Raw genomic sequence first — 54,551 nt, 5'->3', positions numbered from 1 at the left:
TGGTATCGGCAATGGTCGCGCAGCCGGTGACCAGCAGCGCAGCGGCCAAGCCTGCCAGAATGGGCCGGATCATTGTGTGTTGGTACCTTCCTCGATTTCGAGACGCCCGATTGTCAGCTTGTCGATGCGAGCCTCGCGCACGCGCACTTTGCCAATAGCAAGCCTGCCGATGGCGAGCGCACCGATGGCCAATGCGCCGACCGCTAACGCTCCAAGCGCCAAGGCTCCCACGCTGGCCGCGCCGACCGATGCCCGGCCTGCCGAGGCGCGCTTGACGAGCGCAGTATCGTTTGCGGCGTCGGGGAGGCTGGCCTCTCGCTTCACCTTACTCGGCTGCCTCCTTGGCGTGCGGGTCGAAGGCGACCTCTTCGCCGGCCTCGATCTTGGCGGCCTTCTCCTCGACGAGGCGCACGATGTGGTCGAGCATGTCCTCGTCCTCGATCGTGTGCGCCTTGACGCCCGAGAGGTAGACCATGTGCTTGCCCGATCCGCCGCCAGTGAGGCCGATATCGGTCTCGCGCGCTTCGCCCGGGCCATTGACCACGCAGCCGAGTACGCTGAGGCTCATCGGTGTCTTGATGTGTTCGAGGCGCTTTTCCAGCGTCTCGACCGTGCGGATCACGTCGAAGCCCTGACGCGAGCAAGACGGGCACGAGACAACGCGAACGCCGCGCGTGCGAAGGCCCAACGCCTTGAGCATCTCGTAACCGACCTTGACCTCTTCCTCCGGCTCGGCGGAAAGCGAGACACGGATCGTGTCGCCAATCCCCGCCCAGAGCAGCGAGCCCATGCCGATCGAGGACTTGACCGTCCCGCCGATCAGCCCGCCAGCTTCGGTGATGCCAAGGTGCAGCGGGCAATCGACCGCTTCGGCAAGTCCGTGATAGGCGGCGACCGCTAGGAACACGTCGGAGGCTTTCACCGCGACCTTGAATTCGTGGAAGTCGTGATCCTGCAACAGCTTGATGTGATCGAGCGCGCTTTCGATCAGCGCTTCAGGGCAGGGCTCGCCATACTTCTCCAGCAGGTCCTTCTCGAGGCTGCCCGCATTCACGCCGATGCGGATCGCGCAGCCATTGGCCTTTGCCGCGCGGACGACTTCGGCGACCCTGTCGGAACCTCCGATATTGCCGGGGTTGATGCGCAGGCAAGCGGCGCCTGCATCGGCGGCTTCGAGCGCGCGCTTGTAGTGGAAGTGAATGTCGGCAACGACCGGGATGTTAGCCGCGCGCGTGATGAGCGGCATCGCGGCGGTCGCTTCCTCAGTCGGGCACGAGACGCGGATGATGTCGCAGCCCACGTCCTCGCAGCGGCGGATCTGGTCGATCGTTGCGGCCGCGTCTTCGGTGGGCGTGTTGGTCATGGTCTGCACCGTGATCGGCGCATCGCCGCCGACGGGCACATCGCCGACCATGATCTGGCGACATTCGCGCCGTTCAACCGTTCGCCAGGGGCGGATTGCGTTCATCTAACTGACCTGATTCCTGAAAGTGGACCGCATGTTACACGGTCCAGGGCAAAATAGCATGTCTGTCACCTTGGCCGCCCAAAGTGTCACCTTGGACGCCGGTTGTGTCACCATATGGCGGCGGTTTTCCAGATTTGCGACCCTTTGCATCACTCGCGCATTAACACGGAGCATGGAGAGTAGGAAAACGTCGCGACCTGCGCCATGGTGGCCGACGATGGAAACAACCGGAACAGATGCGACCGAGGGCAAGGGACCGCTGATATTTGGCTGCGTGCTCGACGGGAAGGGTGGTGCGACCCCGATCGGCAGGAAAGAGGTCGATGGCTGGAAACCGGCGCATCCCGGAGAAATTCTGTGGCTGCACCTTCGCCGCCACGCACCCGAAGTGCAGCCATGGCTCGAAAACGACCTCGGCATTCCGGAGCCGACAGCTGAATTCCTCGTATCCGATTCGACCAGACCGCGCGCCTTGCGCGAAGGCAACGCCATCGCCGCGACTTTAAGAGGCATCAATTTCGCCGAGCAAGCGCAACCTGAGGACATGATCTCGTTGCAGGTCTGGTCCGATGGTGTGCGCCTCATGACCTTGCGCAAGGCACCCATGCAGACACCGCGCGACGTGCGCGCCTTGCTCGAATTGGGCAAGGGGCCGCTCGACGCTGGCGGGGCGATCACGGCAATCGTTGAACAGCTGACGGTCCGCATGAACCATACGATCGTCGACATGAACCTGCGGATCGATGAGCTCGACGAGATGGATATCGAGGATGATCACGAGGAAATCCTGCCCAAGATAACCGGAATCCGGCGTAATTGTCTCGCCTTGCAGCGGCACATGTCGCCGCAGCACGAAGCGCTGCAGAGCATTGCTCGCGATGCGCCCGCATGGTTCGAGGATCACGACCGGCGCGAAATCGAGGAGTCGATTGCACGGCTCCGGCGCTACATCGACGATATCGAGATCAGCAAGGAAAGCGCTCTGGTGCTTCAGGACGAGCTGCGCGCCCGCAGCCTCGCCTCGAACGAGCACGCGACCTACATGCTTACCATCGTGGCGGGCATCTTCCTGCCGCTTGGCTTCCTGACCGGGCTGATGGGGATCAATGTCGGGGGTATGCCAGGCGTCGAGAACGGCGATGCGTTCTGGATCGTGGTCGGCATCTGCCTCAGCATCATGGCGCTGCAGCTGGTACTGTTCTGGCGCTGGAAATGGCTGTGAGCCGTCCCGCGGGGGGACGGCTCACGCAAGTATTTTTCCTGAAGTTACCAGCGGATCAGCGGCGGGACCACGAAGCGGGCGGCGACTGCTGAGACCGCAACTGGCAGGACATGGACGATACCGACATGCGAAATCGTGTCGAGCGGGCAGGTGATGCCATAGGCGAGTGATCCGAGCGATCCGGCGGCAAGGCCGGTGAGCCAGCTTGCACGCTCGATCGAAACCGGCGCACCCTGGCGCAGGAACATCACGGCGGCAGTTGCGACGAGAAGTCCGGCGCCAGTGCCATAGAGCGCGCATTCGAAGTACAAGAGCGCCGGATCGGCAAAGGCGCTGACCGAATGGTCGTGCGTTGCCTCGATCGAGAACATGGTCAGCAGCGCTGCGACCGGCATGACGGCCAGCATCGCCGCGCTCCAGAACGGGGCGTTTGCGCGCGTTCCGACGCGGGGCAGCGCCGAGGCGACCAGCGCGGACGTGCTTGCCGCACCCAGCACCATCAGCAGGCCATTGGTGATCCAGAAGAAGCCCGAGGCTTCGCCCGATACCATGCCGGTCCAGAACTCGAAGATCGCAATCGAGACAATCGCGGCAACGATCGTCGCAAAGCCGATCAGTATCGCCCCATTGGCGGGCTTTACGCGTTTTACCGGCGTCAGATCCTCGGTCAGGGCCGCGATGAGGGCGTCGCGGTCCATGCGGGTGGAAGAGGGAATGTCGTTTTTCATTTCAATCGGCTTTCTCGACCATGGCGGCCAATTTCTTCAGGCCACGATGGATATTCACTTTAACCAGGCTTTCGCTTTGCCCGGTCTTTTCGGCGGCTTCGCGGATCGACAGGCCGCCTATTTTTACCAGTTGGATCGCCTCGGCCTGCTTGTCGGGGAGCTGGCCAAACAGGCGGTCGAGGCTGACGCGGGCCAGGACAACTTCTTCCTCGCTGTCTTCAACCGCGTCGTCTTCGAACAGTTCCTTCGCGTCATGCTTGTAGACCTTGCGCAGATGATCGACCCAGCGATAGCGCGCAATGGCTGCAAGCCATGGCAGGAAGGCCCGTGACGGATCCCAGGTCGCGCGCTTTGTGTAGAACGCGATCAACACATCCTGAACGAGGTCATCAATCGAATGCGGCGGGACCCGGCGTTTGAAGTAACGCTCGAGCCATACGCCCACCTCGGAGAGCAGCACATTGGTAGCGGCTTTATCGCCGTCCTGCGCTGCCACCATGAGGCGGGCGAATGTCGGTTCATCGGCAACCATGGTGATCCCCTCCCAAAGTCCTTATCGGACCTTAGGCAAGTTGGGGCTCCGCGCCACTCGATTTCTGCGAACCGGTGAACCGGCCCAGCAGGGCATCGAGCGAGAAGAGGCCGGGGCCACGGCTGATGATGATGGCTGCAAGAGCCAGAACGGTCAGATCCCATCCAAAGAAGTGAGCCCAGGTCGGGAACACGAAAATCTGGATGACCAGCGCCATCACGGCAAGTGCAGCAGCGGAAAAGCGGCTGGCAAGACCAATCAGGAGCAGGATCGGAAACGCGAACTCTGCATAGACGGTCAGCGGCACGGCGAGATCGGGGGAGATCGGCAGGCCGGTGAACTCGTTGGCAAAGATGAAGTATTGCGTTTCGTCGATTTGCAGCAGGCTGCCTTCGACAACCTTGGTTTCATAGGACCGCCAGAAAATCCCGGCGAGCGCAACGCGGCTCATAAGAAGCGCGATGCTTTCGACGAACGTGCCCGAAAGGGCGCCGGTCAATCGGTTCCATGCTGATGTGATGCTGTTCATTGTCTTTCCTCCTTGAACCTGATCGGGCGGCCGAATGTTTGCCTGATTGGCCGCCTGATCAGTCTGTGTGTGGCCGTGCCGTGCGGTTTAGCGACGGATCGGGGTCAGCGAGCCTTTGCCCTTGGGCGTTTCGATGCTGGTGCAGGTGCCCTTGTCGACATAGACCCAGGCATTGCCCTGGTAGTCGCGGGTCGAGGTACCGGCACAGCTCGTGCCCGGACCTGCGGCGCAATCATTCTTGCCTGCAAGCGCAACACCGTAGCACTTTTCCTTGGCGCCCTGTGCAGCGACAGGGGTGGTGGCGAGACCGGCGGTGATGCCGGCGGTAAGGGCGAGACCGGCGAGTGCGGTGATCGACTTCTTGTTCATGGCAGTTCTCCAAACTCTTCAAAACTTGCGTCCGGCGGGGTTGCGGGACTGCCCTGTCATTCGCGCTGCCTCCGTGGTCGGTTACAAAAATCGCAAAAAAGTTGGATTCACCCCGCATCGGAAGCGCGCCGTATTAAAGAGTGTAACAATGGCGCAGGCGAGGGCGAACCGGGGAGGCGACGGCAGCAATAAATGTCTGCTAAGGAGGAATACATGCCAACCAGCCACGACCCCATTGCGCCCTTTGGCGGCTTCGGCCTTGGCCTCAGGCGCACGCATTACGACGACTATCTGAGCGGCCCCGGATACGAAATCGGCGTGCCGGTCGATTTCGTCGAGGTCATTTCCGAAAACTACATGGTCGAAGGCGGACGCCAGCTGCGCGTGCTGGAGCAAGTGCGCGAGCGTTTGCCTGTGATCCTGCACGGCGTCTCGATGTCGATCGGTTCGGCGCGCGGGCTGGATGAGCAATATCTCAGGGCGCTCAAGCGGCTGGAGCAGCGGATCGAGCCCTTGTGGGTCTCCGACCACCTGTGCTGGACCCGCACGAGCGCGCACAATTCGCACGACCTCTTGCCGATGCCGCTGACCGAAGAAGCGCTTTCTGCTGTCTGCGCCAATATCGACCGCGCACAAGAGGTGCTGGGCCGCGCGATGCTGTTCGAGAACCCGTCAAGCTACCTCACTTTCCCGGAGGACGAGCTGACCGAGTGGGAGTTCCTGACCGAGATGACTCGGCGGACCGGGTGCCACCTGCTGCTCGACGTCAACAACATCTATGTGAGCGCGCGCAATCACGGCTTTTCGGCGGAAGACTACCTTGCCGGACTGCCGCTTGACCGCGTCCGCCAAATTCACCTCGCGGGCCACGACCCTGCCACGCCGGAGCGTGACATCATCATCGACACGCATGACCGCGAAGTCGCCGATGGCGTGTGGGATCTTTACGCCAAAGCCATAGCCATGCTGCCGCAGCCGGTCGCGACCATGATCGAACGCGACGGTAATATCCCGCCCTTGGCCGACTTGCTGATCGAACTCGACCGAGCGCGAGGCATCGCGAGCGAGGCACTCGTCCCGGCATGACCGATCTGGCTGACCGGCAGGAGGCATTCCTTAAAGCGATCCTCGACGACCGCGCCGCGCTCCCCGAAGGTTGGGGCAACCGGCAGGCGGCGGGCATGGCGGTCTATCGCGGGAATTACCGCTCCGCGCTGATGGGCGCGCTTGAAGAAACCTTCGAGCGCACGCGCGCCTATGTCGGCGAAGGGCCGTTCAAGCAGGTCGCGATGCACCATGCGATCAAGCACCCCCCTGCTGGCTGGACTATCGACGAGGCTGGGGCAGGCTTTGACGCGACCTGTGCTGAATTGTTCGGCCAGAACCCCGAAGTCGCCGAACTCGCATGGCTGGAATGGACCATGATGGAAGTCGGCACCGCGCCCGACAGCAAGCCTGTCACACCCGAAGCCTTTGCCGAGGCGAGCGCGGGGTTCGGCGATGAGGACTGGGGCGCGCTCACGCTGACATTTCAGCCGCGCAGCACCGTCCGGCTCGTTGATCATGACCTTGAGGCCATGTGGCGCTCGCTTTCAGGCGAAAGCGATGACCGCCCGGAAATCAAGCTCGCCGCCCCGCAATCCTGCATCGTGTGGCGCGAGGGTGATCGGCCCACCTTCATCCTTGCAGAAGCCGATCATGCCGGTGCCATTCAAGCGATGCAAAGCGGGGCGAGTTACGGCGAACTTATCGCGGTCCTGCTCGGCGAAAACGAGCCCACTGCCGAAGCGATCCAGGCTGCCGCGATGCGTGCAGGCGCGATGCTGGGACGCTGGCTGCAGGAAGGGCTCATCACCGGGATTGGCCGTCCGGCTGCTTGACACTCGGTCAGTCTCCGGCACTCTCGCACGCATAGGGGACAGACACATGCTAACCGACACATCCATCGAACTGCGCAGCGCCAAGCCCAGCATCCTGATGCGCGTGGTCAAATGGCTGATGGCGAAGCGCAAGCCGGTCTTCCCGCACACCGCGCTCGAGTTCGAGGATTACATGGCGAAGCGTCCGCTTCCCAACGATGCATCGATGCCCAACCAGCTGAGGCACAAGCATAATGTGATCCACTGGACCGCCGCGCAGAACCCTGTCGTCACGATCCATCCGAAGTCCGGGCCGGGCGAGTGGCACATGCTCTATTTCCACGGCGGCGGCTTCGTCTTGCCGATGTTCAAGGAGCACTGGCCGCTGATCGAGGCGATGGTCGAGAAATGCGGGGTGAGCGTCACCGCGCCGCTTTATCCGGTCGTGCCTGAAAGCTCGTGGGAAGCGCAGGACGCAGTCGCCGACGCCACCTTTGCCAAGCTTGCCGAGGATCACGATCCCGCGAAGATCATCCTCAACGGCGACAGCGCGGGCGGCCATATGGCGCTAAGCCTTGCACTCAGGCTGGCAAAAGCCGGCGGACCGCAGCCCGGTAAACTCGCACTCTTCGCCCCGTGGCTAGATGTGACGATGGCAGACCCGGCGATCGAGACGGTCGAGCCGCACGACATCATGCTCAAGATCGGAACCCTGCGCTCGTGCGGGATCATGTTCGCAGGCGAGCGAGCACCCGGCAGCGCCCAATGCAGCCCGCTCTACACCTCGAAAGAGGATCTGGCGCAGCTGCCGCCAACCCGCATCTGGACCGGGCGGCATGACCTATTCATCATCGATTCCCGCACCTTCACCGGCAAACTGCGCGATGCGGGTATCGACGCAAAGCTCTACGAATACGAGGCAGCGCCGCACGTCTTCATGGCGATCGTCCCCACTCGCGAGGCAAAGGATACGCTCGCGCTGCTCAAGGACTTTATCGAGGAGTAGGTCAGGCGAAGGTTACGCCGGTCATCTCTTCCGACATCGCCCAAAGCTTGTCCGCCGCCACCGGGTCGAGCGCGTAAGTGCGAACGCCGCTATTCGGCGATGCGTCGTCAACTTCGGCAACGTTGCAGTCCTCGCAATAGAGCCCGCCTTTGCCCTCAAGTTCGTCGGCGGTCGCTGCCCAGGTCTGCGTCGCTGCGCCTTGAGGGATCGTCTTCCATGAAAAGCCGGGGTCGTTCTCGGTCACTCGTTCGACCAGTGCGGCGGATTCTTCCTCCGACATGTGTCGGCCGAGGTTGGTCTGGATACCGCCGGGATGCACTGCATATGAGTGGATACCCTTGTCGCCAAAGCGCTTCTCGAGCCCGACGGTAAACAGCACGTTGGCAGTCTTTGACCGGCCATAGCTCAGGAACGGCACGTAATCGGTGCTCTCGAAATTGGGATCGTCGAAATCGACCGGCGCGATGTGATGGCCGCGGCTCGACAGGTTCACGATGCGCTTGTCCGTGCCCGCCTCGACCAGCGGCATCAAATGCTTGGTCAGTGCAAAGTGGCCGAGGTGATTGGTGCCAAGCTGCATCTCGAACCCGTCGTCGGTGTGCATCTTGGGGCAGGCCATCACACCGGCATTGTTGATAAGCAGGTCGATCTTGTCGAAACGCTCATTCGCCTCAGCGCCCGCCGCATGCACGCTGTCGAGCGAGGCGAGGTCGCATGTGATCGTCTCGAGATTGGCGTCGGGAACTTCCGAACGGATCGCGCTGACTGCTTCGTCGAGCTTGCCCTGGTCGCGCCCGGCGAGGATCACGTGAGCGCCCTTGGCAGCCATCGCCCGGCCGGTTTCCTGCCCGAGACCGGAATTTCCGCCGGTGATGAAGACCGTCTTGCCCGACAGGTCCTTGCCCTCGAGTACTTCGTCTGCGGTCGTGTCGTGGCCGAATTCGCTCATGGTGCTTCTCCCGAATCTTGTATGTGGCCTGTTGCGCAGGTTTGAGCTAGCCATGCAAGCCATGAAAAACGCTCTGTTTGCCGCCGCGACTGCGGCTCTCGCCACGCTTGCTCCCACTCACGCCTTTGCAGAGGCCCATGAGGATGCAGAAGCGCCCAAGTGGTCCATCGCGATCCACGGCGGTGCGGGCACGCTCAGCCCCGACAACATGACGCCCGAACGCCGCGCGCAGTATGAAGCGGCGCTTCAGGAAGCGCTCGATGCGGGCGCGCAGATTCTGGCCGATGGCGGCACCGCGATGGAAGCGATCCAGGCGGCGATCATCCCGATGGAGGACAATCCGCTGTTCAACGCAGGACGCGGTGCGGTGTTTACGTGGGAGGGAGAGAACGAACTCGACGCCTCGATCATGGACGGACGCGATCGCAGCGCAGGTGCGGTCACGGGCGTTACCACCGTGCGCAATCCAATCCTGCTCGCCGACCGCGTGCGCACCGACAGCCCGCATGTCTTCCTGATGGGTGAAGGCGCGGAGCAGTTCGCGCTCGAACGCGGTTTTGACGTGACCGGCCCTGAATGGTTTGCGACCGAGGCGCGTCGCCAGTCGCTCGAGCGGATGAAGGCTGAGGAAATGTCCGCGCTCGATGTCGATCACAAGTTCGGCACGGTGGGCGCGGTGGCGCTCGACCAGGACGGCAACCTTGCAGCGGGCACCTCCACCGGCGGCATGACCGGCAAGCGCTGGGGCCGGATCGGCGATGCGCCGGTAGTTGGCGCGGGGACTTACGCGGACAATCGTTCTTGCGCGGTGTCGGCGACTGGCTGGGGTGAGTACTTCATTCGTGTCGGCGTGGCGCAGGAGATCTGCACGCGCTTGCGGATGCTTCAGCCGCCGCCTCCCGAGGTAATCGCAATGCGCATCAATGAGATCGGCGAAGTCTTGGAGGACGATGAGGGAGCCAACGAGATGTTCGAGTTGATCATGTCGGAGAATGCAAAAATACCGCAACAGATCGCTGATGGCGTCATGGCCGAGGTCAAGGAACTGGGCGGCGATGGCGGGATTATCCTTGTCACGCCAGAAGGCAACGCGCTCTACAGTTTCAACACCACCGGCATGTATCGCGGCCGCGCGACCAGCGATGGCGTCAACGAAGTGGCGATCTTTGGCGGCGACGTCGAAGCAGAGGCGTCAGACACGCCCGACCACTAAAGCTCGCCAAGCTCGCAACCGCGCGCTTCGAGGATCGGCTTCATCTCCCAGAACGCCGCCGGTGTGCGCGTGAGCGGGATGTAGGGGTGCAGGTGGTGCACGATGTGAAACTGCATCCACATCGAGCCCCAATTGCCGACCTTCGACTTCCACGCGCGCGAATTGCGATAGCGCCCTTGCTCATTGCTCGGGTGATGCGGCGCCCAGCTTAGGAAGAAGACGATGTAGGTTATGGCGATCTGATAGGGCAGCCACCACAAGAGCAGCGCTTCCAAGGCATAGCCGTTCCACGCAAGCGTCCCGAGGATCGCGATGAAGCCGATCTTGTAGGCAAGGCTCAGCAGGATCAGATCGGTGCGCCCCGCGCGCATGATCGAGGCGGCGTAATCGTGATTGCGCTTCGCATTGGGCTGGCGGTTCTTGATGGCATACCAGATCGCCGACCACGGGCCCGGAGCCTTGGTGGTTATATCGACGTCGAGCTCGGGGTCATTGGTGTGGCGATGGTGGTCGAGGTGAGTGATGCGCAGGACTTCGAAAGGGAAGATCAGCATCCAGCTCGTCGCGTGGCCCACCAGCTCGTTGAGCCAGCGAAGCTTTGTGCCGGGGCGTGCGATAATGTCGTGCTGCGCTTCGTGGGTGGGCAGATAGACGAGCGCCATGTTGATCGTCGCGATCGGAAACGCGATCCAGAGCGGCAGCAGCCCAGAAAAGACCAGTGGCCACAGCGACAGCCACACCGCCATATTGGCAAAGGCCCAGATCACCGCATCCCACGGCACCATGCCCGAATGCTTGCGCGCGATCTTGAGCTCAAGCCGCTTCAATTCGCCGTCGGAAAGCTGCGAGAGATCTTCGGGCAGGATCGGGGACTGCGCGTTCATATCCACCGCCCCGTGACCTGAGCGAACAGGCCCCAAGCGCCGCCGACAATCAGCGCGAATGTGAGTGTGGAGAGGCCAAACGGCGCGCCAAGTCCGAGCGCGCGCATCCCCTGATCAATCACAGGCACCAGGAATGCGAAGGCAAAGACGAGCGGCAGGCTGGCTGCGACAAGTTTGAGTGCGCGTTCCATGATCCCTCTCCTGACCGACCGGTAGCAGATCGAAACTTGAGAGACCAGTCAGCGCGTCAGAAGGGCCAGCGATCGGGCCTTTCGGCAAATGCACTCAAGACCTCGCCGACCCTTGCGAGTGCGGCTTCGGCAGCCGGATCGAGGCCATTGACAATGGTGCGCGGGCGGAAATAGGTCGCGAAGGTGAAGGGGCCCGACTTCCACTTTTCGCCGTCGCCGCTCTTGTCCGCTGGCGGCTCGACAAAGCCGATATCGACATAGAGGCTCTCCATGCCCAGCCATAGCGACGTGCCGGTCTTGTCGCCGCCGACCAGTTCTTCGTGCAGGCCCGCGCGCACACGCCGCACACCTGTGGGCGTGTCGATCATCCATTGGCGCAAGGTCGCCCGATCTTCGTCAGGCAGGATTTCGCCGTATGCGAGTGCTGCCACCGTGCGCGCCATAGCTGCGGGCGTAGTGGTGTCGCGATATTCGGCGACTGGGACATTGTTGAGCGCAGGTTCATATCGGTCGAGGCGACTGACATTATCGCCGATCCCGCTCCAGAACGCGGTCAGCGCCGCCGGGCCGCCATATTCGCGAAGCAGTATGTTGGCGGCGGCGTTGTCCGAAAACTTCTGCGTCGCCTCGGCCAGTTCGCGCAAGGTCGCCCCTTCGATAAGACGCCGCGTGGTGAAGGGCGAGACGGCCATGAGGTCGTCTTCGCTCCACATGACGCGCTTGTCGGCATCGACAATGCCGAGCGAATCCGAGGCCAGCACCATCGCGGCAAGCGACAGTTTGAACGAGGAGCAATGGCCAAAGCGCCGGTCCCGGTTGATCCCGACCGAGTGACCGGTCGAGACATCGAACAATTCGACCCCCAGCGTGCCGTTCGACTCTCCTTCGATCTGCCTGAGCATCGCCTCGAACCGGTTGCCCGGACCGAATTGCAGCTGGGTGCCCGGCGGCAGGGTGATGTCGGGAAGGCGCGTCGAACACGCGCTCGCCGCGAGCCCAGCGCCCAGCGCACCAATGATGAATGCCCGCCTCTGGATCGTCATGAGAACTTGTCCGCCTTGCGTTTTCCGAAGCGCATGTCGCCTTCGAGCTTGGCCCGCAATTGCGCATAAAAGGCTTCAAGGAAAGCGCGTTCATCGCCTGCGCCCGGATCCCAGCCGATCTTCCTGCAGATCGCGGCATGCGCGGCGGCGAGAGATTCGGGCTGATCTTCGCGCAGCATGCGTTCGAGCACCTGCAATTCGTGCTCGCCATAAATCGATAGCTCGGCCTCGCCGAAATCGTAGCGCGCGCCGGTGACGTCGCTCTTGCCGTTCGCAGCCGAGCCATTCACCGACAGCGCGTCTGCGAGCTTTGCGCGCGGAGCCTCGACCACCCATGTCCCTGCGATGATATCGCCCGCCCGAAGCGCGTCCTTGTTGAAGAAGGGGAAGGCCATGAAGGTGAGGAACCAGACGAGGCCTGCGAGCCCGAAGCTTCCCGCCTGACCGCTCGGCGCGACGAGGAGGAAGATGAGCGGCATGAACAGTTCGATATCGCGAAGGAGGTTGCGCGCGACCACTGCTTCGGGCGTGAGCCTGCCGCCGCCGCGCGCAGCCACGCGAATGCCGAGCACGCGCTTGCCCCAGGTCGCGCCGCGAGGGCCCAGTTCGAAAGCGAGGAAATAGCCGTAGCGCGCAAGGAAGAAGGTGAGGATCAGGAATATGTTGACCGCTTCCGATGCCCCGGTGGTCACCCCGAAGGCCGAAGCCAGCATTAACTCGGCCGCCAGCCAGATCACTAGCAGGTAGATCGCAATCATGGCCGTGATGACGAGCACGAAATCGAGCACGAGCGCACCCAATCTGCTTCCGCGCCCTGCAACACGGATGGGCAGCGCGATGCCTTCCGGCGTGATTATCTGGCGCAGGCGCTTGTCGGCAGCCGCCTGCCGGGTCTGCGATGGGGAGGCTGTTGCCATGGTCATCCCGCCGCCTCGCTTTCATGCGCGGCGGAGGCGGGACGATAGAGGAAGAAATAGGACAGCCAGAAGGCGAGGAACGCTCCGCCGATCACGAAGCGGCTGCCTGCGCCTTCCACCAATTGGCGCGGGAAGGCTTCGAGCAGCGCAGCGACGATCATCATGATGACCACGCCCACCATCACGACCGCTCCCCGCCGCCCGCTCTCAGCGGCTGCATCGAGTACCGACTTATCGCCCGGAAACGCCATCGAGCGGCCGATATGCAGGCCCGCCGCCCCGGCAAGCAGAATGCCGAAGAGCTCGGTCGTTCCGTGAACGCTCAGCCATGCAGCAAATTCGATGCCGAGACCTGCCGAATCGAACAGCCAAATCATCGCGCCCAGCACTGCGAGGTTGTGAATCAGCAGCAGGAGCGAGGGGATGCCGAACGCGAACCCAAGTGCGAATGCGAGGATCGAGACGCCCGCATTGTTGCTGAAAAGGGAGGCGGCGAAAGTCGACAGCCCGCTCGCGCTTTCCTCGACCGCGAGCGTCGCCATCAATTCCTCGCGGCTTGCTCCGGGCACGCGCGTGTCGACGAACTGCGTGGGCACGAGCCGATAGTACCAATCAACATCGCGCACGACGAGCAGCCAGCCCACAATCGCGCCAGCGACCATCACGAACAATGCAATGCAGATGTCGAGCCAGATCTCGCGAACGGCGCGGCTCCAGCCACCGAAAAGGAACCCGCGAAACCACGCGAAGAACCCTTGGCGCGGGCCGTAGACCTGGAACCATGCGCGCTGCACGAGGCCCTCGAGATAGCGCAAAGTCGCTGCGTCGAGCGATGTTTCCCTCGCGACCGACAGGCTGGAAGCAGCGGTGCGGTAGAGCGTCGGCAGCGCAAGTAATTCGGCATCGTCGATGCGCGACAGGCCGCCTTTCTCCATGCGCGCAACGATATCCTCAAGCCGCTTCCAATCGCCCTCTCGCTCCAGCCGGAAGCGGTCTGAGCGCAAGGTCGCGCTTTCGATATCGACTGGCGCTGCGACTTCGCCACGCCCGAACCAGCTCGAGAGGAGAGGCGAATTCATCCGATCGCCTCGCTGCGCTTGATCCTGAAATAGCTGTCGATCAGCTGGTAGCCGATTTGTTCGTAGGGGGCCTCGATCACGTCGACACCCATTTGGCGAAGACGCTGGAGCACGATCTGGCGCTGATGAAGCAGGCTGTCCGCCGTCACCGATTTTGCCAGCGTGGTGATGGATGTGGGCTCCTCGGCGATCATTTCCTCAAGCTCGCTGTCGGCGATGGTGACAAACAGGACGAGGTGCTTTGACACCAGTCGCCCGATGCTTTCGACCATGAGTTCCGCAGCGGTCGGGTCGGTGAAGTCGGAGAACAGTACGATCAGCGAACGGCGCTTGAGTTTCGAGGTGAGCGTTGCGAGCGCTAGCGTGAAGTTCGGCTCGCTCGCATCGTAGTCGAGGCCCGCCGCTGCGCTTTGCAGGCGGTGGAAGGAACGCGTGTCGCTGACGAAGGGGGTCATCAGCTGCGGCCTTTGCGAAAAGCCGAACAGCGCCACCCGGTCCCCGCCTTTGAGCGCGACATAGGAGCATGTGAGCGCTGCCGATACCGCTCGGTCGATGCGCGGCATCCCATCAACCGGCTCGCACATCGCCTGACCGCAATCGAAGGCAAAGACGATCGGGTTGTTTCGCTCGCTCTCGTTTTCGCGGGCATAGAGGTGATTGTGCCTCGCGCTTGCCTTCCAGTCGATCCGGCGGCGGTCCATGCCCGGTTCGTATTCGCTCAGCGCTTCGAACTGAGTGCCTTCGCCGCGAATACGCCGCGCGATGAGGCCGGTCTGAGCGTCGCGCAGGAAAGTCTGCAATTCTTTCGAGCGCACGGGCGAGAGATCGGGCCAGATGCGTATTTCTTGCGTCAGATCGCGGCTGGTCTGGCGCGCTCCGATGCCCAGGGGGCCGGTCCAGCGCAGCCACGCCCTGCTCAAGGCTGCGGTCCCGCGACGCGCGGGCAGGGCCCCGAATGTGCCGCTCTGTGCACCGGTATCGGGTTCGGGCACCAGCGCGATCGTGGCGCGACCGCCCGGGGCGAGCCTTGGGTCGAATTCAAGCGCTGCCTCGACGCCGCTCACCTGACTGCGGTCGAAGCGAGCATGCACGTCGAGCTCGGTCGGCTGGCCGATCTCGGTGTCGTCGGGCGCGATCACCTGCCAGTCCTCCACGCGGCCTGCAAGCATCCCGTCGAGCGCGATCAGCGCGGCGAACGCTACCGCCAGCACCGGGGCTACCACCCACAGAGCAGGAGAGACCGCCGCAATCACCAGTGCCACTGGGGCAAAGCCAGCTGCGATCCATGCCGCGCGTTCGGTCGGGACCAGGGGAAGGGCGGGGGTACCTGCCATCGGACTAGCGCGGTGCCTCCGTGCTTTCGATGAGTTCGGCAACCAGCGCCTCGATATCGCGTCCGTCGATCTCGGCGGCTGGGCTTAGCGTCAGGCGGTGGCGCAGGACCGGGAGCGCGAGCGCCTTCACATCGTCAGGGATCGTGTAATCGCGCCCTTCAAGCGCCGCGCGCGCCCTTGCAGCGCCTGCCAGCATGACCGCCGCGCGCGGCGACGCGCCCACCGCAAGTTCGGAATGCTCGCGCGTCGCGCGCACAAGCCTCACGACATACTGCGTGATCTCGTCCGCCACAGCGACCTGCGAAAGCGCGGCGTTGGCGCTCGAGAGGATCTGCGCATTCGCGACGGCCGTGACACCCAGATCCGCCGGGCGAGTGGGCCCGGATCTCGAACCATAGCTCGCGACAATCCGAGCCTCCTCGGCCTCATCGGGATAAGGGACGAGCAGCTTGAACAAGAAGCGGTCGAGCTGCGCTTCGGGCAGCGGATAGACGCCCTGGTTCTCGATCGGGTTCTGCGTTGCGACGACCATGAATTGATCGGCCAACTGGTGCGTCTCGCCATCGAGCGTCACGCGGCGTTCCTGCATCGCTTCGAGCAGCGCGGCCTGTGTCTTGGGCGGCGTGCGGTTGATCTCGTCGGCGAGTAGCAATTCGCAGAAGATCGGCCCGCGCGTGAGGGTGAATTGGCTCGTCTGGAAATTGAAAAGGTTGGAGCCGAGAATGTCCCCGGGCAAAAGGTCAGGCGTGAACTGGATGCGTCCGAAATCGAGCCCAAGCGCGGTCGAGAAAGACTGGGCAAGGAACGTCTTTGCCGTGCCTGGCGGTCCTTCGAGGAGAACGTGACCACGACTGACGAGGGCGACGAGCAGCTGGTCGACCATGTCGCTTTGCCCAACAATCGCCTTGGCGACCTCTGCGCGGATCGCGTCGGCTAGATCGCGCAGTTCGGCGAGACTCATGCCGCCTGTCTGGGGCGGTGTATCAGTGCTCATTCGGCGGTTTTCCCTGTTAGTCTTGAAGTGAGCGCGCTCATTGCCTTGGCGGCGCGCAGGATTTCGGTGGGGCTGCGGGCATCGTGAAGCCGCGCTGCGAGACGGGAATACGGCTCTTGATCGGGCAGGCGCTGGGCGAGGGCGGCGTCGATCTTCTCGCTGTCAGGCCGCGCGACCCCGAGCGCCTTGCCGACGCGTCGCTCGGTTAGCCGGATGAATGGGTCTGCCAGCAAGCCCAGCCTGCGGGCGCGAACGATCAGGCCTGCTCCATTGCTGACCAGCTGGTGCTTGCCAAAAGCAATCGCCTGACCGCTCACAGCCGCCGGACCAAAACGAAGAAATGCCCTCCAGCCGACGATGAAAAGCGCAAGGATCAGGCAAAGTGTCGCTGCAAGGAATGGGGGGCGGAAGGCCAGCGTCAGCAGGTTCATCGTCTGTCCGTAGCCAAGATAGGTCATGTCGAAGGTGACAGACTGCCCTTCGACATTGCTCGCTTGCCGAATGAGGTCGAGCGCCAGTCCTGCGCGTTGCCCGTCGGCGAGGCCGAAATTGTTCACAAGGTCTGGTTCGACGACAAAGATCAGCCGGTTGATGCCTTCGTCGCCTGCAACCTGAAAGGCGAGCGAATGGCCGGCGGTGTTAGTGACGATAGCTTGTTGCCCCTCATTCTGCTCCGCATGCAGCATGATCCGGGTCGGCATCCTTCCCTGCCGGCCATCGGCGTACCAACGAGGCGTGCCGCTCCCGCCGAATTCCTGAGCGCCGTAAGTGAACGCGTAAGGTTCGGGCAGGTCTTCGGTCCAAGGTACGGGCGCAGTGCGCGACAGCGTCACCCAGTCATCGCGCATGCGAATCTGGTCCTCCTCGACGAGCTCACCTTGAGGCGGACCGGCAATCCATTTGGGCAGGATCACGAGGGTAGGGCCATAGAACCGGCGCGATTGCAGGGTGTCGGCAAACTCCTCGAAATCGACATTCTGTGGCGGGGTCAGCACCAGCAGGTTCGAGGTCGTAAGGCTCTCGCGACTACGCGAGCGTTCGACATCGAGCCCTTCGGCCTGAAGCAGTCGATAGAGGCCCGAATAACCGTTGAGGCCATTGGCTGAGGCATGCGCACGGCCCGGACGCTCGCCGCCGGTATCGCCTGCGCTGATAAAATAGAGCATGGCGATGAAGGCAGTGAAACCGACCAGCACGATTGCGAGCACCGCTCCCCTGCTGAACGGCGATCTGCTGTGAGCGCTTGCTGGCGTAGCTGCCGTGGTCATGCGCTCGCCTGCTTGATCTCGACGCGCGCAAAATCTGCATAGGCGGCGCGAGCCGCTTCCCAGTCCTCCTTGCTGAGCGAGCGCAGCGCGAAAAGGCTGCGTTCGACGCGCTCGGATATCGCCCCGAACGCCGCGCGCGCCCGGTCCGATAGCGCGGGAAGCGCGGCAAGCTCGCGCGCGGTGCTGGAAGGTTCGACCCAGTCCGGCTTTGCCGCCGCGATCTGCCGCACGCTGCGTTGCAAGAGAAGCCGCGTCGCTTCATCGAAGCGCCCCTGAGCGGCAAGCTCGTCAGCATCTTGCAGCAGGGCTGTGCTTTCCTTCTGGTCGGGCTGCCATTCAGGCTCGCTGGTCGCGCTTCTGGGCATCTGGCGACGGCGCGAAATGAGGCCGATATTGCGCGCGATCAGATAGAGGACGAAGGCGATGAGCAGGGCGAGCAGCACCCACTTCATCACCGGCCAGCTTTCTCCGAAAAACGCCGCAACCGGAAACAGCACCTCACCCAGCCATGCAAACACCTCGCGTAGCATTTGCGAAAACCAGCTCGGCTCTGCCGGCTCGGGCAGCGGAGGTGGAACAATCGTCAGTTCTTCAAACTGGATGTCGCGCGCTTCTCTTAGCTCGCTCCAGCTTTCGGGGACGGGCGCGACGGATGTGGGATCAGCCAATGCGACCTCACGGCTCGCCTCAGGCGGAAAAGAGGGCCGCGTAATGGTCTGCGCCGCGTTGCTCATGCTCTTGCAGTGGTGGCACGGCTCATCGGCGCGCGCAACCGGCTTGGCTGACAGCCATGCTTAACCGCGTTTGCGGGCCTGTTCGTAGGTGCCGAGCAGGCGCAACTCCTTGGAATGAAACGCGCACTCCTCCAGCGCGCGGTCGACCGCCGGATCGCCAGGTGCACCGATAATGTCGGCATAGAACATGGTCGCCGAAAAGCTCGCCCCGATCTGGTAGCTTTCGAGCTTGGTCATGTTGACCCCGTTGGTCGCAAACCCGCCAAGCACCTTGTACAGCGCCGCCGGGATGTTCTTCACCTCGAAGATGAAGGTGGTCATCGCCGGTTTGCTTTCGTCGTGTGTGATGAAAGTGGGCCGGTCGGCAAGGATGACGAAGCGCGTCATGTTGTCATGCGCGTCCTCGACGTTGTTCTCGATAATCTCGAGGCCGTAATGTTCAGCCGCGATAGCCGGAGCGATGGCGCCGATCGTCCTGTCGCCAATTTCGGCCACATGAGCCGCAGCGCCAGCCGTATCGATGTAGCTCAGCGGCGTGATCCCGCGCTCGTGCAGATATTTGCGTGATTGGCCGAGCGCCTGTGGGTGGCTGTAAACCGCCTCGATCCTGTCGCCGTCTGTGCGAGGGCCGGGCGCCATCAGCGCGTGGTGGATCGGCATGAAATACTCGCCCACGATCGACAGCCCGCTTTCGGGCAGCAGGAAGTGGATGTCGGCGACCCGTCCGTGCTGCGAGTTCTCGATCGGGATGATCGCCTGACCTGCGCGCCCGTCCTTCACCGCTTCGAGCGCGTCTTCGAACCCGAAACACGGCAGCGGCAACGCGTCGGGACGCGCTTCGATCGCGGCGCGGTGCGAGTTCGCTCCGGGGGACCCCTGGAATGCAATGGCGCGTACAGGATCGGCCGCGGCGGCAGAGCGCAGCGCGTCGACAATGTGCAGGGCAGGTGCGGGAAAACTTTTCATGTGTATCGGGCGTGCTAAAGCTCTCATACAGGGGCGGCAAGAGGGCTTGCGAATAGTGCACGAATAGATGTTGCGTTTCGCCTTGCACGCGCGCGAGGGGGGCATTAAGGGAGCGCCGGGATGACAAACGACAATTCTTCAAAAAGCACGCCGGAAGCCGAAACTGGCTCGGGCGACATGTTCAACACAGCCGCAGGCTGGGTCCTGTTTGCAGGCGTGGTTGGCCTCGGCCTCTCGATCCTCGCCAGCAAGTATTTTCACGCCGACGATCCGCAGCGCCCTGAAACGCTGGGCTATGTGATCGAGCTTCCGGACGTGGAAGAAGGCCCCTCGGGCCCGACCTTCACCGAAGCGCTGAGCATGGTGACCGCTGCCGATGGCGAGCGCGTCTTCGCCAAGTGCTCGGCATGCCACAGCATTGAAGCGGGCGGCGCTAACGGCGTTGGCCCGAACCTTCACGGCATCATGGGCGCGCCGGTCGGCAACGTTTCGGGCTATTCCTACTCCAGCGCCATGGCGAGCTTTGGCGGCAACTGGGGCTGGGAAGAGATGAACAATTGGCTCGACAATCCGCGTGGCTACATGGACGGCACCAAGATGGGCTTTGCCGGCCTGTCGAGCATCGAAGACCGCGCCGCTGTCTCGCTCTACATGAACGAGAACGGTTCGGGCATTCCGGTGCCGGAATTCGTGCCGCCGGCTGAAGAAGCCGAAGAAGCGGCCGAGGGCGAGGCAGAAGCCGAGCAGGACGTCGCTGAAGAGACCTCCGAAGAAACCGCAGCCGCCGAGGGCTAAGCCCCGGCATCCTCAGGGGGTTATTCGCGCCCCTTGAACCCCTGAGCCACGACATACCACTCCGACGAGCCCTTGCGGCTCGCGGGTGGTTTGGCGTGTTTGACGGTCTTGAAGTGCCTCTTCAGCAGCTTGAGCAGCTCGGCATCGGTGCCTCCGGCCAGCACCTTGGCAACGAATGCCCCGCCTTTCTCCAGCGTCTCGACCGCGAACCATGCGCCCGCCTCGACCAGCGCCATCGTACGCAGGTGATCGGTCTGTTTGTGACCGACCGTGTTTGCCGCCATGTCTGAAATGACGAGATCAGGCGGACCTCCCAGGGCCGATTCGAGCTTTTCGGGCGCAGCGTCGTCCATGAAATCCATCTCGAAGATTGTAACGCCTTCGATCGGTTCGGTCGGGAGCAGGTCGATGCCCACGATCTCTGCCTTCGGAGCCTTCGCGCGAACCACCTGGCTCCAACCGCCCGGCGCAATGCCTAGGTCGACCACGCGCCTCGTGCCGCGCAGGAGCGAGAACTTTTCGTCGAGTTCGAGCAGCTTGTAGGCCGCGCGGCTGCGATAGCCATCGGCCTTCGCCTGCTTCACATACGGATCGTTCAGCTGGCGTTGCAGCCAGCGTGTCGAACTTTCGGTCCGCTTCTTTGCGGTCTTAACCCGCTTGTCGGGGTCGCGGCCTGAACGTGCCAAGTCTTATTCTCCGTTGCGCGGTGTTGGACGACCGGCGCGATTCTCATGCAAGGCTTTGAGGCTGCGCTCGCTGTGACGTTCGGCTGCCATCAGACTGCGAAGGATACCTTCGCGAATGCCGCGATCTGCAACGCCAAGCCGCTCTGCCGGCCACAAGTCGAGGATCGATTCGAGAATGGCGCACCCGGCTACGACCAAGTCTGCGCGGTCCTGCCCGATGCAAGGGAGCTCGCTGCGCTCCTGAGGTGACATGGCCGAAAGCCTTCCGCTGATATCGCGCATTGCGGCAGAGGGTACGATAAGCCCGTCCACCGCCTTGCGATCATAGTGAGGCAGTTCAAGGTGCAGGCTCGCAAGCGTCGTGACCGTGCCCGATGTGCCGAGCAAGCGGATATCGCTGCTCTTGGCGGCATCGGCGATCCTCCCTGCGAAGGGGGCAAAGGCGTCGGAGACGATGCCGCGCATCTTGCGATAACGCTCGATCCTCGCCTCGCGGCCCGACTCGCCGCGCCCGACAGTGTCGGTGAGCGAGACAACGCCCCAGGGTACACTCTGCCAGTCGATGATCTCGGGGATCTTCCCGCCTGGCTTGAGTAGCACCAACTCGGTCGAGCCGCCGCCAATGTCGAAAATCACCGCCGGGCCTTCACCCGATTCTAGAAGGATATGGCAGCCAAGGACGGCAAGGCGCGCTTCTTCCTGAGCGGTGATGATGTCGAGCATTATGCCGGTCTCGCGCTTCACGCGCTCAATGAACTCCTCGCCATTGGTAGCACGCCTGCAAGCCTCGGTCGCGACCGAGCGGGCAAGACGCACATTGCGGCGGCGCAGCTTCTCAGCGCAGATTGCGAGCGCACCCACGGCGCGGTCCATGGCCTCATCAGACAGTCGCCCGGTCTTGGCCAAATCCTCGCCAAGCTTCACAACCCGGCTGAAGGCGTCGATGACGGTAAAGTCGCGGCCAGAGGGGCGGGCAATGAGCAACCGGCAATTGTTCGTGCCCAGATCGAGCGCGGCGTATGCCTCGTTCTTGCGCGGCTTGAAATTGGTGCGGTGGGGGTCGTTGAGAGCCTGCGCGTGGTTTGCCGGGCCACGCGCTGCGTCCGGCTTTGCGGAGCCGTTGGCGCGAGCAGCGTTTGCGCGGGAATTTGCCTGGCGCGACCCTTTTCCCTGCTGGCTGGAGCGTTTGTAGCGAAAATCGGCTACCTTGCCGGACTTGCCGCTCCGTTTTTTACCAGCTCTCCTGTTTTCGTCCGGCGGAAGCGCATCCGCCATAAACCTGATCTTTCCTAATCACTGACGCGAACCTCTTGCGCCAGCACCTGATGGCAACGCTAACCCAAGCTCTGCGCAAGAGCAAGCAAGTCGCCCTTGACCCAGCCCCCGCACAAAACTAGATGCCCCCTCTCGCGTGGCGCCGGACACTGATTCCTTGGCCCCTTCGCGCTGATGCCCCGTCGTCTAATGGTAAGACTACGGACTCTGACTCCGTCAATTGAGGTTCGAATCCTCACGGGGCATCCAACTTCTCTCGTTTAACAAACCGCTAACACGGCAAATTCATTTGCCTTGCCGCTGTCACGCGGCGGGCCTAGGGGCGTTCTCCTATGACTGAAAAAGACCTAACAGACCGCAAGTTCTACCGTGCCGGCGAAGAGAGCCGGTTCGCCGACGAATCCCCCGAACGCACTCCGCAAACCGAGCATCCCGCCTACAAGCTCGCTTTCCGCGACCACGATTTCCTGCTGCGCGACGAACTTCGCCCGGTGCGCTTCCAGCTTGAGCTGTTGAAGCCCGAAATGCTGCTCGACGAAGCGCGCGTGGGTTCGACCATGGTGATGTATGGCTCTGCGCGTATCCCTTCACCCGAAGAGGCGCAGGCCAAGATCGACGCGGCCAAGAATGCCAGCGAGTACGAGCAGAAGGTCGCGCAGAGCCTTGCCGACAAGGCCAAGTATTATCACGAGGCCTACAAGCTCGCGCGGCTCGTTTCCGAAAAGGCGATCATCGAAGATGGCAAGCGCCAGTTCGTCGTCACCACCGGCGGCGGTCCTTCGATCATGGAAGCGGGCAATCGCGGCGCCAGCGATGCGGGCGGAGAGAGCATCGGCCTCAACATCGTGCTGCCGCACGAGCAGGCGCCGAACTCTTACGTCACGCCTTACCTGTCGCTCAACTTCCACTACTTCGCGCTGCGCAAGATGCACTTCCTGCTGCGCGCGCGCGCTGTTGCGGTGTTCCCGGGCGGCTTTGGCACGTTCGATGAATTGTTCGAGCTTCTGACCCTGATCCAGACCGGCAAGATGAAGCCGATCCCGATCATGCTGTTCGGCAAGGACTTCTGGGAGCGCGTCGTCGACTTCGAAGCGATTGCCGAAGAAGGCACGATTGCGAAGAGCGATCTTGACCTGTTCAGCTGGTGCGAAACCGCCGAAGAGGCGTGGGATTGCGTGTCGAAGTTCTACGAACTCGAGCAGTAACCGGCGCTACTTGAGGCTCCTGACGGCGTGATGGCCCAGCGGGCCATTGCCTGCACCAAATCCGGGCGCTTCCTCGATGGCGCGCAGCACGAAGTTGCGCGCCAGCCGCACGGCATGTTCGAGCGGCTGGCCGTGGCCTAGCAGCGTCGCGATTGCCGATGACAGCGTGCAGCCCGTGCCATGCGTGTGCGGCGTGTCGATCCGGGCATGCTCGAACTGCACTGCGCGTGCACCCAGCGCGCTGTCGGGCGCGTAGAGGACGTCGACGATGCGAGCATCCTCGGTATGCCCGCCCTTGGCGAGCACGGCAGCGCCGCACTTGTTCGCAAGCTCCTCTGCGGCTTCTGCCATCTCAAGCGAGGTGCCGAGGCTTCGTTCAAGCAGGTGAGAAAGCTCAGGCACGTTGGGGGTGATCAGTGCAGCGCGCGGGAACAGCGTGTCGCGAAGCGCTGCTATGGCCTTCGGATCGATCAGCGCCGATCCGCTGGTCGAAATCATCACCGGATCGAGCACGATCGGGACCGACACGCCATCGAGAGCATCGGCCACGGCCGCGATGATCTCGGCATCGTGTAGCATCCCGATCTTGATCGCATCCACGCCGATATCGTCGATGCACGAAGCGATCTGCTGCGCGACCACGTCACCCGACATGGGGGCGATCGCCTGCACGCCGACGCTGTTCTGAGCGGTGACCGATGTGATGGCGGTCATCGCATAGCCGCCGAGCATCGCGATGGTCTTGATGTCGGCCTGAATCCCGGCACCCCCGGAAGAGTCCGAACCAGCGATCGAGAGAATACGAGGCGGGGCCTTGGCCATCTTCAAGCCGCTGCGCGCACCGCGTCGCACACGCGGTCGACGACGTTTTCGACCTGACTGGAATCGTCACCCTCGGCCATGACGCGGATCACCGGCTCGGTGCCCGAGGGACGGATGACGAGGCGGCCCTTTCCTTCAAGCTCGCCTTCGACTTCGGCGATCACCGCCTTCACGGTCTTGTTTTCGAGCGGAGCGCCTGCGTCATAGCGGACATTCTTCAGAAGCTGCGGCACAGGTTCGAATTTATGCAGGATCTCGCTTGCAGGTTTGCCCGAGCGCACGAGGCTCGCAATGACGCGCAGCGCGGCAACCGTGCCGTCTCCCGTGGTGGCATGGTCGAGCAGGATCATGTGCCCCGACTGCTCGCCGCCCACGTTGAAGCCGCCTTCCTTCATGCGCTCGAGCACGTAACGGTCGCCGACCTTGGTGCGTTCGAGCGTGAGGCCGAGCCCGCCGAGATAGCGCTCAAGCCCGAGGTTCGACATGACTGTCGCCACCACGCCGCCACCGGTAAGCGCACCCTTCTCGTGCATGCGTGTGGCGATCGCGGCCATGATCTGGTCGCCGTCGACCTTGCGGCCTTTCTCATCGACCACGATCAGCCGGTCAGCATCGCCATCGAGCGCGATGCCGATATCCGCGCCTTCTTCGACCACCTTGGCCTGCACCGCTTCAATTGCCGTCGAGCCGACGCCGTCATTGATGTTAATCCCATTGGGTTCGACACCAAGCGTCACGACCTCTGCGCCAAGCTCCCAGATCGCGCTGGGAGCAACCTGATACGCCGCTCCGTGCGCGCAATCGACGACGACCTTGAGGCCATCGAACCGGATATCGCTGCCGACCGATTGCTTGATCGCATTGAGATAGCGCCCACGCGCATCCTCGATCCGGCGCGCGCGCCCGATCTTTTCCGCTTCGACCAGTTGCGGCTCCTGATCGAGAAGCGCCTCGATCTCAGATTCGGCTTCGTCGGAAAGCTTGAACCCGTCGGGGCCGAACAGCTTGATCCCGTTGTCGGGAAACAGATTGTGGCTCGCCGAGATCATCACGCCCAGATCAGCGCGCATTTCGCGGGTCAGCATCGCGATGGCCGGAGTGGGCAGGGGGCCGGTCATGATCACATCCATGCCGACGCTGGTGAAGCCCGCGACCAGAGCGCTCTCCATCATATAGCCCGACAGGCGCGTATCCTTGCCGATCACGACCCGGTGCCGGTGGCCGCCGCGCACGAAGTAATGCCCGGCTGCCTGGCCAACCTTCATGGCGGTCGCCGCTGTCATCACGCCTGCATTGGTGCGACCCCTGATCCCGTCAGTACCGAAGAACTTGCGCGCCATATCGTGAAACTGCCCCCATCGCTGGTCGGTGTTGGAATTGTCAGGCGCTAATGACGCAGGTAACGCGCGAAGGGAAGGGGCCTCTCGCCTCGCATGAGCAATCCGGCGAGAATTGCGCCGAGGCAAGGAAAACGGTTTGAACAGCACCCCAGAGGCGCCCGGCGGCGAGGCAATCGGCAAAGACGCAGGCAGCCCTTTCGAGCTCGTCACGATCCGACTGCCGGTCATTGCGACCTTTATCGCGCTGATTGCAGGCCTTGGCGCGGGTGTCCTGCTCGCCGGTGCTGCGCTGCCCGACTGGTTCCTTGAGACGACCGCGCTGGTCGGCACGCTATGGCTGCGCGCGCTTCAGATGACCATCATCCCGCTGGTCGCTTCGCTGCTGGTCCTCGGCATCGCGCAAATGAGCCGTGCGGCGAGGGCGGGTGCGGCGGCACGCTATTTCATCGCGCTGGTGCTTGGAGTGTCGATCCTTGGCGGCCTGTTCACCGCGAGCGTTTTGCCGCCGCTGCTTTCCGCCGTGCCGATCCCTGATGGGGCAAGCGCCTTCCTTGCCGAAGTACCTGTGGGCGAACAGCAAGTGCCCGACATTCTGGACTTCGTCGCCTCGCTGGTTTCGCCCAACGTGATCGCCGCAGCGGCAGAGACTTCAATGCTCCCGCTGACGGTGTTCTTCGCGCTGTTCGCGCTCGCGATTTCTCGCTTGCCGGATGAACAGGGCGAGCGCCTGCTCGGCTTCTTCCATGCCATCGCCAACGCCATGCTGGTCGTAATCGGCTGGGTGCTGTGGGCAGCGCCCGCCGGGGTTCTGGCGCTTGCCTTCGGGGTCGGGCTGAAAAGCGGAGGCGGGGCGTTTGCGGCGCTTGCGCACTATATCCTTGTCGTTGCGGGCATGGGTGTGTTCATCCTCGTGCTGGCTTACGTCATCGCGGCGGTGCTCGGCGGTATTGGGCCGCTGCGCTTCGCCAAAGCGCTGATCCCGGCACAGGCGGTCGCGGTCTCGACGCAAAGCTCGCTCGCCAGTCTTCCTGCCATGCTGGACAGCGCCGGGCGCCTGGGCTTGCGAGAGGCGACCTCGGAGTTCGTACTGCCGCTTGCAGTCGCGATCTTCCGCGCGACCAGCGTGGCGATGAACCTCGCCGTCGCGCTGTATGTCGCGCAGCTGGCGGGGATTGAGGTGGCATGGCCGCTCATGCTCGCAGGGATTGCAGTCGCGGTGATCATCTCTGTCGGGTCGGTCAGCCTGCCCGGTTCGATCAGCTTTGTCGTGTCGATCGGCCCCATCGCGCTCGCGATGGGCGTGCCGATCGAGCCGCTCGCCCTGCTGGTCGCGGTCGAGATGCTGCCCGACATTATGCGCACGCTTGCCAACGTGACGATGAATGTTGCGGTGGTGAGCGCGGTCGACCGCTCGCGGCAATAGTCAGCCAAGACCTTCGGGAAGCGGCGCTTCGGGCTCCTCGCCCGTGAACAGGGGTTCGCCGAAGAGAAACCCGATCACGTTGGGCTTGCCGATATGGTCGAACAGGCCCGTCAGCGTCAGCAGGATCGGGACCGACAACAGCGCCCCAATCGCGCCCCAAATCCAGGTAAAATAGGACAGCGCGATGAGGATCATCACCGGGCTCATGGTGAAGCGCGCCCCTAGGATCGAAGGCGTGACCGCGTTCCCCTCGATCGCGTTAAGGACCATGTAGGAAAGCGCCGGAACAAGGCCGAGCCAGATCGTGTCCGCCGTGCCAAGCCCGAACACGGCGAGCAGCGCCATCAGTGCGAGCGGGCCAATATAGGGGATGAAATTCAGAATCATGGCGAGCCCGCCCCACATGATTGGAGCATCGAGCCCCCAGGCCCATGCGGCGAGGCCCACGACTATGCCAAGCCCTGCGTTAATCATGCTCACCGTGATGATGTAGGCGGCCACCCGGTCCTGCACTTCGCGGATGGCGCGTGCGGCGCGCACGCTCGACCCGAAGCTGGCGCGGTCGAACAGCAGGCTGCGGCGCATCCGGCCACGCGCTTCGATCATGAAGAACGCCATCAGGAACATGACCAGCACCTGCACGACGACGCTGGGCGTTGCGAATGCGATCTCTTCGAGCATGCTGGGCGCGGCGATCACGACTTCGCGCGTGTCGCCTTCGCCCATCGCGCCTGACATCTGCTCGTCGATGCCCGACACCCATGCAAACTCGGCTTGCAGTTCGGCGAACCGCTCGCTCACCCGCGCGATGATTTCCGGCATCCGCTCGAACAGCGCGGCAGCCGGTTGAAGGATCAGGGCGAGCGCAGCGACCAAGACGCCAAAGAACATGAGCAGCGAACTCAGCGAAGCGAGCGCGTTGGGAATGCCTGAGCGAACCATCCAGTCGGCAAGGGGGGAAAGCAGGATCGTCAGCACGAGTGCCGCGACAATCGGCAAAAACACCACTGACATATGCGACAGGACGAAGGGCAGCGCGAGAAAGGCGCCAAAGCCGAGAAGCAAGACAAGCGCGGAAAGGAGCCGCAATTCGTCCAGCGAACGCGAGCGAGCGGGCGACGCGTCGTCCGACACTGCGGTCTTGTCAGTTCCCTCGCTGTCCATGCATGCCCCCCTGGCGTTCAGGCAGGACTGTATTGCAGTGCGCCTAGCGCGCGCAAGCACTTAGGTCTTAGCCGCCGACCGGCTTCTCACTTTATTCGGAGGGCGATGCTTTCGCGCTGCCGCCCACAACACGGTCCAGCTCATCAAGGATCGAGCGATGAGCGCTGTCCTTGCCACGGTTTTCGTCTGGCAGACTGCCTTTGCTCAGCATGTCATTGAGCGCGGCACGGGCACGCCCCACGCGGCTCTTGATGGTGCCAAGCGCACAGCCGCAGATATCGGCCGCTTCCTCGTAGGAAAAACCACCAGCGCCCACCAGCAACAGCGCCTCGCGCCGCTCCGGCGGCAAGGCCTGAAGCCCGCGATGCAGGTCGGACAGGTGGATCGGTTCTTCCTGGTCGGCAGGCGCGGTCAGGATGCGCTCTGCTGTCGTCTCATCGTAGTCGCCTCGGAACCGGTTGCGCCGCATCTCGGTGAGATAGGCGTTGCGAAGGATCACGAATGTCCATGCGCGGATCGACGTTCCCGGCTGGAACCGGTCTTGCGCGGCCCAGGACTTGAGCAGCGTTTCCTGCACCAGATCGTCGGCAAGATCGGGATGCCCGCAAAGGCCGCGTGCAAATGCGCGCAGGTGAGGGACGACTTCGGTAAGGTCGCGCTTGAACTGCGCGCGTTCAGCCGCAGTTCTCACGGGCGGTGGTTGCTTGGCATCACCCATCAGTTGGACTTATCCGAAGTATTAGCTGAATCCTGGCCGTTGCCTTTCGGGTCGCTGTCTTTGGCGGCCGGCTCATCGTCGAACTTTTCCAGAAGCTCAAGGAACGAGTCCGGTAATGGTTCGTCGACAACCGAATCGTAAAGCTCCTTGAGCCCATCAGCCCATGCCGGTGCTTCATTTTCCTTGTCGGAAGTCTTGTCGCCTTCGCTGGACGAAGGGTCGATTTCGGATTTCTTCTCGGTTGCCATGCTTCGCTCTGTGCCCGCCTAGCCCTACAGTGCCCGAGGCTTCATGCCAAATTGCATCTCTTTTTCTCGCATGCCTAGTGACAAGGTCTAGGCAGCCTTGTGCCGTGGCGAGGCGAAGAACAGGGCCTGACTGATAGTTGCTTTAACGGTTTCCTCGCGGAATGGTTTGGTAACCAGATAAGTGGGCTCGGTAGTTTCGCCGGTCAGCAGCCTTTCGGGGAACCCGGTAATGAAGATCACCGGGACATCGATCTGCGTGAGGATTTCCGCCACAGCTTCGACCCCTGAAGACCCGTCGGCAAGCTGGATATCGGCAAGGACAAGGTCGGGCTTGTGAGCCTGCACCGCCCGGATGGCTTCTTTGTGCGTTGTCGCCCTGCCGCAAACCTGATGGTCCATGGAAAGCACAAGGTCTTCCAGCTGTACCATGATCATCGGTTCATCCTCGATGATCATGACCTGTGCCGCTTGTTCGCTGTTAAGCTCTGCGATTGCGTCCGCGACCAGGGCCTCGACCTTGTCGAGATCGAGTTCCATCACTTGTGCTGCCTCTGCGAGGGAGAACTCCTCTACCGTCGTGAGGAGCAGTGCCTTGCGGCTTGCAGGCGTGATTCCGCCCAGCCGGCCTTGCGCAGCGGCTTCGCGCTTGGATGCATCGGCCGCGCTTGTCGGGCTTTCTGTTTTCTCTTTGGCAAGAACCTGGAGGAAGAGGCGATAGAGCGGAACTCTGCCTTCGTTGAGCGACTGCCTCAGGGCCTCGTCAGCGAGAGCGGTTTCAAGCGTCAGGCGCACCATCGAGTCGCCGGCTGCCTGCGAGCCAGTAAGAGCACGTGCATACCGTCTGAGGTATGGCAAATGCGATGCGATTTTCTGGCTCAAACTCATGGCCGACTCCCCGTTCGCCACTTGGTTCTGTTTCAATGACTTAGTCGCCTAGACGGCTCTTGCATTTGCTGCAACCGCTTTACCGAGATCCCGCGCGGCAAGCGTGTGCAGGAACCTTGTATACATTTTTCGAAAATTGTTTGGGAACCGAAATTGAGGGAGATCATTTATTTTCTGTCACTGCCGATTCTTCTCCCGTCCGAGCGGCTGTGATACGATCCCGAAGGCCTCCACTTTCCGTAAGTGGAGGCCTTTAATCTTTCCGTCTCAAGACTTGTGATCAGCCTGCCGAAAGCGGCTTTTCATAGATCGCGTATTCGCGGTTGATCGAGCTGTCGATGGCATCGGCGATTGCTACCATCCCCTGATTGTCATCGAGGATCCAGCCGATCTCTGCGCGCTGCGAATCAAAGCGCTGCGATGCGTTTCGCCGGATGTAGCTGATCATCATGAAAGCCAGCTGGCTTGCGAGGCGCGAATTCTGGAATTCCTTCAGCACACCCATAAGCGGCACCCGCATGTCCGAGCCGGTCGGGTTCTTCAGCCAGCGCAGCATGTGGAACCAGCCGAAGGGGAACAGCTTGCCATTCGTGCGCGCCAGAACGTTGTTCACGTCGGGAAAGGTCAGCATGAAAGCCACCGCGCGCCCGTCGACCTCGGCGATCATGTTCAGTTCTTCATGGATGATCGGTCGAAGCTTCACGCCGGTATGCGCGATCTCTTCAGGGGTGAGCGGGATGAAACCCCAATTGTCGGACCACGCATCGTTCAGAATACCGAGAATCTTGTCGACCTCTTCATCCCAGTCGGCCTTGCGAACCTGTCGGACCGTGATCTTCGAATTGCGTTCGCCCGATTTGACGATCCGCTGGATCAGTGGCGGGAAGTCGTGGCTGACGTCGAGATCGTAGGTGTAGAGCGTCTTGGCGCGAGCAAATCCGGCATTTTCGATCCAGCCCGCATATTGTGCCGGATGGTGGCCCATCATGATAACCGGAGCATGATCCTGGCCACGAACGAGCAGACCCGGCTCTTCCCAGATCGACATCGAAATGGGACCGACGATCTTGGTCATCCCCTCCTTGGCGAGCCATTCCTGAGCTGTGCGCAGAAGCTCTTTTGCGACGTCTTCATCTTCGGCATCGAAATAGCCGAACATGCCGGTGCCGGGGCCGAAGCCCTGTTCTGGCGGCATCTGCAGGGCAAGTTCGTCAATATGAGCAGAAATCCTGCCCACCGGACGCCCGCCTCGATGTGCGATGAAGAGTTGCGCGCGAGCATGGCCGAAAAACGGGTTTTTGTCCGGATTGACCAATTCAAGCTGTTCGCTGCGCAGTTGCGGCACGGAATTGGGCACTTTTGCGGCAAAATCGCGCCCAAGGTCGACGAAGCGCGCACGCCCTTTCTTGTCGGAGACGGGCTCAATGCTTATCTGGCGCTCGTTCACGCGGGGTTTTCCTCGATCGTGTATGAATATCTTACGATTTGGCCTGCGTACCTAGTCGCGCAATGTCCAGTCGCCAACCCAATCGATCACAGCCATAAACAAACCCGGTTTGCCGAGAGCCCCTGACTTGCGGTAAGGACACGCCACTTACGACTGCCAACAGCCATGACCATGCACCAATCGATCACCACGTCCACTGCGGCTCAAGTCACTCGCCAGAAGGCGGTGCGCGCCGATTTCATCGAGACCGATGACAAGGACATGCTGCGTGCTGCGCGCGATCTGACCAAGGATCTGGGCGAGGCGCGGGCAAATATCTATTGGCCCGACATGCTGATTTCGGCTGGGCTCGGCTATGGCGCGATCGCTCTGGCTATCCTGACGAACAATCTCGTGGTCGCGCTAATTTCGGGGCTTGTCGGTTCGCTTGCGCTTTACCGCGCGCTGATGTTTATCCACGAGCTCACCCACATTCACAAAAACGCGCTGCCGGGTTTCCGAACCGGGTGGAACCTGCTGGTCGGCATTCCGATGCTTACGCCGAGCTTCATGTATGAAGGCGTGCACGTGATCCATCACAAGCGCACGCAATATGGCACGGTGGAGGATCCCGAATACCTGCCGCTCGCACTGATGAAGCCTTGGAGCTTGCCGCTGTTCGTAATCGTCGCGCTGCTGGCGCCGATTGCACTCATCATCCGCTCGGCCATTCTCGTGCCGCTGGGGGCGATTTTCCCTGCCGTGCGCAATTGGACATGGGGTCGAGTTTCGGCCCTCGCGATCAATCCCGATTTCCGTCGCAAGGCACCGACCGGCGATTTTGCAAAGCGTGTGCGCTGGCAGGAAATCGGCGCGAGCATCTGGGCGATCACGCTGATCGCGAGCACTTTCGTCATCGGATGGAAGCCGCTTCTGGTGGCGCTTGCGATCTTCTCGTTCACCGCACTGCTCAACCAGCTGCGCACGCTGGTGGCTCATCTTTGGGAGAACGAGGGCGAGCCGATGACGGTGACCGCGCAATTCCTGGACAGCGTCAATGTGCCGCCGCCGGGCGTCATCGCAGAGGTATGGGCTCCGGTTGGCCTGCGCTATCACGCGCTGCACCACCTGATGCCCTCTATGCCGTATCACGACCTTCCCGAAGCGCACCGCCGGCTCAACCGCGAGCTCGGCAACGGTTCGACTTATGAAGGCGCGAACCACCCCGGCATGGCAAACCTCGTGTCGCGCATTGCGCGCAGCACAATGATTTCGCGCTAGGGCTTATTCGACCGGGTCAGCCGGTTGCAGCTTTGAGCCCGGACCGGGCGCACCTTCGTTTTCGCCACCATAAATGCTCGGATCGTCGTTTGAGCCGCTCTCCATGGTTGCGGGAGGACGTTCGTCGTCGTCATCGCTTTCGGCGGCATTGCCTTCATTCGACGCCTCGCTGCCATCCTCTTCATCAAGCGGGATCGCTTCCTCGATATCGGGAGTTTCCTCAGGCTGGTTCTGGCAACCTACCAGCAGGATCGAGAGAGCCGCCATCGAGGCGAGGGGAGCGTAACGCATTGGGTGTCCTCCTGAATTCTTCGCGCTTTATAGCGCAGCGCGCTCAATCGAGGAAACAGATCATGGCGCAGCGCCTTTCGGCAGGCAGGCCATGATCGGCCTCGACCGCGAGCTCTCCGGCAAGGCGCGGATGAGCGTCGAGAGCGGTGACTTCCTCGAACCCAAGCTTTTCGTAGAAGGGCGCATTCCACGGCACATCGCGAAAGGTGGTGAGCGTGATCGCGCGAAAGCCCGAATTGCGCGCATCGACCATGCAGGCGCGTATCAGCCCAGCACCGATGCCTCGGCCCTGCTGGTCCGGGTGAACGTCAACCTCCCAGATGTGCAGTTCGCGATTGAAAGGCTCATTCACGAGAAAGCCGACCATCTCGTCGCCAACATGCACGACAAGGCAGTGCCCCTTGCGGATGTAACGCTCAAGTCTCTCGACCGGCAGCGTGTGCTCGCCTGCAAGTCCGGCTAAGCCGTCAACCGTGCGGAATAGCTCGCCGGCTGCCGCCTCAATCGCCGGCATGCGTTCGGCGTCGGCTGGCCGGGCAAGGCGCAGCGACCAGTCTGACCGGCTCATTCCTCGGTTCGAATGAGGACTGTCTCACCCACCAGCAGAAACAGGAAGAACGGCGCCCATGCGGCAAGGAAGGGCGGGTATCCGCCAAAGCTGCCCATCGCGAGCGCGGCGTTATCGACGACGAAATAGGCAAAGCCCAGCGCCATCCCGATCACCGCGCGCACGAAGAGTTGGCCTGAACGCGCAAGCCCAAAGGCCGCTACCGATCCGAGCAATGGCATGAGTAGCGCCGACAAAGGACCGGACAACCGGTGCCACCATTTCGCGCGCATCTCTGACGTGCGGCGACCTGCGGCTTCGTAAGCGTCGATCGTTTCGGACAACTCCCAGAAGCTTTGCGCATCGGGATCGACCGATTGCAGGTCGATCTGTTCTGGCGTGAGCCCTTCGCCTACCACTACATCATCGATGGGTTCGGTCGTTGCTGAGCCCACGTCGAAACGCTTGGGATTTTCCAGCCGCCAGCCGGGGGCTGCATAGGTCGCGCCGGTGGCCTTGATCTGTTCGCTGATGATCCCGCCCGGCGCGCGCGAATACCAGGTGACGTTATCAAGCTCGATATCCTCGCCCGACCCGATCAGCGACGATGCGGTAAGGATGTTGTCGCCATCGGTGAGATAGACATTGGCGCGCACGCCCGACTGCTCGGGGATCGGACCGTACTCGACTGCCTCCCAAGCCTTGAGTGTCGAGTTTGCGCGGGTGACGACGCGCTCGTTGAAGGCAAAGCTGATAAGAGCGACGACCGCTGCGGTCAGAAGCAGCGGGGCCAAAACCTGGTGCGCTGAAAGCCCGGCGGCCTTCATCGCCACAACCTCGCTGTTCTGGTTGAGCGTCACCAGTGTGATCAGCGTCGCCAGCAGCACTGAATACGGCAGGAAACGCGCGATGAGCTGGGGTATTCGAAGGCTTGCATATTTGATGATTTCGGCTTGCCCGTTGCCTTCAGGTTCAAGGATCTTGCCGGTCGAACCAAGCAGGTCGAGCGCCATCAGTACGAGCACCAGCATCACCAGCACCGCCAGGATGCGCACCACGAACATCTTCGCAAGGTAGAGCGTCAGGCTGCGCGATGGGAAAAAGTCGAGCTGCATGGTGAGAGGGCCTGCCGTCTATTCCGCCGGAGCCAGCGCAGCGTCGCTCTCGGCCGAGTGGTCGGACTTGAGCGAGGCGCGCTCGCGGCGCTTGAACAGCTTGGCGATGCGTTTGGAAATCTTGGCGAAGATGGTCTCAAGCGCGCCGAGCGCCTGACCACCCGGCACATAGGCCGTTCGGTAATACATCCAGATGATCAGCGCCGCAAAGGCGCAGAACGGTCCCCACAAGGCTATGATCGGATCGATCCGCCCGAGCGCGGCGATGTCCTCTCCGTATTGGTTGATCTTGTGATAGGCGACGACGAGGATGATCGAAACGAACACGCCGAGCGCGCTGGTAGATCGTTTGGGCGGTATCGCGAGCGCCACGGCCAGCAATGGCATCAGCAACATCATCACCACTTCGACCGTGCGATAATTGAACGCCGCCTGCACCGCGTCGCGTTCATCTTCCTCGGCCTGCTCGCTCCATCCTATCCTGAGCAGTTCGGGCAATATGTATTCGCGGCTCGCCTCGCCGCGTGCGCGAAATTCCTCGACTGCTGGCAGGTCGATGGGCAGGTCATGGCGGCTGAAAGAGAGGACCCGCGGTGTTTCGCTGCCGGTGTCCTGTACGATGGTGCCTTCGGTAAGGCGCAGGATGATGGTGTCGGGATCGTCGGTGGTCGCCATGAACGACCCTTCGCGCGCGCTGATCGAGAGCACCTGATCGCGCGAATTCGAGACGCGGGCAAAGATGCCGATAAGGCGCTGTCCATCATCCTCGCTTCGCTCGATCCGCAGCGCCATGCGGTCTGCGAGTGTGGTGAACTCACCCACCTTGATCGAAGCGCCGAGCGCGCCCGAGCGCAGCTCGTACTCCATCTGCTCGTAGTAATAGCGGCTGACCGGCTGGATGTAGAAAACGAGCGCGATGTTGACCGCGACCAGCACCAGCGTGATCGCGTAAGGCACGCGCAACAGCCGCCAGTAAGACAGCCCCACTGCGCGCATCGTGTCGAGTTCGGAAGATGTCGCGAGTTTGCGGAAGGCGAGCAGCACGCCAAGCAACAGGCCGAGCGGTATCGCGAGGCTCGCATATTCAGGGATCAGCGCGCCGAGCATCTTGAAGACGACGCCAATCGGGCCGCCTTCGACCGCGACAAAGTCGAACAGGCGCAGCATCTTGTCGAGCAGCAGCAACGAGGCCGCAAGCGCGAACACGCCCAGCATCGGCACGATCACGAGCCGAAAGATATAGCGGTCGATACTCGGCAGAAAGTTGAGCACGTATTGTCCGTCTACTGAGCGTAAGTTTCAAACTCTGGCGCCGCCCTAGCGCGAAATCTCGCCCCCGTCATGCCCCCTTGGCGATGAACGTCACCAGAAGCGGCTTCCAGGTATGCCTTTGAAGGGCCCTGCCTCGTACTGGCTGATCCATCCACCGTAGAAACCGCCCGGCTGCGGCGTGATTTTCTCGCCATCGACAAGGCATTCATCGAGGGGGTCTGGATAGAAGGCGATCATGTCGCGGATGGGAGCAAAGCCGGGCGTGGGCTCTGGATAGGTCCAAGCGCCTGCATCAATGCGCGTGCCGCCAATCGCGATGTCGAAATAGCGCGCCTGCCCTTTCCATTCGCACAGCGAGCGGCGCGCATTGGGTTCCAGATAGTCCATCGCGATGTCTGCGCGCGGGATGTAATATGTGGGTGGATGCGAGGTTTCTAGCGTGCGGTAGGCAGAGGTGCTGTCGACGAGATCGACGCCCTTGTGACGCACCTGAATGCGGCGCGATGTCGGTTCGCAGATCGCAGGGCGGGGGTAGTCCCAGACGCTTTCCTGTCCGGGGCCGGGTGTATCGGGCTCAGGGTGGCCCATCACGCGGTCACGCCTTTTCGAGCGTGCACTGAAGCGGGTGCTGGTTCTGGCGAGCGAAGTCCATCACCTGGTTCACCTTTGTCTCGGCCACTTCGTAAGGGAAGATGCCGCAAACGCCGACGCCCTTTTGGTGGACGTGAAGCATGACGCGTGTCGCCGCTTCCAGGTCCATTCCGAAAAACCGCTTAAGAACCATCACGACGAATTCCATCGGCGTGTAGTCGTCGTTTAGCATCAGCACCTTGTACTGGCTCGGCTTCTTAGGCTTGGTACGGGTCTTGGTCGCAATGACGACCTGACCGTCCCCTTCATCGGTATCGCTGCCGCCGTCTTTCTTCTCATCGTCGTCCGCAAGTCGCACAGCGGCGAACGCTGCACCATACGCGCGATCAAAGTCCTGGTCGGCAAGGGAGAGAACGGTGTCGGCCATCGGTCCTACATTATGGGTGCACGCATGCGGCTTCGCAAGACTTGTCGGGCAAGCGGTCTGCACAAAGCGTTAAGCCGCTTCTAGGGTGCAAAAAGTAAAGGGCCGGACGAACCGCTTTTGGTTCGTCCGGCCCTTGCGCTTTCGCGCGCTTTCATAAGCCGGGTTTGGGAGAGAGAGGAGAGAGGCCCGGCTCAGAAACTGCTTGGCTTAGGCAGCCTTGTTGAAACGCTCGGTTGCAACGCTAACGCGGTTCGAAATCGGAGCGAATGCGTCGTTGTAGAGCTTCACGAGAGCTTCGGTGCGCTTCGAGCCGAACGAAACGGCAGCGTCGAAGTTGCGACGTGCGAGTTCGCCCTGAAGTTCGAAGAGCTCAGTCGGCGACTTGACGGCTGCGACCTTCTTGGCGTCTTCGGTGACGGTTTCGACAACGCTCTTGCCGGTTTCGACGTCCGACTTCACGATTTCCTGTGCGCCGGCGAAGAAGATCTTGCCGCTTTCGACGACAGCTTCAACGTTTGCCTTGTTGAATTCGCCTGCTTCCGAAGCGAGTTCGGTTGCCTTGGCGTAGGCGCCCTTTACGCGGGTCTGCACGTCAGCAGCCATTTCCTTGGCCTGGGCGGTGATGTCGGTCTTTTCAGCAGTTGCCATGATGGTGTCCTTGAGTTTGGTAACGGGGTTGGTTGTCGAGGTCTTTGCGGCTGCCTTGGGAGCGGTCTTCTTGGCGACCGGCTTCTTGGCAGCAGTCTTACGGGCGGGAGCCTTTTTCGCAGCAGCCGGCTTCTTGGCGGCAGTCTTGCGAGCAGGTGCCTTCTTGGCAGGCGCCTTGCGGGCCGGAGCCTTCTTGGCGGCGACGGCTTTCTTCACCGTCTTGGCCTTGGGAGCCGGCTTGGGCGCATCGGCTTCAACAGCTTCGGCGACCTTTGCAGCGCTTGCAGTCTTCTTTGCAGCTGCATCGGCATATGCCTTTTCAGCAGCAGCATCGATCTTCGATTTGTTTGCGGCGTCAGCCATAAGAACCTCGCAGTAATGTTTGCGTTTGTTGCAGTGCACAAAATAGGCATTGCAGCTGCGAAGTCAAGGATTTTTTGTGCAGTGCACAAAAATGTACATGGCTATGATTTATATGGGTTTTCTTGCGTGATCGCGCAATTGCAGCAAGAAAATTATGGCCTCATCGCGTCTTTACATAGCGGCCCGGTGCGTCCTCGATCACCTTGTCGCCGCGCCCGCCGGGTTTGCGCTTGCCGGTCGCGGGAACGCGCTCGGGCGCCTGGGCATCGAGCCACTCAAGCCAGTGCGGCCACCAGCTGCCCTTATGCTCCTCAGACCCCTCGACGAACTCTTTGAGCGATGCAGCTTTGCTGTTGCCCAGCCAGTATTGGTATTTGCCCGCGGCAGGTGGATTGACGACGCCGGCAATGTGGCCTGAACCAGCGAGGACGAATTCCAGCGGTCCCTTAAAGTGGTTGGTGATCCGCCACACGCTTTCCGCTGGCGCAATGTGATCCTCGCGCCCCGCCTGTACGTAGGAAGGGGTCTCGACCTGCGTGAGGTCAATCGGCGTCCCGTCTCCTGAAAGAGCGTCAGGCACGACCAGCTTATTGTCGCGGTAAAGGTCGCGCAGATAGTCGCTGTGCCACTTGGAAGGCAGATTGGTGACGTCGCCGTTCCAGTGCAGCAGGTCGAAGGCGGGATAGTCCTCACCCAGCAGGTAATTGTTGACGACGTAATTCCAGATCAGGTCCTTGCCGCGCAGCGCATTGAATGTCGCGGCAAGGTAACGCCCGTCGAGATAGCCATCGCTCGACAGGTTTCCGATCATGTCGAGCTGCGTATCGTCGATGAAGCTCTTGAGATCGCCTGCGCGCTCGAAATCGACCTGCGCGGTGAAGAAAGTCGCGCTCTTGACCCGGTCGGCTTCACCCCGGCGTGCAAGAACGGCGAGCGTCGCGGCAAGCGTGGTCCCCGCAACGCAATACCCGATTGCGTGAACCGAGGGCACGTCGAGCCGCTCGCGGATGGTGTCGATCGCTTCCATCTGTGCGCGGATATAATCGTCCCACACGACGTCGGACATGCTTTCGTCGGCTGACTTCCAGCTGGCGACGAAGACGGTGATCCCTTGATCGACCGCCCATTTTATGAAGCTCTTCTGCGGCGTCAGATCGAGAATGTAGAAGCGGTTGATCCACGGCGGAAAGATCACCAGCGGCACCTCGTAAACGTCCTTGGTCGAGGGCGAATACTGGATCAGCTGGTAAAGCGGTGTTTCGTGCACGACCTTGCCGGGCGAAGCAGCAAGGTTTTTGCCCAGCGTGAAGGCGTTGGGATCGGTGTGCGTAAGTTGACCGCGCTTGAGGTCGGTAATCAGGTGCCGCATACCGCGCACAAGGTTCTGGCCCTTCGTTTCGACCGTGCGCTTCATCACGACCGGATTGGTCAGCAGGAAGTTGGCGGGGCTCAAAGCCTCGCTCAACGCTTCGACGGCAAAAACTAGCTGCTGCTTCTTTTCCTTGTCGAGCCCGTCGATCGAGGCGGCCGCTTGCTGGAAGTATTCTGCCAGCATGAGGTAAGTCTGGTGAAGCAGAGCAAAAGCGGGAAGCTGGCGCCAGGCGGGGTCGGCGAAACGGCGGTCTTTGCGCGGCAAACTGGGCTCGGCGGCGTCGCCCGCCCCATCACCGCCCACAAGGTTGCCAGCCATATTGCCCAGCACGCCCTGCCACAGCTCCATCGATTCCTTAGCAAGCTTTGCGGGTGCTTCGATGGCTGCCTTGGGCAATTGCTTGGCCATACTCTGCGCGACCATCAGCCATTGGCCGGGGTCGAACATGTTCTTGGGATCGGCTGCGCGGCTCATCGCAGATTGCGCCTGGCTGGCGACAAATTCGAGCCACATTTGCTGCAGCTCGGCGCCCGCACGGGCCCACTCGCCAAGCTCTGCATTGCTGACATTCTTGGGCATCAGGTCAGCCAGGTTGCTGGCGACACCTTCAGTGCCTTCGCCGAGCCCGGGAAAGGACTTCGCAAACAGGCCCTGCATCGCCTTGCCCTGCATATCGAGCATCGCACCGAACGGAGCCATCGCGTCCATCATCGCGTCAGCGCCCGAGGGAGTGTCTTCCTTGTCAGCCATCGGTGTCAGCCATCCTTGTGACGTTTTCGGTCTGTCCCGGTCCCTTGCCCCAAACAGATTGGCGTGTGTGGCAATCCGGTCTGCATTCGTCGAGATTTCAATGTCTAGCCCAAACGGCCCTTCACTTCGATAGCTAATGCCTTAGGATCGTGTAACCCGATGGTCGCATTGACGCGTCAATCGGGCATTTCAGGTTGCACCAGCCAAGGGCAAGAGATGGACGAACAATTCTACCGCATGAAGCGGCTGCCGCCTTATGTCATCGCAGAAGTGAATGCGATGCGGCACGCGGCGCGCCAGGCGGGTCAGGACATCATCGACCTTGGCATGGGCAACCCCGACCAGCCACCTCCGCAGCACGTGATCGACAAGCTATGCGAAGTCGCGATGAAACCCGATGCGCATGGCTATTCCCAGTCCAAAGGCATTCCTGGATTGCGGCGCGCTCAGGCGAACTATTACGGACGCCGCTTCGGGGTCGATCTCGATCCCGAAAACGAAGTCGTGGTGACGATGGGTTCGAAAGAGGGCCTCGGGAGCCTTGCTAATGCGATCACCGCTCCCGGCGATGTGGTCCTTGCGCCCAACCCGTCATACCCGATCCACACATTCGGCTTCATCATTGCGGGCGCGACGATCCGATCGATCCCGACAACGCCCGACGAGGAATATTGGCGCTCGCTCGAAAGTGCGATGAATTTCACCGTACCCCGGCCAAGCGTGCTGGTGGTGAGCTATCCTTCCAACCCTACAGCCGAGACGGTCGACCTCGCTTTTTACGAGCGACTGGTCGCCTGGGCGAAAGAGAATCAGGTCTGGGTCCTGTCCGATCTTGCCTATTCCGAGCTCTATTATGACGGCGTGCCGACGCCCTCGATCATGCAGGTTGACGGGGCAAAGGACATCGCGGTCGAGTTCACCAGCATGAGCAAGACTTATTCGATGGCCGGATGGCGGATGGGATTTGCGGTAGGAAACAAACAACTAATCGCCGCGCTAACACGCGTGAAGTCTTATCTCGATTACGGCGCGTTCACACCGATCCAGGCGGCAGCCTGCGCTGCGCTCAACGGACCGCAGGACATTGTCGAAAGCAACCGCGACCTGTATCGTAAGCGCCGTGACGTGATGGTCGAGGCGTTCGGCCGCGCGGGTTGGGATATTCCATCTCCGGCGGCCTCGATGTTTGCTTGGGCGCCTCTGCCTCCTGCTTTGAAGGAGATGGGGAGCCTTGAGTTTTCAAAGCAATTGCTGACCGAGGCGCAGGTCGCGGTCGCTCCCGGTGTCGGATATGGTGAGAAAGGCGAGGGCTATGTCCGGATTGCGATGGTCGAGAACGAGCAGCGATTGAGACAGGCGGCTCGCAACATCAAGCGATACCTCGCTTCGGCTGGAGTGAACACTTCAGCGGCATGATGTGATTATTCAAGTGCTTGATAGGTTGATGTGTAAGGGGCGGAACTAACAAGCGAAACGATCTGTTGTCTTAGTGAGTACCCGATGAATAAACAGGTGGAGACTCCCATGCCTAGCCCAGCAGCGCGATCGCTCACCGAGCGGCAGCGTGCGGTTATGGAAATGATAGACAGGCGCGCCTCGATTAAGGTTATCGCGCAGGAGCTTGGGGTATCCGAAACCCGAATCAACCAGCATATCCGGGCACTTAAGGACATCTATGAGGCCGAAAGCCTCGGCGAACTGGTCGAGTGCTATCGGGCGGACAATGCGGAAATTTCCGATACCGAAGGTTCGGGTGCGTATGAAGATGCCAAGCAAACTGAAGGGGTTACGTCAAAAGAGAACCCCTACAGCGAACCTGCATACAAGAATAATCAGGTCCCCAATCCCGACCTGATCACCAATACCCACTCAGGCAACGACCCGGGCGAGCTCGTGATGAGCGACGTTCTCCCGCTGGAGGAACAGGCCCCATGGCTGAGGCCTGGCGAACCAAGGGTTGTTGCCCGGGCGCTCGACGGCGAACACGCTGTCCTCTATCGCCTCGCAGCAATCGTGGGTATCGCATTCGGCTTTCTTGCCGCAGTGGTTCTCACTGTCACCGCAGCGGTGACGCTTAGCGATGCTTTGGAAGGACGCGCGACCGTCCCGGTCGATGAACGAGGGTTTTCCTGACGAGCACAGGGGCCTGTTTGGAGATCCTCCCATGTCCGATCGTATCCTCAGCGACGCTCACAATATCCGCAAACTGATCCGCGAAGCCGAAGCGCTGGCTGATGAATCCATGATCGCATGCGCTCGCCTTAAGCAGGCGATGCTTGCTGCACGTCAGAACCCGGAAGTCGAAGTCGTCGAAGGCCAGCGCGCGCTGCTGCGTCTGAGCCAGGCGGAAAGCCAGGCGCTCGCCATGTCGACCACCCTGCTTCGCGTCCACGACGAGCTTAGCAAGATCGGCCGCGAAAAGATGGGCGGCGACAACGGGTCGGACACCGTCATTCCCAATGAAGCCCTGACGCTTGATGCGCCGGTTGCCGAAACGCGTGTCCCTGCCGACGCGTGATTGATCTGCCGCGATGATTGAACTCCTGACAGACGGTGGTTTCCGAGGTCCTTTGCAGACGATCCTCGCGATCCTTGTCTGCGGCGCCGCTTTCTTCTTTGGCGGGAAGCCCGAGCGGATCATCGCGGCAACATGGCTTATCTGTTTCGACGGGCTGCCGTGGCTGAAAAACTGGTGGACCGGCGAAAGCATGCAATTGGTGGGCGTAGATCCATTTGCAGCAGCGATGGACCTGCTCGCAGGAGCGATCTTCGTCGCTGTCGCGCTATACGCCAATCGCAACTATCCGTTGTGGATCGCAGGCATGCAACTCATGGCGATCACCGCTCATATGGCGCGCGGTTTTAGCGAGATAATCTCGCCGATCGCTTACAACGTCCTGGTGGTCGTGCCCGGCTGGTTCCAGTTGGTGTTCCTCGCGATCGGGCTGTTCCGACACATCCGGCGCGAGCAGCTTTACGGTCGATATCGCGATTGGCGCGTTGTGGGCGGTCGCCCGCCGACAAATCTGCCGTTCGATACGTCCGGCGCGTCTGCGGGTTCGCTGCTTCCGGGGCAGACTTCTTGGCGGGATGAGCTTAAATGATCCAGCAAATCCTCAGGCCGCTTGAACAACGCCGGGCGGCCTATCCCAGACAGCAGCGCGAGCTTGTCGAACTGCTACGGGCCATGGTGGTCGGCCCATCGGGGACATGCGAGCGGATGCATGCCTTGTTTGTCGACAACACACGATCCTATCTCGGCGATACGCCGATCGGTTCGGGCGCAGCGGGTAGCCTTTCGATGCGCATTCGCGAGCTATTTCAGGCCGCACTCAGCGTCGATGCCCATGGCATCATCCTCGCTCACAATCATCCGTCCGGTTTATGCCGACCCAGCGCCTATGACGTAGAGGCGACCCGGAAGCTGAAAGCCATTGCGCAAACGCTCGATATCGAGTTGCTCGACCATCTCATTTTTACGACAAGCGCGGTCTATTCGATGCGCGCAGGGGGTCAATTATGAAGAATTCCGCCGTCAGGCGCCGGTTTCCGGACAGCGCTTCGCTCATCCCGCGATTTCGCGAGTTGGGCGATCTGACACTCGACCTTTTCCACCGCGACGGGCGGGTGGACGATCGCTGGCTTGGCTTTCATCCCCGCGAATTCGAATTGGTCTGGCGACTGGCTGACACGCCGGGCGAACCGGTGACAAAGCGACAACTGCTTGCCGAGGTATGGCGACTGAACTTCGAGCCTGCCACTAACAGCGTGGCTGTCCATGTTGCACGGGTCCGGAGCAAGCTCCTCGCGGTTGAACTCGGCGGACTTCTGGTGACCCATCCTGAGGGTGGGTACTATCTCGATTGCCCCGCAACACCGGAAACCTTCAAGCGCGAAAACCAGGCGTAAAGAGCGCCGAATTGTCCCGTTTCAGCTGGACAGCGCGTGTGCGTTGCTCCACTTTCGGGACATTATTTTGAAGACACATGCGAGGGAATGCGATGTCGCAAATCGAGGCCGAAAGCCATGTCCAGACCAAGGTACCGACAAAGCCAGAGAACGACCGCGTGTCGATCGACATCGGCGAGGATGGGGTAGCACAGGTCCGCTTGACCCGCCCGGACAAGATGAACGCCCTCGACCCGGAAATGTTCGCCGCGATCATTGAGGCGGGAGAGTATCTGGCGAAAGCGAAGGGTGTCCGCGCAGTTGTCCTGTCGGGCGAGGGCCGCGCCTTTTGCGCAGGGCTTGATACGTCACGCTTTTCGCAGGCGCCTGACGAGAACGAGCCAACGCTGCTCGAGCGCACGAACGGCAATTCCAACCGCCCGCAATATGCAGCGATGGTCTGGCGCAAAGTGCCCGTTCCCGTGATCGCCGCGCTTCACGGCGTGTGCTTCGGCGGCGGTCTCCAGATCGCAAGCGGTGCAGATATTCGCATCGCTCATCCCGATACGCGCATGGCGATCATGGAATTGAAATGGGGCCTCGTGCCCGACATGGGCGGTTATGCTCTGTGGCGCGGCCTCGTGCGTGACGATGTGCTTCGCGAGCTCGTCTACACCAACCGCGAATTCAACGGCGCCGAGGCGCATACGCTCGGCCTTGCGACCTATGTCGACAATGACCCGCACCGCCGCGCAACCGAGATCGCGACTGAAATCGCCAATCGCAACCCGCACGCCATTCGCGGCGCCAAGCGGCTTCACGCGGTGATGCAGGAAGCGGACACCGACGAGATCCTGATGGAGGAAAGCGTCGAGCAGCACTCGATCATCCGCAGCCCGAACCAGATCGAAGCGGTCATGGCCGCGCTGCAAAAGCGCAAGCCCGATTTCACCGACGTAGAGTAGGCGCGCGCCTCACCCGAAAACCGCGACGCATTGGAGGCCGTCAAGCACTTGGCGGCCTTCGGCATCCCACATCCTCAAACGCTCCGACGAATAGCCGGCATCGGCATGCTGGCTCGCATTTTCGGCGAGATACCACCCGTCTTTCGAGCGCGTTTCGGGGTCGAGCACGTTGAACGACCAGTTGATCGAGCTGATCGGGCCCATGCGCTGCATGATGCGCATTGCGCCCGGCGGCATGACGTCGCCCATCAGCACCAGCTTGCTCACTGGATCGAGATCGTGCTCTTCGGTCAGCCGTGCCCAGCGCCTGATCGTCGCACCGTGGTCCTCGCCCTTGGCCTGACCAAATCGGATTTCGAAATTGTTCTGGATGAAGGACGGCCCCTGACCCTTCATCGCCTGTGCAGCGTCTTCGGGCGGGCCGGGCCAGTTCTCCAGCGCATCCGCCTCGCGGCGCGCATTGGGGTCGCGGCCCTCTGCAAATAGCCAGAACGCAGTGAGAGCCACGCCTTTTTCGTTGCGAACCTCGCTGCGCACCTGAGTTACATTGCGCCCTTGGCGAACGATCTCGGCCGAAAGCTCGATCTCTTCGCCAACCGGAGCCACGAACCCAATCTGCGCTGCGCGAAGCGGAGGCAGATCGGGGAATGCGCGAACAGCCGCCGTGTAGCCGACCAGCGCCGATGCGCCGCCATAAAGCGTTCGCCCCTGCATCCAGTCGCTTGCATGTTCGAGCCGGGCGGGGCCAGGCTTGCCGGTGATCGGTTCAAGAAGGCTTGCAATGGTCATGGCACGCCCTGTGCCCAATGCGACCCCGCCGGTCCAGAGTGACGTTGCGTAACCCACCGGCAGCACAATTGCGCGGCTGAAGCGAATGATTGCATTGCCTTTCGCGCGCCGAATCGTTAGTGCGCCGCTTCCGCCCTCGAAACGGGGCGGCTCGGCCCGATGGCGGAGTGGTTACGCAGAGGACTGCAAATCCTTGCACGCCGGTTCGATTCCGGCTCGGGCCTCCACCTTCTCAGCAATGAGAATGTGCCGCTTTAGCTCAGTTGGTAGAGCACATCATTCGTAATGATGGGGTCACGTGTTCGAGTCACGTAAGCGGCACCACCTGTACATATCTCGTTATCTCCTGAGGTCCTGAAATCCCGCCACTTTTGCGGGATATAGGGATTCATTGCGGCGCTAACTGTTTCCGCGAGCGCCTCCGGAAGGCTCGCAACAAGGCGTGCGCGAAAATTCAGGCGGGTCGCGATCCCCCCGATCGCAAGATGAAGCGCACTGGAATAGTCGGCAAACGGGCCGGCGTTTGGCAATGGCGCGACCAATTCTAAGACCCAAGGGCTGCCGGTCGGCTTCCGACCCGACCGCAGACATTCCCTAAGACTGTTGAGGCACAAGGGTATGACGACGATCCATTAAACATGCGAGCCATCCGCCGCTAGCCGAGTTACTCAGGGTCTCGGTGCAAAGATTTGCCTGAAGCCAATCCAAATCAGAGGCGCATTTGAGCAGACCGAAATCTGACCGTTCTGCGCCGCCAAGTGAGGACCAGCTGTAGTCCATGCCTGAGATTGCAGGCGAAGCGACAGTTCAGTCACCCGTACCGAAGCCTGGGTGTTGTTCGGACTAACCAGTTGATCAAGTGCCAGCAATTTGCGAAAGCTGTGCCTAGGGGGACGGTCTATGGCGCGCGCACAGAGTGTGGCGTGTGCGTCGTGGTCGGCTGTGATGGGGGTTCCATGTCATTGAGGCTTTTTAGGCGCGCTGCGCTTGTAATACCGGCCGTGTTCGGTTCGCCCGGGTTGTTCGCGCAAGAATTCGAACCCGGTCTGGTCAGCGAAAGCGCCGAGAGCGGGGACAAGACGCGCATCATCGTCTTGGGCCAGAAAATCGAAAGACCGCTCGACGAGGTAACGGACAGCGTCGTGGTCGTCACAGACGAAGAAATAGCCCGCGAACCGGTTTTGGACCTTTATGATCTGATCGAGAGAATTCCCAACGTCTCCGCATCCGTCGATGAGCGAGGTTTCGCGATCCGTGGCATCGATCAGCGGGGCGTTAGCGGGCGAGGATCCACGCTGGTCGTCTATGTCGACGATTCCCCGCTCGGCAACCGGACGACTTTTTTCGGCCCGAACGACACTTGGGATCTTGCCCAGGTCGAAGTTTACCGCGGTCCCCAATCGACCAATTTCGGGCGTAGCTCATTGGCGGGCACAATCTATCTGCGAACAAAGGACCCGACCTTTGACTGGACGCTCGACGTTCGCGGTGAAGTTGGAGAATTTGGCCGTAGGCAAATCGCTGCTGCTGGTGGTGGCGCGATTGTCGACGACGTTTTGGCCTTCCGCGCATCCATCAACCACCAGGCAAGCGATGGGTTTGTATTCAACACCTTCCTTGGCGAGGAGGCCGACGAAAACGAGCTGACCACGGCCCGTTTCAAACTGCTGTTCGAACCGGCGCCCAATATCTCGATCGTTTCAACATCTGGCTACACCGACAATATGGGTGGTGAGGGGTCGCTTAGTCCTACCAATCGGGTCCCCGCAGGCCCTGCATTGCGTCCGGGGGAGGTGAACCGGGAAGTCGCTTACAATGTGCCAGGCATTGAGGGCACTGAGTCGTTCATCCAATCGCTCAACGCGTCGTGGGAAGTCGCTCCCGGTCTTACCTTGCAATCGATCGGCACTTTCCAGCAAACCGATTACTTCCGGCAGTTCGATGGCGACAACATGCCGCAGTCCTTGTCGATCAGCACTCGCAGCGGTGACGACGAGATTTTCACGCAGGAATTGCGAGCTCAATTCGCTAACGAATGGTTCAGCGGTGTGGTCGGCGGATATTTCTTCGACAGCAACGCGGATGAAACAGACGACTTCGTGATCCCTGGATTCTTTCTCTCTCCAGTGGCGCCATTCGATGCCTTCATCGAGCGAGAGAGCGACTTGTCCAACCGCACGCGCAATTACGCGCTGTTTGCTGATGGCGAGTTTGCAGTCTCGAATACTGTAGATCTGATATTCGGGCTCCGATACGATTATGAGAAGTTTGAAAGCTTTTCGCGCGCTGTCACTTCGCCCGTGGAACCATTTCCGCAAGGCGCTGAATCACTCAACCGCTTCTTCGGTACCGAAACCGAAGCGATTGACGCTTCCTACGATGCATGGCTTCCCAAAGTTGGCTTGCGGTGGACTGTATCGGACGACGCCAATATCTCATTTGTCGCACAGCGAGCTTATCAGGCAGGAGGCGGGATATTCGATGTCGTGGACGGCCTGGTTAGCGAATTCGATCCCGAATACCTTTGGAATTACGAGCTTGGCGCGCGAACCGCTTGGATGGACGGCCGTTTGGTCGTTAACGCAAACCTTTATTATGCGGATTGGACCGACCAGCAGGTCGCTCAGCGAAGGCCTGATTTCCCGTTCGTGTTCATCGTCACGAACGCCGGCAAATCGACACTTTATGGCTTTGAAGCTGACGCCACTTTCGATGTAAGCGATGTCGTCACGATCTATGGATCGGTCGGTTATGCCCACACCGAATTTGATCGCTTTCCCAACCCCCGTTTCAACCCGACCCGACCTGCTAGCGAATTCAATCAAGCAGACTTTGCTGGCAACCGGTTCCCGAACGCGCCTCGATTCTCCGCGAATTTCGGGCTTTCATTCGACGAAGGACTGGGATGGTTCGGCGGAATTGAAGGTAACCATCAGACAAGCACTTTCAATTCTTCCGAGAATATCGCTGCCAATCGTTGCTGCGAGCGGATTACGGTTAATGCGCGTATTGGCTATGCGTGGGAGAACTTCCGTTTGAGTGCTCAGGCCCGCAACCTTTTTAACGAGGACTATTTCACCTTCCTGTCGGTGGCCAATTTCAGCGCGCCTGTAGGATTTCTGGGAGACCCCAGGATCATCTCGGTACGCTTGGACACGTCTTTTTGAATCATTGGCTCAACTGTCGCAAACAGGGAGATGCCGGGCTCCAAGGGGACTCAAGAAACCCGGCATCATAGGTGGCGAGGCTGTTCTGAAGCGCTCGCCGAGATCTTGGCGTAACAGCTTACCGGATGACGAGCCGGATTTCGCGATCCGCGCCTGCCAACTGGGTGCGGCCGTAATTGGCAATTGCGAGGTCTCGCGACTTGTTGGCCGAAACCTGCGTTTCTTGTTGGCACTTGCGTACGGCTGCATCGAGGCTCGGGCGGCCCTGCATCGTGCCGCAGACAGCCTGCACTGCGCGTTCGATGCGGCGGTCGAAGATTTCCTGCCCGGCCTGGCTCGACAGGTCGAGGTCAGCATAGCTGATCGAAACCGAGCGGCCTTCGCTCGCATGTGCTGCGCCAAGCGGAAGTGCGATAGCTGCGAGAGCGAGAGCGGCGGTAGCAAAAGTCTTGGTCATCATAATTCTCCATAGTGTTTATCCAGCCTTGGCTGGTCGGGTGTGTCTGTCCCTGGGTGGCGTTCGTCCGGTGAAGCCCGGTTGCCGTTTGGACGAGTTGGAGAATGACGGGCTGCGGCTTATCGCGCTGCGCAGAAACGCTGAGATTTCAGTGATATTGAGCTTATGAAAAGCTTATTTTGGCCAGTCTCTGGTGACTTGAGCATGTTTTTCTGCACAATGATCGCTGTCGGCTCTCGGGCTGGACATAGCGGCAGGGGAATGGGGCCAATGCCATGAACGACCAAATTGGGAGCTCGGACGAAGCACTTGAACGGCAGGTGGGGCGGGTCGATCTTGCTCACCATGGCGATTTTCGCCTGGGTTCGATCCTCGTTCAGCCCTCGCTTCGCCGTATCACCGGACCAGATGGGGAGCGGATGCTCGAGCCCAAGGTCATGCAAGTCCTGATCGCGCTTTCCTCTCCCGTCGGCACGATCCTATCTCGCGACGATTTGATTGATCGCTGCTGGGATGGCCGCGTGGTGGGCGATACATCAATCAATCGCGTTATCTCAATCTTGCGAACGGGCCTTCGCGAAGTGGCTGGCGACGCCGCCGTCGTCGAGAACGTTCCAAAGGTTGGGTATCGCATTGTCGTGCGTGAAGCCCCCGACGACGTTCTGGAAAAGCCCGCCCCTGATGTCATCGAGCAGCCGACAAAGCCAAAGGTCGCAGCAACTCGGAGACTGCAAGCAAACAGGCGGGCTACTATCATCATCGCTGGAGCTCTTGCGGTTCTGGCATTGGTAGGCGCGGCGATCTGGCTAAAGCCATTTGCGGGCGGGCCAGTAGGCACCGTCCGGATGGCGATGCTCCCACTTGAAATCTCCGAAGGCGTCGATCCGATCTATGCAGCGGGTCTCGAAAGCGAGTTGCGCGCAGAATTCGCCAGAGTCGGTGCGATGGAAGTTACCGCTAGCGAAAGTGCCAAGCTTCTCTTGGGCGAAAATCTTGAACCCGCCGAGATCGGCACGAAGCTTGGAGTGCAGTTCGTCTGGTCTGGCCGGTTCGAGGTCGAGGCCGAGCGGATCGTGCTCGATGTCAACGTAGTTAACTCTGAGACCGGCGAGACTGTCCTTTCCCAAAGCGTCAACAGCGCAACGGATTCTGCTCAGAGCCTTCCTTTCCGAACCGCGCGCGCGGTGGCGACAGCGTTGGACCGGCCGGTTCGCGCAACTGCGACCCAGGAGACCATTTCGGCAAGCGACTTCCGGCTTTATCTCGTTGCGACCGGTCTTCTGAAGACACGCGGCCAGGATCAGGTCGGAGCTGCGCGCGAAATCCTGGAGCTTGTGACGGCTCGTAACGGCGACTTCGCTGATGGATGGGGCGCGCTCGCGATGGCGTACTTCCTTCAGCGGCCGAGTGACCCGTCACAAATCGAGGGCAATCTGGCCAAGGCTCTCGAAACGGCTGAGAAGGCTGTAGCCATCGAGCCCAATACAATCGGCGCCCTCAAAGTGTTTGGGATGTCGGCCAAAGACGCCGAAACTGCGCTCGCTAGCCTTGGTCGGGTCGTCAAACTCGACCCCGGTGATTCCGAAGGATGGTTTTGGCTTGGCATCGTCCAGCGTCGCTTCGTCCTTGACGGAGCGGACCCGCTGACCAGCGCGAGAACGATGATTGAGATCGACCCGCTCTGGCCTCCCAGCTGGAATGGTTCGACGCTCGCTGCCGAGTTTGGCGACATGCAGATGGCACGGGAAATGGAGCAGGACATCCTAGCTGCGTCAGTCACCCCTTCGCAGCGACTGCTCGTCGAGGCACGGCTTGCGAGGCTCGACGGGGATCTCTCCGAATATCTCCGGCTAACTCGGCGCGCGGCCCTGACCAACACGGAGGCTGAACGCATGTTCAGTCAAAACTTGCTGGAACGCGCTGTCCGCATTCTACTGAACCTTCCGCCTCAAGAAGGATTGGTCATGCCTATACCTGGCGCGCCGCAGATGCTCATGGAGCAGCTCTATCGTGAGAATCTGTTGGATCGCGACGTTCTGGCCGCGAATGGCCTCACAGGGGCCAGCGCCTGGGACGACAGGAATTTCATCGCGGTGGTACTGCCCCTTTACCTGCAGTATGATCGCCATGACGAATTGCTTGCTGATTACGATGCACGTTTCGCCAGTCATGCAAATTACATTCTCTACACCCAGCAAGCGAGCGAGCCCGAGCGGATAGTCGGCGACATTTCTCCTTATCTGGTGATGGCCCTTCGCCGGGCGGGCCGGGTGGCAGAAGCAAAGCGGCATCTTGCGAGTCTTGAGGAAGCGGTGAAAACCATGCGCGGTGTCGGGCGCCCTTGGCTCGATCTGGTGCTATTCGAGATCGATGTTGCTGCGCTCAAGAATGATAATGAGCGCGCAATCGAGCTGGTCCGTCAGCTGCCTGATTTTGGATGGCCCCACGCATTTGCGCGGGTCAATCCGACCGTAATCAACTTGCTGCGCGGCGACCCACTTTATGATGAGATCCGGTCTCTGCCCGAAGTACGTCAAGTTCTTCAGCCCATCCGCAGTCAATTGGCTCGAGAGCGAGGGGAGATCCTCGCCTTGGAATTATGAAGCACCAAGACGACGCCTAGGAGACGGCTCATCATGTCCATAATGCAAAGCCATTTGGCTTCTGGACCCCGCTCAACTTTTTTCGCCAGAATTGAGTCGCCAGCCCTCACAGACCGTTCTTGCTGAAATGCCAGATGGATCCAGTCGGCGTTGGCCCAGTAGCGGCCTGTGCAGGCATGCGCTTGTTCAGCTTTCGTGGTCGCTTGGAACCGGAAAGCTGCAACGCACTTTGAAGATCATGTCGTCCTCGTGCGAGACGATCTCGCCGCCCAATTGCTGGGCAAAGGCATGAATAAGATCGCTGCCAACGCCTTCGGACACGATCTTGGTGAAGCGGACTTCGGCAATCGGGTTTTCCACCCTCAGATGTACCGTCTCACCTTCCTGGGCGAGCGAGACGGTGATTTCGCAATCCTGGTCATGCGACATCCCGTATTTGACGGCGTTCGTGAGCAATTCGTTGAGCGTCAGCGCAAGCGAAACGGCAAAGCGCGAAGGCAGCGCGATCGACTGTGTCGTCACGCTGATCTTGCAACCGTTCTCATCGCCTTCAATGGTGCGGGCAAAACTGTTCGCAAAGCGTTTGAGCAGGTCGCCTGCATCAACGTATTCAACGCCCGTATCCGCGTGCAGTTCGCCGTGGACATCCGAGATTGCCATGATGCGATTGGCAGAAGCCTTGAGAGCTTCCTGGGCCTCGTCGCTCTTGGTCGCACCGATCTGGTAGGACAGCATCGCTGCTGCAATCGCGAGCGAGTTCTTGATCCGGTGGTTGCTCTCGATCACAAGCGCCGCGTTCCGCTGTGAAAGGTCTTCCATCCGAGCGCGGGCTTCTTCGACGTCGGTCATGTCGATGAAGGCGCCGAACAGCTTGAGCTTTCCATCGACCGGATCGCGCTCGATCCCGGCGCGCACGCGAATGAACCGATGGCCCGGAGTTTCGGGTATGATGACCCTGTAGTCGAAGGCCGCACTCGTCCCGGCTCCGCCGGCCATGGCGCGCTCGACCTCGGCCTGCACTGCAGGCAGATCATCGGGCATGATGCGGTCGAAAAAGGGTGTTGCGGTTGGTCCGGCTTCGTCGGGTTCGAAGCCGAACATCTCGTCGATTGCGCTGTTCCTCACGAACCGGTCATTTCGCGGATCGTAAGAGAAGAAGGACAGGCCCGAGGCTTCCTCGGCTGCTATCCTCACCGCATCGGTGAGGCGGCGTTGTCGCACCCGCTCGGTCACGTCTTCTGACCGCTGAATAATGGCGACGACTTCATCGCCGTCGACGACCGGCCACATGACCAGCGACCAGAATCGCGGCTCGTAGACCCCATGCTCGTCAGGCAGATCGTGCTGTTGCTCGGTGATCACGAAAGGCTCGCGCGTGCGCACCATTTTCGCCACACCATCCTCGATTGCACCTTTGGCGCTGGCTTCATCGGGCTTTTCAGGATTGGGCGCGAACACCTCGAACATTCCGCGCCCGACAACCTCATCGGCGCTGCGCCCGGTCATCTGCTCATGAGCGGCGTTGATGTACAGCATGGTCAGGTCGGGCGTGAACAGCACCATTGACGAGGGGCTCTCGTTCAACAGCATTACGGCTGCTTCGACCACCTTGCTGGAAAGGGCAGTTGTCATTCAATGCCCCTACGGAAAGCTGCCAAAAGGCGCGAGTCAATTCGTCCTAACACCACTATGCGTCCATGGCGCGAGAGTTGGTCTTGTCCGGCAGGGGGAATTGCACGACCGCTCTCACCCCTTTCTCTTTGGTCTCAAACTGGAATTTGCCGTCGAGGCTGTGTGCAAGCACGCCGATGATTTGCGAGCCGAGGCCGGGATGCATCAGCGCAGTGTCCGCAATGCCGACGCCGTCATCCTCGACCACCAGTGTCGCTGCATCATCACCGTCTCGCAAAAGCGCGGCGCGCACCTCGCCCTTCTCGCCGCCCGGATAGGCAAACCGGGCTGCATTGCCGACCAGTTCTGAAAGGATGATACCGAGCGAAATCGCCTGATCGACCGAGACGGTCGCTTCTATGCATTCGAATTTCAGGTCGGAAAGCGAGCGTCTACCAAGGTGATCGCTGCGCAGCTCTCGGGCCAGCCGCGTCAGATAGTCGTCAATCGCGACCGTCCCGACCTTCATCGAGGCGTAAAGTCCTTTGTGAACCTGTGCGATGGCGTGGACGCGGTCGGCAAAGTCATCCATGGCGCGATGCGCATCGCCTGTTGGTAATGCACCGGCCTGCATGTGAGCCATCGACACGACGAGCGCGAGACTGTTGGCGATGCGATGTTTCATCTCGTCCAGCAGCATGTCGGAGCGCGAACGCGACACAGCGGCCTCTCGTTCCGCGATCATCTTACCGCGCCGCGCACGGTCATGGGTAACGCCGCGGCCAAGGATCGCATCGAGAAGGCCAACAAACCCCGGATCAGTCTCTTTGACGAGATAATCCTGCGCCCCGGCTTTCAACGCATCAAGAGCAAGCGAAGCATTGTGCGAGGCAAGCAGGCAGATGACCGGTGGCAGACTGTCGACCTCGCCCAGCGAACCAATTGAGCCTTTCATTGCGTCTTCGCTGTCAGCAAGAAGGACAGCATCGAACTCACGATTGGCAAGAAGATCTGCGGCATCGCCTGAGCTCGCCACATGAGTGACGTCATGTCCGATGCCGCCGAGCTGGCGCGCGATGTCAATTGCCGATGCCTCGTCGGGATCGACATAGAGAACGCACAAGGAACCTGTGCCAGAGGTC

The 54,551-nt window shown here is 61.1% G+C and carries 57 protein-coding genes and 3 tRNA genes (2 of these 60 running past the window's edge); 21 read left to right on the top strand and 39 right to left on the bottom strand.

From position 1 onward, the window contains the following. The 3 genes in view from NAP1_RS10685 to ispG are tightly spaced (at most 1 nt apart) and all read right to left on the bottom strand, a layout consistent with a single transcriptional unit that may run on beyond the window. On the bottom strand, positions 1–73 hold the 5' end (the start) of the coding sequence (locus NAP1_RS10685) for a thioredoxin family protein (RefSeq protein ID WP_007165303.1). It extends 431 nt beyond the left edge of the window; 73 of the gene's 504 nt are visible here — the first part of the coding sequence; its start codon is at positions 71–73; the stop codon falls past the left edge of the window. After that, positions 70–324 (bottom strand): hypothetical protein, encoded by a 255-nt coding sequence (locus tag NAP1_RS10680; protein ID WP_007165302.1) that lies wholly within the window; start codon positions 322–324, stop codon positions 70–72. The genes NAP1_RS10685 and NAP1_RS10680 overlap by 4 nt, the downstream gene beginning before the upstream one ends. A 1-nt stretch (position 325) precedes the next feature. After that, positions 326–1,468, bottom strand: coding sequence for a flavodoxin-dependent (E)-4-hydroxy-3-methylbut-2-enyl-diphosphate synthase (ispG, locus tag NAP1_RS10675; RefSeq protein ID WP_007165301.1), 1,143 nt, complete (start codon positions 1,466–1,468; stop codon positions 326–328). A gap of 217 nt (positions 1,469–1,685) precedes the next feature. Here ispG and NAP1_RS10670 point away from each other — a divergent pair, with 217 nt between their 5' ends. Further along, entirely contained in the window at positions 1,686–2,690 is a 1,005-nt protein-coding gene (locus NAP1_RS10670; RefSeq protein WP_007165300.1) for a zinc transporter ZntB, read from the top strand. A 44-nt stretch (positions 2,691–2,734) separates the two neighbouring features. On the opposite strand, the gene NAP1_RS10665 is transcribed toward NAP1_RS10670, so the two are convergent. From NAP1_RS10665 to NAP1_RS10650, 4 genes are all read right to left on the bottom strand, one after another. Continuing rightward, entirely contained in the window at positions 2,735–3,418 is a 684-nt protein-coding gene (locus NAP1_RS10665) for an NrsF family protein (protein WP_040464417.1), read from the bottom strand. A gap of 1 nt (position 3,419) precedes the next feature. Next, the gene (locus NAP1_RS10660) at positions 3,420–3,950 is read right to left on the bottom strand and encodes a sigma-70 family RNA polymerase sigma factor (RefSeq protein ID WP_007165298.1); all 531 of its coding nucleotides are present in this window, start codon (positions 3,948–3,950) and stop codon (positions 3,420–3,422) included. 31 nt (positions 3,951–3,981) lie between these two features. After that, the gene (locus NAP1_RS10655) at positions 3,982–4,479 is read right to left on the bottom strand and encodes a DoxX family protein (protein WP_007165297.1); all 498 of its coding nucleotides are present in this window, start codon (positions 4,477–4,479) and stop codon (positions 3,982–3,984) included. A gap of 87 nt (positions 4,480–4,566) precedes the next feature. Next, positions 4,567–4,848 (bottom strand): DUF2282 domain-containing protein, encoded by a 282-nt coding sequence (locus NAP1_RS10650; protein ID WP_007165296.1) that lies wholly within the window; start codon positions 4,846–4,848, stop codon positions 4,567–4,569. 213 nt (positions 4,849–5,061) lie between these two features. Between NAP1_RS10650 and NAP1_RS10645 the strand changes: the two genes are divergently transcribed. The 3 genes from NAP1_RS10645 to NAP1_RS10635 are packed head-to-tail and all read left to right on the top strand — an operon-like array spanning position 5,062 to position 7,713. Further along, a complete protein-coding gene (locus NAP1_RS10645) occupies positions 5,062–5,934 on the top strand; it encodes a DUF692 domain-containing protein (protein ID WP_040464415.1) in 873 nt (290 codons plus the stop codon). Then, positions 5,931–6,728 carry a DNA-binding domain-containing protein gene (locus tag NAP1_RS15985; RefSeq protein ID WP_007165294.1) on the top strand — a complete coding sequence of 266 codons (798 nt, stop codon included), beginning with the start codon at positions 5,931–5,933 and terminating at the stop codon, positions 6,726–6,728. The genes NAP1_RS10645 and NAP1_RS15985 overlap by 4 nt, the downstream gene beginning before the upstream one ends. Before the next feature lie 46 nt (positions 6,729–6,774). Further along, complete coding sequence (locus NAP1_RS10635) at positions 6,775–7,713, top strand: alpha/beta hydrolase (protein WP_007165293.1); 939 nt, start codon at positions 6,775–6,777, stop codon at positions 7,711–7,713. A gap of 1 nt (position 7,714) precedes the next feature. Here NAP1_RS10635 and NAP1_RS10630 read toward each other — a convergent pair whose 3' ends face one another. Continuing rightward, positions 7,715–8,662, bottom strand: a complete 948-nt coding sequence (locus NAP1_RS10630; RefSeq protein WP_007165292.1) for an SDR family NAD(P)-dependent oxidoreductase — start codon at positions 8,660–8,662, stop codon at positions 7,715–7,717. Between the two features lie 61 nt (positions 8,663–8,723). On the opposite strand from NAP1_RS10630, the gene NAP1_RS10625 reads away from it, so the two are divergent. Continuing rightward, positions 8,724–9,875: an isoaspartyl peptidase/L-asparaginase family protein gene (locus NAP1_RS10625; protein WP_050750480.1), complete on the top strand. Its 1,152-nt coding sequence runs from the start codon at positions 8,724–8,726 to the stop codon at positions 9,873–9,875. Here NAP1_RS10625 and NAP1_RS10620 read toward each other — a convergent pair. The 10 genes from NAP1_RS10620 to NAP1_RS10575 all read right to left on the bottom strand — a co-directional run bounded on the left by NAP1_RS10620 (position 9,872) and on the right by NAP1_RS10575 (position 19,285). Beyond that, positions 9,872–10,759 (bottom strand): fatty acid desaturase, encoded by an 888-nt coding sequence (locus NAP1_RS10620; protein WP_007165290.1) that lies wholly within the window; start codon positions 10,757–10,759, stop codon positions 9,872–9,874. The genes NAP1_RS10625 and NAP1_RS10620 overlap by 4 nt on opposite strands. Then, positions 10,756–10,950 carry a hypothetical protein gene (locus NAP1_RS10615; RefSeq protein ID WP_007165289.1) on the bottom strand — a complete coding sequence of 65 codons (195 nt, stop codon included), beginning with the start codon at positions 10,948–10,950 and terminating at the stop codon, positions 10,756–10,758. Before NAP1_RS10615 ends, NAP1_RS10620 begins: the two co-directional genes overlap by 4 nt. A gap of 56 nt (positions 10,951–11,006) precedes the next feature. Next, positions 11,007–11,993 (bottom strand): class A beta-lactamase, encoded by a 987-nt coding sequence (gene bla, locus NAP1_RS10610; protein WP_007165288.1) that lies wholly within the window; start codon positions 11,991–11,993, stop codon positions 11,007–11,009. Further along, on the bottom strand, positions 11,990–12,916 hold the full coding sequence (locus NAP1_RS10605) for an RDD family protein (protein ID WP_007165287.1): 927 nt from the start codon (positions 12,914–12,916) through the stop codon (positions 11,990–11,992). The genes bla and NAP1_RS10605 overlap by 4 nt, the downstream gene beginning before the upstream one ends. Continuing rightward, positions 12,913–13,989, bottom strand: a complete 1,077-nt coding sequence (locus NAP1_RS10600) for a stage II sporulation protein M (RefSeq protein ID WP_007165286.1) — start codon at positions 13,987–13,989, stop codon at positions 12,913–12,915. The genes NAP1_RS10605 and NAP1_RS10600 overlap by 4 nt, the downstream gene beginning before the upstream one ends. Beyond that, on the bottom strand, positions 13,986–15,323 hold the full coding sequence (locus NAP1_RS10595; protein ID WP_007165285.1) for a DUF58 domain-containing protein: 1,338 nt from the start codon (positions 15,321–15,323) through the stop codon (positions 13,986–13,988). The genes NAP1_RS10600 and NAP1_RS10595 overlap by 4 nt, the downstream gene beginning before the upstream one ends. Before the next feature lie 4 nt (positions 15,324–15,327). Beyond that, positions 15,328–16,284 carry a MoxR family ATPase gene (locus tag NAP1_RS10590; RefSeq protein ID WP_007165284.1) on the bottom strand — a complete coding sequence of 319 codons (957 nt, stop codon included), beginning with the start codon at positions 16,282–16,284 and terminating at the stop codon, positions 15,328–15,330. Between the two features lie 29 nt (positions 16,285–16,313). After that, complete coding sequence (locus tag NAP1_RS10585) at positions 16,314–17,585, bottom strand: DUF4350 domain-containing protein (RefSeq protein WP_040464414.1); 1,272 nt, start codon at positions 17,583–17,585, stop codon at positions 16,314–16,316. Beyond that, positions 17,582–18,253, bottom strand: a complete 672-nt coding sequence (locus NAP1_RS10580) for a hypothetical protein (protein WP_040464938.1) — start codon at positions 18,251–18,253, stop codon at positions 17,582–17,584. Before NAP1_RS10580 ends, NAP1_RS10585 begins: the two co-directional genes overlap by 4 nt. A gap of 126 nt (positions 18,254–18,379) precedes the next feature. After that, the gene (locus tag NAP1_RS10575; protein WP_007165281.1) at positions 18,380–19,285 is read right to left on the bottom strand and encodes a prephenate dehydratase; all 906 of its coding nucleotides are present in this window, start codon (positions 19,283–19,285) and stop codon (positions 18,380–18,382) included. Between the two features lie 120 nt (positions 19,286–19,405). Here NAP1_RS10575 and NAP1_RS10570 point away from each other — a divergent pair, with 120 nt between their 5' ends. After that, positions 19,406–20,080, top strand: coding sequence for a cytochrome c family protein (locus NAP1_RS10570; protein ID WP_007165280.1), 675 nt, complete (start codon positions 19,406–19,408; stop codon positions 20,078–20,080). 20 nt (positions 20,081–20,100) lie between these two features. Here NAP1_RS10570 and NAP1_RS10565 read toward each other — a convergent pair whose 3' ends face one another. Both NAP1_RS10565 and NAP1_RS10560 read right to left on the bottom strand, forming a co-directional pair. Next, a complete protein-coding gene (locus tag NAP1_RS10565; protein ID WP_007165279.1) occupies positions 20,101–20,766 on the bottom strand; it encodes an RlmE family RNA methyltransferase in 666 nt (221 codons plus the stop codon). Positions 20,767–20,769: 3 nt separating this feature from the next. Then, the gene (locus NAP1_RS10560; protein WP_007165278.1) at positions 20,770–22,041 is read right to left on the bottom strand and encodes a Ppx/GppA phosphatase family protein; all 1,272 of its coding nucleotides are present in this window, start codon (positions 22,039–22,041) and stop codon (positions 20,770–20,772) included. A 175-nt stretch (positions 22,042–22,216) separates the two neighbouring features. Between NAP1_RS10560 and NAP1_RS10555 the strand changes: the two genes are divergently transcribed. Both NAP1_RS10555 and NAP1_RS10550 read left to right on the top strand, forming a co-directional pair. Then, positions 22,217–22,290, top strand: a tRNA-Gln gene (locus NAP1_RS10555). Positions 22,291–22,373: 83 nt separating this feature from the next. Continuing rightward, a complete protein-coding gene (locus NAP1_RS10550) occupies positions 22,374–23,246 on the top strand; it encodes an LOG family protein (RefSeq protein ID WP_007165277.1) in 873 nt (290 codons plus the stop codon). A 6-nt stretch (positions 23,247–23,252) separates the two neighbouring features. On the opposite strand, the gene thiD is transcribed toward NAP1_RS10550, so the two are convergent. Continuing rightward, complete coding sequence (gene thiD, locus NAP1_RS10545) at positions 23,253–24,068, bottom strand: bifunctional hydroxymethylpyrimidine kinase/phosphomethylpyrimidine kinase (protein ID WP_040464413.1); 816 nt, start codon at positions 24,066–24,068, stop codon at positions 23,253–23,255. A 2-nt stretch (positions 24,069–24,070) separates the two neighbouring features. Then, positions 24,071–25,408 (bottom strand): phosphoglucosamine mutase, encoded by a 1,338-nt coding sequence (gene glmM / locus NAP1_RS10540; protein WP_007165275.1) that lies wholly within the window; start codon positions 25,406–25,408, stop codon positions 24,071–24,073. A gap of 136 nt (positions 25,409–25,544) precedes the next feature. Between glmM and NAP1_RS10535 the strand changes: the two genes are divergently transcribed. Further along, on the top strand, positions 25,545–26,831 hold the full coding sequence (locus NAP1_RS10535) for a dicarboxylate/amino acid:cation symporter (protein WP_040464936.1): 1,287 nt from the start codon (positions 25,545–25,547) through the stop codon (positions 26,829–26,831). On the opposite strand, the gene NAP1_RS10530 is transcribed toward NAP1_RS10535, so the two are convergent. The 5 genes from NAP1_RS10530 to NAP1_RS10510 all read right to left on the bottom strand — a co-directional run bounded on the left by NAP1_RS10530 (position 26,832) and on the right by NAP1_RS10510 (position 31,293). Continuing rightward, positions 26,832–27,995 carry an AI-2E family transporter gene (locus NAP1_RS10530; protein ID WP_007165273.1) on the bottom strand — a complete coding sequence of 388 codons (1,164 nt, stop codon included), beginning with the start codon at positions 27,993–27,995 and terminating at the stop codon, positions 26,832–26,834. Positions 27,996–28,086: 91 nt separating this feature from the next. Next, positions 28,087–28,713, bottom strand: coding sequence for a sigma-70 family RNA polymerase sigma factor (locus tag NAP1_RS10525; RefSeq protein ID WP_007165272.1), 627 nt, complete (start codon positions 28,711–28,713; stop codon positions 28,087–28,089). After that, positions 28,713–28,961 (bottom strand): NepR family anti-sigma factor, encoded by a 249-nt coding sequence (locus NAP1_RS10520; protein ID WP_007165271.1) that lies wholly within the window; start codon positions 28,959–28,961, stop codon positions 28,713–28,715. The genes NAP1_RS10525 and NAP1_RS10520 overlap by 1 nt, the downstream gene beginning before the upstream one ends. An 87-nt stretch (positions 28,962–29,048) precedes the next feature. Then, positions 29,049–29,846: a response regulator gene (locus NAP1_RS10515; protein ID WP_040464411.1), complete on the bottom strand. Its 798-nt coding sequence runs from the start codon at positions 29,844–29,846 to the stop codon at positions 29,049–29,051. Positions 29,847–30,126: 280 nt separating this feature from the next. After that, a complete protein-coding gene (locus NAP1_RS10510) occupies positions 30,127–31,293 on the bottom strand; it encodes a hypothetical protein (protein ID WP_007165269.1) in 1,167 nt (388 codons plus the stop codon). A 165-nt stretch (positions 31,294–31,458) separates the two neighbouring features. Between NAP1_RS10510 and NAP1_RS10505 the strand changes: the two genes are divergently transcribed. Further along, on the top strand, positions 31,459–32,553 hold the full coding sequence (locus NAP1_RS10505; RefSeq protein ID WP_007165268.1) for a fatty acid desaturase: 1,095 nt from the start codon (positions 31,459–31,461) through the stop codon (positions 32,551–32,553). A gap of 3 nt (positions 32,554–32,556) precedes the next feature. Here NAP1_RS10505 and NAP1_RS10500 read toward each other — a convergent pair whose 3' ends face one another. From NAP1_RS10500 to NAP1_RS10465, 8 genes are all read right to left on the bottom strand, one after another. After that, entirely contained in the window at positions 32,557–32,844 is a 288-nt protein-coding gene (locus tag NAP1_RS10500; protein ID WP_007165267.1) for a hypothetical protein, read from the bottom strand. 43 nt (positions 32,845–32,887) lie between these two features. Next, positions 32,888–33,412 carry a GNAT family N-acetyltransferase gene (locus NAP1_RS10495; protein WP_007165266.1) on the bottom strand — a complete coding sequence of 175 codons (525 nt, stop codon included), beginning with the start codon at positions 33,410–33,412 and terminating at the stop codon, positions 32,888–32,890. Beyond that, positions 33,409–34,506 carry an LPS export ABC transporter permease LptG gene (gene lptG, locus NAP1_RS10490; RefSeq protein ID WP_007165265.1) on the bottom strand — a complete coding sequence of 366 codons (1,098 nt, stop codon included), beginning with the start codon at positions 34,504–34,506 and terminating at the stop codon, positions 33,409–33,411. Before lptG ends, NAP1_RS10495 begins: the two co-directional genes overlap by 4 nt. Before the next feature lie 18 nt (positions 34,507–34,524). After that, positions 34,525–35,778: an LptF/LptG family permease gene (locus tag NAP1_RS10485; protein ID WP_007165264.1), complete on the bottom strand. Its 1,254-nt coding sequence runs from the start codon at positions 35,776–35,778 to the stop codon at positions 34,525–34,527. Positions 35,779–35,868: 90 nt separating this feature from the next. After that, positions 35,869–36,366: a DUF427 domain-containing protein gene (locus NAP1_RS10480; protein ID WP_007165263.1), complete on the bottom strand. Its 498-nt coding sequence runs from the start codon at positions 36,364–36,366 to the stop codon at positions 35,869–35,871. A gap of 7 nt (positions 36,367–36,373) precedes the next feature. Further along, positions 36,374–36,727, bottom strand: a complete 354-nt coding sequence (gene clpS / locus NAP1_RS10475) for an ATP-dependent Clp protease adapter ClpS (RefSeq protein ID WP_040464935.1) — start codon at positions 36,725–36,727, stop codon at positions 36,374–36,376. A 276-nt stretch (positions 36,728–37,003) separates the two neighbouring features. Next, positions 37,004–37,807, bottom strand: coding sequence for a phasin family protein (locus tag NAP1_RS10470; protein ID WP_007165261.1), 804 nt, complete (start codon positions 37,805–37,807; stop codon positions 37,004–37,006). 160 nt (positions 37,808–37,967) lie between these two features. Further along, positions 37,968–39,929 (bottom strand): alpha/beta hydrolase, encoded by a 1,962-nt coding sequence (locus NAP1_RS10465; protein ID WP_007165260.1) that lies wholly within the window; start codon positions 39,927–39,929, stop codon positions 37,968–37,970. 216 nt (positions 39,930–40,145) lie between these two features. Here NAP1_RS10465 and NAP1_RS10460 point away from each other — a divergent pair, with 216 nt between their 5' ends. The 7 genes from NAP1_RS10460 (at position 40,146) to NAP1_RS10430 (ending at position 44,782) form a co-directional block, all read left to right on the top strand. Then, positions 40,146–41,345, top strand: coding sequence for an LL-diaminopimelate aminotransferase (locus NAP1_RS10460; protein WP_007165259.1), 1,200 nt, complete (start codon positions 40,146–40,148; stop codon positions 41,343–41,345). A 108-nt stretch (positions 41,346–41,453) separates the two neighbouring features. Then, positions 41,454–42,062, top strand: coding sequence for a LuxR C-terminal-related transcriptional regulator (locus NAP1_RS10455; protein WP_040464409.1), 609 nt, complete (start codon positions 41,454–41,456; stop codon positions 42,060–42,062). A gap of 31 nt (positions 42,063–42,093) precedes the next feature. Next, the gene (locus NAP1_RS10450) at positions 42,094–42,447 is read left to right on the top strand and encodes a hypothetical protein (RefSeq protein ID WP_007165257.1); all 354 of its coding nucleotides are present in this window, start codon (positions 42,094–42,096) and stop codon (positions 42,445–42,447) included. A 13-nt stretch (positions 42,448–42,460) separates the two neighbouring features. Continuing rightward, positions 42,461–43,033, top strand: a complete 573-nt coding sequence (locus NAP1_RS15980) for a hypothetical protein (protein WP_007165256.1) — start codon at positions 42,461–42,463, stop codon at positions 43,031–43,033. After that, positions 43,030–43,452 carry a JAB domain-containing protein gene (locus tag NAP1_RS15975; protein WP_007165255.1) on the top strand — a complete coding sequence of 141 codons (423 nt, stop codon included), beginning with the start codon at positions 43,030–43,032 and terminating at the stop codon, positions 43,450–43,452. Before NAP1_RS15980 ends, NAP1_RS15975 begins: the two co-directional genes overlap by 4 nt. Beyond that, positions 43,449–43,838 (top strand): winged helix-turn-helix domain-containing protein, encoded by a 390-nt coding sequence (locus NAP1_RS10435; RefSeq protein WP_007165254.1) that lies wholly within the window; start codon positions 43,449–43,451, stop codon positions 43,836–43,838. Before NAP1_RS15975 ends, NAP1_RS10435 begins: the two co-directional genes overlap by 4 nt. A 92-nt stretch (positions 43,839–43,930) precedes the next feature. Further along, positions 43,931–44,782 carry a crotonase/enoyl-CoA hydratase family protein gene (locus NAP1_RS10430; protein WP_007165253.1) on the top strand — a complete coding sequence of 284 codons (852 nt, stop codon included), beginning with the start codon at positions 43,931–43,933 and terminating at the stop codon, positions 44,780–44,782. Between the two features lie 9 nt (positions 44,783–44,791). Here NAP1_RS10430 and NAP1_RS10425 read toward each other — a convergent pair whose 3' ends face one another. Then, complete coding sequence (locus NAP1_RS10425) at positions 44,792–45,571, bottom strand: acyl-CoA thioesterase II (protein ID WP_007165252.1); 780 nt, start codon at positions 45,569–45,571, stop codon at positions 44,792–44,794. A gap of 153 nt (positions 45,572–45,724) precedes the next feature. Between NAP1_RS10425 and NAP1_RS10420 the strand changes: the two genes are divergently transcribed. From NAP1_RS10420 to NAP1_RS10410, 3 genes are all read left to right on the top strand, one after another. Further along, positions 45,725–45,798, top strand: a tRNA-Cys gene (locus NAP1_RS10420). Between the two features lie 21 nt (positions 45,799–45,819). Then, positions 45,820–45,895: transfer RNA gene (locus tag NAP1_RS10415), tRNA-Thr, on the top strand. A 677-nt stretch (positions 45,896–46,572) separates the two neighbouring features. After that, positions 46,573–48,738 (top strand): TonB-dependent receptor, encoded by a 2,166-nt coding sequence (locus NAP1_RS10410; RefSeq protein ID WP_007165251.1) that lies wholly within the window; start codon positions 46,573–46,575, stop codon positions 48,736–48,738. A 118-nt stretch (positions 48,739–48,856) separates the two neighbouring features. Here NAP1_RS10410 and NAP1_RS15970 read toward each other — a convergent pair whose 3' ends face one another. Beyond that, positions 48,857–49,195 carry a UrcA family protein gene (locus NAP1_RS15970; RefSeq protein ID WP_162013481.1) on the bottom strand — a complete coding sequence of 113 codons (339 nt, stop codon included), beginning with the start codon at positions 49,193–49,195 and terminating at the stop codon, positions 48,857–48,859. 275 nt (positions 49,196–49,470) lie between these two features. Here NAP1_RS15970 and NAP1_RS10400 point away from each other — a divergent pair, with 275 nt between their 5' ends. Beyond that, positions 49,471–51,798 carry a winged helix-turn-helix domain-containing protein gene (locus NAP1_RS10400; protein ID WP_007165249.1) on the top strand — a complete coding sequence of 776 codons (2,328 nt, stop codon included), beginning with the start codon at positions 49,471–49,473 and terminating at the stop codon, positions 51,796–51,798. Positions 51,799–51,984: 186 nt separating this feature from the next. Here the strand turns inward: NAP1_RS10400 and NAP1_RS15965 are convergent, their stop codons facing one another. Both NAP1_RS15965 and NAP1_RS10390 read right to left on the bottom strand, forming a co-directional pair. Next, positions 51,985–53,430: a sensor histidine kinase gene (locus NAP1_RS15965; protein WP_007165248.1), complete on the bottom strand. Its 1,446-nt coding sequence runs from the start codon at positions 53,428–53,430 to the stop codon at positions 51,985–51,987. A 55-nt stretch (positions 53,431–53,485) separates the two neighbouring features. Then, on the bottom strand, positions 53,486–54,551 hold the 3' portion of the coding sequence (locus NAP1_RS10390) for a sensor histidine kinase (RefSeq protein WP_007165247.1). The gene runs 2 nt beyond the window's last position; only the last 1,066 of its 1,068 coding nucleotides appear in the window; the start codon is cut by the window's right edge — 1 of its three bases falls inside, at position 54,551; the stop codon is at positions 53,486–53,488.

Origin of the sequence: Erythrobacter sp. NAP1 (assembly GCF_000152865.1) — a bacterium.
Taxonomy (GTDB): domain Bacteria; phylum Pseudomonadota; class Alphaproteobacteria; order Sphingomonadales; family Sphingomonadaceae; genus Erythrobacter.
This window is presented reverse-complemented; position numbering and strand designations above follow the sequence as displayed.

What these genes read in the sequence shown, in the direction of transcription:
- ispG (WP_007165301.1), bottom strand. Translation starts at nt 1,468, where the DNA reads ATGAACGCAATCCGCCCCTGGCGAACGGTTGAACGGCGCGAATGTCGC.
- NAP1_RS10670 (WP_007165300.1), top strand. Translation starts at nt 1,686, where the DNA reads ATGGAAACAACCGGAACAGATGCGACCGAGGGCAAGGGACCGCTGATA.
- NAP1_RS10665 (WP_040464417.1), bottom strand. Translation starts at nt 3,418, where the DNA reads ATGAAAAACGACATTCCCTCTTCCACCCGCATGGACCGCGACGCCCTC.
- NAP1_RS10660 (WP_007165298.1), bottom strand. Translation starts at nt 3,950, where the DNA reads ATGGTTGCCGATGAACCGACATTCGCCCGCCTCATGGTGGCAGCGCAG.
- NAP1_RS10655 (WP_007165297.1), bottom strand. Translation starts at nt 4,479, where the DNA reads ATGAACAGCATCACATCAGCATGGAACCGATTGACCGGCGCCCTTTCG.
- NAP1_RS10650 (WP_007165296.1), bottom strand. Translation starts at nt 4,848, where the DNA reads ATGAACAAGAAGTCGATCACCGCACTCGCCGGTCTCGCCCTTACCGCC.
- NAP1_RS10645 (WP_040464415.1), top strand. Translation starts at nt 5,062, where the DNA reads ATGCCAACCAGCCACGACCCCATTGCGCCCTTTGGCGGCTTCGGCCTT.
- NAP1_RS15985 (WP_007165294.1), top strand. Translation starts at nt 5,931, where the DNA reads ATGACCGATCTGGCTGACCGGCAGGAGGCATTCCTTAAAGCGATCCTC.
- NAP1_RS10635 (WP_007165293.1), top strand. Translation starts at nt 6,775, where the DNA reads ATGCTAACCGACACATCCATCGAACTGCGCAGCGCCAAGCCCAGCATC.
- NAP1_RS10630 (WP_007165292.1), bottom strand. Translation starts at nt 8,662, where the DNA reads ATGAGCGAATTCGGCCACGACACGACCGCAGACGAAGTACTCGAGGGC.
- NAP1_RS10625 (WP_050750480.1), top strand. Translation starts at nt 8,724, where the DNA reads ATGAAAAACGCTCTGTTTGCCGCCGCGACTGCGGCTCTCGCCACGCTT.
- NAP1_RS10620 (WP_007165290.1), bottom strand. Translation starts at nt 10,759, where the DNA reads ATGAACGCGCAGTCCCCGATCCTGCCCGAAGATCTCTCGCAGCTTTCC.
- NAP1_RS10615 (WP_007165289.1), bottom strand. Translation starts at nt 10,950, where the DNA reads ATGGAACGCGCACTCAAACTTGTCGCAGCCAGCCTGCCGCTCGTCTTT.
- bla (WP_007165288.1), bottom strand. Translation starts at nt 11,993, where the DNA reads ATGACGATCCAGAGGCGGGCATTCATCATTGGTGCGCTGGGCGCTGGG.
- NAP1_RS10605 (WP_007165287.1), bottom strand. Translation starts at nt 12,916, where the DNA reads ATGACCATGGCAACAGCCTCCCCATCGCAGACCCGGCAGGCGGCTGCC.
- NAP1_RS10600 (WP_007165286.1), bottom strand. Translation starts at nt 13,989, where the DNA reads ATGAATTCGCCTCTCCTCTCGAGCTGGTTCGGGCGTGGCGAAGTCGCA.
- NAP1_RS10595 (WP_007165285.1), bottom strand. Translation starts at nt 15,323, where the DNA reads ATGGCAGGTACCCCCGCCCTTCCCCTGGTCCCGACCGAACGCGCGGCA.
- NAP1_RS10590 (WP_007165284.1), bottom strand. Translation starts at nt 16,284, where the DNA reads ATGAGTCTCGCCGAACTGCGCGATCTAGCCGACGCGATCCGCGCAGAG.
- NAP1_RS10585 (WP_040464414.1), bottom strand. Translation starts at nt 17,585, where the DNA reads ATGACCACGGCAGCTACGCCAGCAAGCGCTCACAGCAGATCGCCGTTC.
- NAP1_RS10575 (WP_007165281.1), bottom strand. Translation starts at nt 19,285, where the DNA reads ATGAAAAGTTTTCCCGCACCTGCCCTGCACATTGTCGACGCGCTGCGC.
- NAP1_RS10570 (WP_007165280.1), top strand. Translation starts at nt 19,406, where the DNA reads ATGACAAACGACAATTCTTCAAAAAGCACGCCGGAAGCCGAAACTGGC.
- NAP1_RS10560 (WP_007165278.1), bottom strand. Translation starts at nt 22,041, where the DNA reads ATGGCGGATGCGCTTCCGCCGGACGAAAACAGGAGAGCTGGTAAAAAA.
- NAP1_RS10550 (WP_007165277.1), top strand. Translation starts at nt 22,374, where the DNA reads ATGACTGAAAAAGACCTAACAGACCGCAAGTTCTACCGTGCCGGCGAA.
- thiD (WP_040464413.1), bottom strand. Translation starts at nt 24,068, where the DNA reads ATGGCCAAGGCCCCGCCTCGTATTCTCTCGATCGCTGGTTCGGACTCT.
- glmM (WP_007165275.1), bottom strand. Translation starts at nt 25,408, where the DNA reads ATGGCGCGCAAGTTCTTCGGTACTGACGGGATCAGGGGTCGCACCAAT.
- NAP1_RS10530 (WP_007165273.1), bottom strand. Translation starts at nt 27,995, where the DNA reads ATGGACAGCGAGGGAACTGACAAGACCGCAGTGTCGGACGACGCGTCG.
- NAP1_RS10525 (WP_007165272.1), bottom strand. Translation starts at nt 28,713, where the DNA reads ATGGGTGATGCCAAGCAACCACCGCCCGTGAGAACTGCGGCTGAACGC.
- NAP1_RS10520 (WP_007165271.1), bottom strand. Translation starts at nt 28,961, where the DNA reads ATGGCAACCGAGAAGAAATCCGAAATCGACCCTTCGTCCAGCGAAGGC.
- NAP1_RS10515 (WP_040464411.1), bottom strand. Translation starts at nt 29,846, where the DNA reads ATGAGTTTGAGCCAGAAAATCGCATCGCATTTGCCATACCTCAGACGG.
- NAP1_RS10505 (WP_007165268.1), top strand. Translation starts at nt 31,459, where the DNA reads ATGACCATGCACCAATCGATCACCACGTCCACTGCGGCTCAAGTCACT.
- NAP1_RS10500 (WP_007165267.1), bottom strand. Translation starts at nt 32,844, where the DNA reads ATGCGTTACGCTCCCCTCGCCTCGATGGCGGCTCTCTCGATCCTGCTG.
- NAP1_RS10495 (WP_007165266.1), bottom strand. Translation starts at nt 33,412, where the DNA reads ATGAGCCGGTCAGACTGGTCGCTGCGCCTTGCCCGGCCAGCCGACGCC.
- lptG (WP_007165265.1), bottom strand. Translation starts at nt 34,506, where the DNA reads ATGCAGCTCGACTTTTTCCCATCGCGCAGCCTGACGCTCTACCTTGCG.
- NAP1_RS10480 (WP_007165263.1), bottom strand. Translation starts at nt 36,366, where the DNA reads ATGGGCCACCCTGAGCCCGATACACCCGGCCCCGGACAGGAAAGCGTC.
- NAP1_RS10470 (WP_007165261.1), bottom strand. Translation starts at nt 37,807, where the DNA reads ATGGCTGACGCCGCAAACAAATCGAAGATCGATGCTGCTGCTGAAAAG.
- NAP1_RS10465 (WP_007165260.1), bottom strand. Translation starts at nt 39,929, where the DNA reads ATGGCTGACAAGGAAGACACTCCCTCGGGCGCTGACGCGATGATGGAC.
- NAP1_RS10460 (WP_007165259.1), top strand. Translation starts at nt 40,146, where the DNA reads ATGGACGAACAATTCTACCGCATGAAGCGGCTGCCGCCTTATGTCATC.
- NAP1_RS10455 (WP_040464409.1), top strand. Translation starts at nt 41,454, where the DNA reads ATGCCTAGCCCAGCAGCGCGATCGCTCACCGAGCGGCAGCGTGCGGTT.
- NAP1_RS10450 (WP_007165257.1), top strand. Translation starts at nt 42,094, where the DNA reads ATGTCCGATCGTATCCTCAGCGACGCTCACAATATCCGCAAACTGATC.
- NAP1_RS15980 (WP_007165256.1), top strand. Translation starts at nt 42,461, where the DNA reads ATGATTGAACTCCTGACAGACGGTGGTTTCCGAGGTCCTTTGCAGACG.
- NAP1_RS15975 (WP_007165255.1), top strand. Translation starts at nt 43,030, where the DNA reads ATGATCCAGCAAATCCTCAGGCCGCTTGAACAACGCCGGGCGGCCTAT.
- NAP1_RS10435 (WP_007165254.1), top strand. Translation starts at nt 43,449, where the DNA reads ATGAAGAATTCCGCCGTCAGGCGCCGGTTTCCGGACAGCGCTTCGCTC.
- NAP1_RS10430 (WP_007165253.1), top strand. Translation starts at nt 43,931, where the DNA reads ATGTCGCAAATCGAGGCCGAAAGCCATGTCCAGACCAAGGTACCGACA.
- NAP1_RS10425 (WP_007165252.1), bottom strand. Translation starts at nt 45,571, where the DNA reads ATGACCATTGCAAGCCTTCTTGAACCGATCACCGGCAAGCCTGGCCCC.
- NAP1_RS15970 (WP_162013481.1), bottom strand. Translation starts at nt 49,195, where the DNA reads ATGACCAAGACTTTTGCTACCGCCGCTCTCGCTCTCGCAGCTATCGCA.
- NAP1_RS10400 (WP_007165249.1), top strand. Translation starts at nt 49,471, where the DNA reads ATGAACGACCAAATTGGGAGCTCGGACGAAGCACTTGAACGGCAGGTG.
- NAP1_RS15965 (WP_007165248.1), bottom strand. Translation starts at nt 53,430, where the DNA reads ATGACAACTGCCCTTTCCAGCAAGGTGGTCGAAGCAGCCGTAATGCTG.